Genomic DNA, 43,641 nt, shown 5'->3' on the forward strand with positions numbered 1-43,641 from the left:
TTCGGCCGCCTCAAGGACTGGCGCCGCGTCGCAACCCGCTACGACCGCTGCCCGACAGCCTTCTTCTCCGCCATCGTCCTCGCTGCCACCGTCATCTTCTGGCTGTAATCAACGAGTCCTGACCCTAGGTCGTGACAACGATCCAGGGAGACGGTGTCATGGACGAGCAAATGTCAGTGACGCACGCGTTCGATGCGCGGGCGAAGCGGCGTGAGGAACGGCGCGATTTCTTCAAGATGCTGGGCGGCGCTGCAGCAGTTGGCAGCGCCGCTTTTGTTATGGCGCAGTCCGGGGAAGCACAGGCGCAAAGCGGTCCGACCGATGCGGACATTCTGAACTTTGCGCTGAACCTCGAATATCTCGAAGCGCAATTCTACTATTTCGCGGCGTTCGACAGCGGGCTTCCCAACTCCATCCTCACCGGCACCGGCGCGCAAGGGGCGGTCACCGGCGGGCGGCAGGTCACCTTCTCCGACACCTTGGTCGCGCAATATGCCCGCGAGATCGCGGCCGACGAACGTGCGCATGTCGAATTCCTGCGCACGGCGCTGGGCAGCGCGGCGGTCGCGCAGCCGGCGATTGACATCAGCGCATCGGCGAACGGTGCCTTCTCCGCCGCCGCACGCGCGGCGGGGCTGATCGGGGCGGGCGCATCGTTCGACCCTTATGCCAGCGACGAGAATTTCCTGCTGGGCGCGTTCATCTTCGAAGATGTCGGCGTCACCGCCTATAAGGGTGCGGCGCCGCTGCTGAGCAGCAAGACCTTCCTCGAAGCCGCCGCCGGCATCCTCGCGGTCGAGGCCTATCACGCCGCGATCGTGCGCACGACGCTCTATGCGAAGGGGATTGCGACGCCATCGGCGCAGCTGATCCAGGCGACCGATGCTATTTCGAACGCGCGCGACAGCCTCGACGGCACGACCGATCTCGACCAGGGCCTGTCCCCGCTGTCGAGCAACCCGAATGCCAGCAATATCGCGCCGCTCGACGCGAACGGCATCGCCTTCAGCCGGTCGGCCGGACAGACGCTCAACATCGTCTATCTCAACAACGCTCAGGTGAATGGCGGCGGTTTCTTCCCGAACGGGGTGAATGGCACCATCCGCGCCAGCGCCGCCAACTGAACCTGAGGAGAGACATCATGCAAAACGATCCGATCCTGCAGGTCCTCGAAGCCTGCGACCAGCGGCGCAACGCGCGTCGCGAGTTCATGCGCTATGCCGGCGGTGCCGCGATCGCCACGGCGGGCGCATCGGTACTGGCCGCGTGCAGCGACAGCGGCGGCGGCTTCATCACCCCCGGGCCGACGCCTACGCCGACCCCGACCGCGACGACGGCGCTGACCGATGCCGATGTGCTGAACTTCGCGCTGAACCTCGAATATCTCGAAGCGCAATTCTATTCCTTTGCCGCGACCGGCGCGGGCCTGCCGAACAGCAGCCTGAGCGGAACGGGCACGCAAGGGGCGGTCAGCGGCGGGCGGCAGGTGACGTTCACCGATCCGCTGGTGGCGCGCTATGCGCGTGAAATCGCGGCGGACGAAATCGCGCACGTCAACTTCCTGCGCACCGCGCTCGGGTCGGCGGCGGTGGCGCAGCCGGCGATCGATATCGGCGTGACCGCGACCAGCGCCTTTTCGAATGCGGCACGCGCCGCCGGGCTGATCGGGGCGGGCGCGGCATTCGACGTGTACGCCAATGACGAGAACTTCCTGCTTGGCGCGTTCATCTTCGAAGATGTCGGCGTCACCGCCTATAAGGGTGCCGTCGGTTTCGTCAGCAACAAGACGTTCCTTGAGGCGGCGGCGGGCATCCATGCGGCGGAAGCCTATCATGCGGGCCTGGTCCGGACCGTGCTGTACCGCAAGGGCGTGGCGACTCCGTCGCTGATCGACGCGACCGAAGCGATCTCGACGGCGCGCGACAGCCTCGATGGCAGCAGCGACCTCGACCAAGGGATTCGCGCGACCGGCAGCGGCAATGCAACCGCGTCGAACATCGTGCCGACCGATGGCAGCGGCATCGCGTTCAGCCGGACTCCGGGACAAGTGCTGAACATCGTCTATCTCGATCGGACGGCCAAGACGGCAGGCGGGTTCTTCCCGAACGGCGTCAATGGCACGATCCGCTCCAGCGCGGCGAATTAAGGGAGAGGGCGGCGTTCCGCGTGTCGGGACGCCGCCTTCGCTCAGTTGCCGGGGGTGCCGACCAGTCGCTGATAGGCTTCCTCAGGCGGGCCATAGGTCATGGCCGCCATCTCCAACAGCTTTTCGCGGTCGCGGACGATCACCCGGCCGCGGACCGATTTGATGGCGAGCGTTTCTTCCAATCTATGCAGCGCGTCGGTAATGCTGCTGCGGCGGACCGCCAGCATGAGCCGAAACTCCTCATGCGTCATCGAGATTTCGTCACCGCGTACCCGGTCGTGGTACAGCAGGATCCAACGCGCCAGCCGCCGTTCGACCGGGTGCGACAGTGCCGACACGACCGTCCGGCCCATCTGGATCAGGAACACCTGGATGAAGCGGAGTAGCGCGGCGCGCAGCGTATCGCTGCGTTCGACAGCCGCGAGCAGCCGATCGGCCGGTATCCGGAGCGCCGTGCCCGGTTCGGCGCGCAGCACGACGTCGTGCGGCGACCGGTCGTCGCCCAGCAGGATCGGCCAGCCGACATAGCCGTCCGCGCCGAGCAGGCCCACGGCATGCTGCCGTTCGCCGTCGATGACTTCCAGCACGGCGGCGATCCCGCCTTCGAGGAAGTAGACATAATCGATCGACTGATCGACGGTGAGCAAAGTGTCCCCGACGACCAGCGAGACCCGTTCGAGGTCGGGGGCGAGCAGGGCGCGGTCCGACGTCGTCAACGCGGCGAGCAGCCGGTTTTCGCCGCCTTCGCTGACCGGGGTGGCAGGGCGGTCGGCAATGTCACTCGATAGGGTCATCATGGCGGCCATTTTCCACGCGTTCGGCGACAACGCAATTGCGAACCGGTCGGTTCGATCCGCATTGCCGTTTGCCCGCGCCTTGCATAGACAGGGCGCGACCGTGCCGAGCCTTCACGCCCTTGCCAATCCACGACGATTCCTAGCGATCGCCCGCCCGCTGACCCCGATCCTGGTCGGGGCGGGGGCGGCGTTGTTCGCGTTCGGTTGCTGGGCCGGATTGACGCAGACCCCGGCGGATTATCTGCAGGGCGAGAGCGTCCGCATCCTCTATGTCCATGTACCCGCCGCGTGGCTGGGGATGGGCGGATGGTCGAGCCTGGCGATCGCCAGCATCGTCTATCTGGTCTGGCGGCACCCGTTGGCGGCCGTTGCCGCGCGCGCGATCGCGTTGCCTGGGGCGCTGTTCACCGCGCTGTGCCTGGTGACCGGTTCGATCTGGGGGCGACCGACCTGGGGGACATGGTGGCAATGGGACGGGCGGCTGACGTCGATGCTGCTGCTGTTCTTCGTGTATTTAGCCTATCTGGCACTCGCCCGTGCCGATGCCGATCGCGACGGCGACGGGCGTATCCCGGCACTGTTCGGTATTGCCGGGACGGCATTGTTGCCGGTCATCCGCTATTCGGTGCTGTGGTGGCGGACGCTGCATCAGGGGCCGAGTATCACGCTGACCAAATCGACCATCGACCCGACGATCCTGTGGCCGCTGTTCTTCACGGCGGGCGGCGCGAGCCTGTTGTTCGGTGGGGTCGTGCTGATGCGGATGCGGACCGATCTGGCCCGGATCAAGGCGGAGGCGCGGATGCGTCGGCGGGCGGCGGCATGAACCATTGGGCGTTCATTGCGGCGGCGTATGGGGTCACGCTGGGCGGGATCGCCGCGATCACCATTGCTTCATGGGTGGCGATGCGCCGCGCGGAGCGGGGATGAGTCCGAAACGGCAACGCATGACGCTGGCTTTGCTGGCGGTGGTCGCGATCGTCGGCGCGGTGCTGCTCGCCATGTCGGCGCTGGGTGAGGAAGCGGCGTTCTTCTACGCACCCGCCGATGCCGCCGCCGCGCCGATCGACAAGCCGGTGCGGCTGGGCGGGATGGTCGCGGCAGGATCGGTCCGTCGGGCGGCAGATGGCGTGACGATCCATTTCACCGTGACCGATGGCAAGGCGACCGTGCCGGTGCGCTTCGCCGGGATCGTCCCCGACCTGTTCCGCGAAGGATCGGGCGTCGTGGCCGAGGGACGGTTCGTGGCAGGCGGCGGGTTCGTCGCCGACAATCTGCTCGCCAAGCACGACGAACGCTACATGCCGCCGCAGGTAGCGGGCAAGATGCACAAGAGCGAGAGCACCGCCCCATGAGCGATCGCAACCGATGATTGCCGAGGCTGGTCTTGCCGCCTTGTGGCTGGCGGCGGCGATGGCGTTGCTGCAACTGGCGATGGCGGCGATCGCGCTGACGTCGCGCGAGGCGGAGCCGCCGGCGATCGTGCGGGAGTTGCTGGCGGCGGTGCGGCCGGTCGCGGTAGCGCAGGGGCTGCTGGCGGCCGGGGCGTTTGCGGCGCTGATCGTGCTGTTCGCGAGGACCGACCTGTCGGTGCTGCTGGTCGCCGAAAATAGCCATTCGGCCAAGCCGATGCTGTACAAGATCGCGGCGACCTGGGGCAATCACGAAGGGTCGATGCTGCTGTGGGTCACTGTGCTGGCGGTGGCCGGGGCGGGGATCGCGCTGTTCGAACGGTTGCTGGCGACGCGTACCCATGCCGCGACGCTGGCAGCGCAGGCGGCGATTGCGGCCGGCTTCTACGCATTTCTGCTGTTCGCCTCCAATCCCTTTGCCCGGCTGTCGCCTGTACCGCGCGACGGGCTGGGCCTCAACCCGTTGTTGCAGGACCCCGGCCTCGCCTTCCATCCGCCGACGCTCTACCTCGGCTATGTCGGGTTGTCGGTGGCATTTTCCTTCGCGGTCGGCGCGCTGATCACCCGCGATGTCGGCCGTGATTTCGCGCGGGCGATGCGGCCATGGGTGCTGGGGGCGTGGATTTTCCTGACGATCGGGATCACGGCGGGCAGCTACTGGGCCTATTATGAGCTCGGCTGGGGCGGCTGGTGGTTCTGGGACCCGGTCGAGAATGCGTCGCTGATGCCGTGGCTGGCGGCGACCGCGCTGCTCCATTCGGTGACGGTGCTAGCGACGCGCGATGGGCTGCGGGCATGGACGATCATGCTGTCGGTCGTCGCCTTTTCGATGTCGATGGTCGGTACGTTCCTGGTGCGATCGGGCATTTTGACCAGCGTCCACGCCTTTGCGGTCGATCCGACGCGGGGCGGGTTCATTTTGGCGCTGCTGATCCTCTATATCGGCGGAGCATTGGCGCTGTTCGCGTTCCGGGTCGGGACGGTGCGGCAGGGGGCGTTGTTCGAGCCGGTTAGCCGCGAGGGCGGGCTGGTGCTCAACAACCTGCTGCTGTCGGTCATCCTCGGCATCGTGCTGATCGGGACGCTGTACCCGTTGGTCGCGGAGGCGTTCGGGGTGCAGCTCTCGGTCGGGCCGCCCTTCTTCAACCGCGCCGCCGGGCCGATCGCGTTGCTGCTGGTTGCGGGCATGGCGGTCGGGCCGTTGCTGCGGTGGCGCCTTGATCGGGGCGCGGCGGTGCTGCGCCGGGTCGCGGTGCCGGCCGGGGTGACGCTGGTCGTGCTGATCGCGGCGGTCGCGTTCGTCGACAGCGGGTGGTTGCCGAAGTTCGGGTTGGCGCTGGCCGCCGGGCTGGCGGCCGCCAGCGTCCTGCCGCTGGTCGGGCGGAGCCCGTGGCGGACGCCGCTGCCGATCTGGGGCATGGTCGTCGCGCATCTGGGCATCGCGGTCAGCCTAGCGGGCATGGCGAGCGACAGCGCGTTTACGCAGGAACGGCTGGTCGCCGCTGCGCCGGGCGAACACCACAAGGTCGGACCGTTTGACGTGCGCTTCGATGGGATCAAGCCGGTGGTCGGCGATAACTGGTCGGCGGTGCAGGGGCGGCTGACCGTCACGCGCGGAGCGGGCGGGGCGTTCGTGATGCGGCCCGAACAGCGCTTCTTCGCCAATCCGCCGACCGAAACGAGCGAGGCGGCGCTGGCGACCTATTGGGACGGGCAGCTCTATGCCGTGCTCGGCCGCGACGATGCCGGCGGGCGGCGGCAATTGCGGCTGTGGTGGAAGCCGTTCGTGACGCTGATCTGGGCCGGTGGCGGATTGATTGCTTTGGGCGGGGCGATCGCGCTGGTCGGGCGCGTGCGGCGGCGGCAGGCGCGATGAACCGTCGCCTGCTCTGGCTTCCGCTGCTCGCCTTCGTCGCGATTGCCGGGCTGTTCGCGTGGATGCTGCCGCAGCACAGCGACCGGCAGGTGCGTTCCCGACTGGTCGGCAAGCCGCTGCCCCAGTTCAGCCTGGCCCCGGCCGCTCCGGGCAAGCCGGGATTGACGACCGCGATGTTTCAGGCCGGCAAGCCGCGGCTGTTGAATGTCTTCGGCAGCTGGTGCGTGCCCTGCGCCGCCGAAGCACCGCAGCTGGCGAAGCTGGCACAGGCGGGCGCGACGATCGACGCCATCGCGATCCGCGATACGCCGGCCGATGTTGCGCGGTTCCTGTCGACCAATGGCGATCCCTTTGCGGCGATCGGCGACGATCGCAACAGTTCGGTGCAGTTGGCATTGGGATCGTCCGGCGTTCCGGAAACCTTCGTCATCGACGGACAGGGACGGATCGCGCACCAGCATATCGGGGCGATCCGCGACGAGGATGTGCCGGTCCTGCTCGACAAATTGAAGTCCGCCCGATGAGGGCGCTGTTCGTCCTGGCGCTGCTGATCGCGCCCCCGGCGCTGGCCCAGTCGCGTGTGCCGCCTCCGGCACTGGCCGATACGCAACTGGCCGATCCGGCCCAGGAGCGAGCGGCCAAGGCATTGATGGAAACGCTGCGGTGTCTCGTCTGCCAGGGGCAGTCGATCGCCGACAGCGACGCCGACATGGCCGCCGACATGCGCGCACTGGTCCGGCAGCGGATCGCAGCGGGGGAGCGGCCGGTCGCGGTGCGCGACTGGCTGATCGAACGCTATGGCAACTATGTCAGCTATGACCCGCCGCTGTCGGGTGCGACGGGGCCGCTATGGCTGGCGCCGATCGTGCTGCTGGCGATCGGTGGTCTGCTCGCCCGGCGCAGCTTGAAGGGGCGTCGGCGATGAACGGTTGGCTGATCCTCGCGCTGTTGCTGATTGCCATCTTCGGGCTGCTGGTCATGGCGCGTGTCGCAAAGCCGTTATGGGGCTTTGTTGGCGCCACGCTGATGCTGGGCGCGGCAGGCTATGCGTGGCAGGGGAGCCCGACCCTGGCCGGCGTGCCGCGCGCGGCGGAGCGTAAGTTCGAGGCACCCGATATCGCGGCAGACGATTTGCGCGACGCGATCTGGGGGCGCTTTACCTATGATTACGCCTATGCGGTCGCGGCCGATGGTCTTGCCCGCGCGGGAGCGGCCCAGGCGGCGGTAAATGCGGTGCTGGGCGGGTTGCAGGGTGCCCCGAACAGCGGGCGGTTGTGGACCCGGTTGGGCACGGCGATCCTTGCCCATGACGGCGGGCAGGTACTCTCGCCCGCTGCCCGCACCGCCTTTGCCCGTGGGATCGCAACGGCGCCGGATCACCCCGGCCCCTATTTCTATTACGGCATGGCGTTGATCCAGACGGGCGACCTGCCCGGCGCGAAGCGAGCATGGCTCGCGGCGCTGGCGCGCACGCCGCGCAACGCATCCTATCGCGAGGACCTTGCGATGCGGCTGGTCCTGCTCGACCGGTTGATGGCAATGCGCCCGACCGCCCCGGCCCGATAGAGTCTGATCCACTCACGCGAAAATGTCATTCCCCCGGCCTTCGCCGAGATGACGCCCGTTTCGGAGGAGCTGGATCAGACTCCAGTCCGCCTGCCGTCCGCTCAGGCGCCGCGCCCGGTCTTTGCCTGCAACGCGTCGATCGCCTTGGACGCATCCGCCTTGGTCAGCGAATCGTCGAACGGCTCGCCCGCTTCTTCGCTTAGCGTCTTCAGATAGGACGCCTGGGCGCCGGTCATCGGTTCGTCGCCGGTCGTCCAGTCGTCCGGGTCCTTTTCGGCATTCGAAAAGGGTTCGCTCTTGGGGTTCGGGTGGTCGGTCATCGCAGAATTCCTTTCACCGCCACCAACCCGCGCGTTCCCAGTTCGTTCCGTCAGGTTACGGCGTTGCGGGCATGGTATCTGGGATCGTCCCAGCTGCGATCGTCGAGAATTCGCCGCAGGATATCGACCGCCCGCCACACATCGGCAAAGCCGATATAGAGCGGCGCGAACCCCAGCCGCAGCGCGTCGGGCGCGCGGAAATCGCCGATCACGCCGCGATCGATCAACGCCTGGCAGATTGCATAGGCATGGGGATGGCGGAACGATACATGGCTGCCGCGCCGGGCGGCATCGCGCGGGCTGATGAGCGTCAGCTCCGGGCATCGCGCCTCGACCAGCGCGATGCAGGAGTCGCCGAGCGCGCGGGACTTGGCGATCAGCGCATCCCGGTCGACGCCGTCGAATTGCGCAATTCCCTCTTCTAGCGCGGCAAGCGCGAGGATCGGTGGTGTCCCGCATTGGAAGCGCGAAATGTCGGCGGCCGGGGCGTAATCGTCGCTGAAATCGAACGGTGCGGCATGGCCCAGCCAGCCCGACAAGGGCGATCGCAATGTCGCATGGTGACGCTTTGCGACGTAGAGAAAGGCGGGCGCACCGGGGCCGCCGTTCAGATATTTATAGCCGCAGCCGACCGCCAGGTCGGCGTTGCAGCCCGTGAGGTCGAGCGGCACCGCGCCGACGCTGTGGCTGAGGTCCCACAGCACCAGCGCGCCCCGTGCCTGCGCGGCGGCGGTGATGCCGGCCATGTCGAGCATCGCGCCGCTCTTGTAATGGACATGGGTGAGCATCACGACGGCGACATCGTCGTCGATCGCGTCGACGATGGTGTCGACCGGCACGGTCCTGATCCGCGCATCGCCGACGCTCCACGCGGCGCCATCGGCGATGTAGAGATCGGTCGGGAAGTTGCCGGGTTCGGACAGGATCGTGGCGCGCCCCGGCCGTGCCTTCAACGCCGCCACCAGCAGCTTGTACAGGTTGGCGGAGGTCGAATCGGCGACCACCACCTCGTCCGGTTGTGCGCCGATAAACGGCGCGATCTTCGCCCCGATCCGCCGCGCTGCGCCGATCCAGTCATGCGCGTTCCAGCTGCGGATCAGCCCGTCGCCCCATTGCTGCGTCGCGACCTGCTGCAACCGCGCCGGGGTGGTGCGCGGGAGAGCGCCGAGCGAATTGCCGTCGAGATAGATCACGCCCTCGGGCAGAGCGAAGCGGTCGCGGACGCTGTGCAGCGGATCGGCGGCGTCGCTGGCCCCCGCTTCGATCAGCGTCATCATGCCCACGCCGCCACCCGGCGGACGGTCGATTGCCACGAGAACATGCCGCTCAGCACCTTTGCCAGATCAGGATGCCCGACGCGGGCCTTGCTGCGCGGTCGGTTCATATCGATACTGGTCGCTCAGTGCGCGGAGGGCGGCGGGCCGCCCATGTCGCGGAAGCTGTCGGGCACGTCGGTGCGCGGCTGTCCCGACGGGGTCGGCAGCGGTTCGATCTCCGGCGATTCGGGCGGATCGAACCCGCCCTCCCATTTGGCGATGACGCTGGCGGCGATGGCATTGCCGACGACATTGGTCGCGGTGCGGCCCATGTCGAGGAAATGGTCGATGGCAAGGATCAGCAACAACCCGGCTTCGGGGATGTTGAACATGCCGAGCGTCGCGGCGATGACCACCAGGCTGGCGCGCGGGACACCGGCAATCCCCTTCGACGTGACCATCAGCACCAGCAGCATCAGGAACATCTGTCCCCAGCTGAGGTCGATGCCGTACGCCTGCGCGATGAAGATCGACGCGAAGGTCATGTACATCATCGACCCGTCGAGGTTGAACGAATAGCCGAGCGGCAGCACGAAGCTGGCGATGCGCGGCGGTACGCCGAACCGGTCGAGCGCTTCCAGCGTGCGCGGATAGGCGGCCTCCGACGAGGCGGTCGAAAAGCCGAGCAGGATCGGATCGCGCAGATAGCGCAGCAGCATCTTCACGCGCGGGCCGATGATGGCGAAGGCGATGCCGATCAGCACCGTCCATAGCGTGGCGAGGCCGAGGTAGAAGCTGCCCATGAAATAGGCGAGGTCGCCGATGATCCCCGGTCCCCGTTCGGCCAGCGTCGCCGTCACCGCCGCAAACACCGCGAACGGGGCAAAGCGCATGACGTAATCGGTGACCTGCAACATCACCGCGACCAGCCCTTCGAGCGCGCGGACCAGCGGCTTGCCCTTGTCGCCGACCGCCGTCAGCGCGACGCCGATGAACAGCGAGAAGATGACGATCTGCAAGATCTCGTTCGTCGCCATCGCCTCGATGCCCGAGGCGGGGAAGATATGGCCGACGAACTTCACGAAATCGAATGCCGGCTTGTCGACGCCGGTCGCGGCGGTGACCGGCGGGACGGGCAGGCCCAGACCCACGCCCGGCTGCAACAGATTGACCAGCAACAGCCCGAGCATCAGCGAGATGAAGCTGGCCATCACGAACCAGCCGAACGACCGCAGCCCGACCCGGCCCAGCGACGAACTGTCGCCCATATGCGCGATGCCGACGACCAGCGTCGAGAAGACGAGCGGCGCGATGATCATCTTGATCAGCCGCAGGAACACGGTGGTCACGGCGGACAGATAATAGGCGATATTCTTCAGCGTCGCGGTGCCGGCGCCGCCGCCATCGTCCAGCCCGGCATTCAGCGCCCAGCCGAGCACGAGCCCCGCCACCAGCGCGATGAGAATGAAAGTCGTAAGCCGCTTGGCCATGCGTAGTCCCTGATCGTTTGCACGGGAAAGGACGGGAATGTTTCGTCCGGGTCAACCCCTGTGCGTGTCCTCGCTTGGCAAGTCGCGCGCGCCTGCGTATCGAGCGGACATGACCTCGACCAATGATGTCCGCCGCTCGTTCCTCGACTTTTTCGAGAAGGCGGGCCACGCCCGCGTGCCCTCCGCGCCGCTTGTTCCGCAGAACGATCCGACGCTGATGTTCGTCAATGCGGGCATGGTGCCGTTCAAGAACGTGTTCACCGGCCTCGAGACGCGGCCTTACGTGACGGCGACGTCGTCGCAGAAATGCGTGCGCGCGGGCGGCAAGCATAACGATCTCGACAATGTCGGCTATACCGCGCGGCATCATACCTTCTTCGAAATGCTCGGCAATTTCTCCTTCGGCGATTATTTCAAGGAACAGGCGATCCTGAACGCCTGGACCCTGCTGACCCGCGACTGGGGACTGCCAGCGGAGAAGCTGACCGCGACTGTCTATCATACCGACGACGAAGCGTTCGACCTGTGGAAGAAGATCGCCGGGCTGCCCGATCACAAGATCATCCGCATCCCGACCAAGGACAATTTCTGGGCGATGGGCGACAGCGGCCCGTGCGGTCCGTGCTCGGAAATCTTCTACGATCACGGCGACCACATCCCCGGCGGTCCCCCCGGTTCGCCGGACGAGGATGGCGACCGGTTCGTCGAGATCTGGAACCTGGTGTTCATGCAGTTCGAGCAGGACGCCAACGAGATCGTCGGCGAACTGCCCAAGAAGTCGATCGACACCGGCATGGGCCTCGAACGCATTGCAGCGGTTATGCAGGGCGTGTCGGACAATTACGACACCGATACCTTCAAGGCGCTGATCGCCGCATCCTGCGAACTGACCGGCACCCGCGCCGAAGGGGCGACGCAGGCCAGCCACCGCGTCATCGCCGATCACCTGCGCGCGTCGGGTTTCCTGGTGGCCGATGGCGTGCTGCCGGCGAACGAAGGCCGCGGTTATGTGCTCCGCCGGATCATGCGCCGCGCGATGCGGCACGCGCATCTGCTGGGTGCCAAGGACCCGTTGATGCACCGGCTTGTCGGCTCGCTCGTATCTGAAATGGGCGCGGCCTATCCGGAGCTGGTCCGCGCGCAGCCGCTGATCGAAGCGACGTTGCAGCAGGAAGAAACCCAGTTCCGCCGCACCCTCGACAAGGGGCTGAAGCTGCTCGACGAGGCGACTGCCGATTTCGCCGAAGGCGCGACGCTGGCCGGCGAGACCGCGTTCAAGCTCTACGACACCTATGGCTTCCCCTATGACCTGACCGAGGACGCCCTGCGTGCGCAAGGGTACGGCGTCGACCGTGCCGGATTCGACGCGGCGATGGCCGAACAGAAGCGCGCCGCGCGTGCTGCGTGGAAGGGCTCGGGTGCCAAGGCGTCGGACGATGTCTGGTTCGACGTCCTCGAAACCGCCGGACCGACCGAATTCATCGGCTATTCGGTCGAGGCGGGCGAGGGGCAGGTCGTCGCGATCGTCAAGGACGGCGCGCGGGTCGATTCGGCTGAGGCGGGTGACGAGGTGTTGGTGCTCACCAACCAGACGCCCTTCTATGCCGAAAGCGGCGGGCAGGTCGGCGATGCCGGCACCATGACCACCGATGCCGGGTTCATGGCGACCGTCACCGATACCGCCAAGCAACTCGGCAAGCTCCATGCCCATGTCGCGACGATCGACGCCGGCAGCCTGAAGGTCGGCGACAGCGTCGCGCTGACGATCGACACCGCGCGCCGTGCGCAGATTCGCGCCAACCACTCCGCGACGCACCTGTTGCATGAGGCGTTGCGGGAGCGGCTCGGCACCCATGTCGCGCAGAAGGGATCGATGGTCGCGCCTGAGCGGCTGCGCTTCGACTTCTCGCAACCCTCCCCGATCGCGGCGGACGCGCTGGCGCTGGTCGAGGCCGACGTCAACGCGCAGGTGCGCGGCAACGGTGCGGTCACCACCCGGCTGATGACCCCCGACGATGCGATCGCGATGGGCGCGATGGCGCTGTTCGGCGAGAAATATGGCGACGAGGTCCGCGTCGTGTCGATGGGACAGGATGCGGAAGGCACCTATTCGATCGAGTTATGCGGCGGGACGCACGTCAATGCGCTTGGCGAAATCGGCCTGTTCAAGATCGTGTCCGAAGGCGCGGTGTCCTCGGGCGTCCGCCGCGTCGAGGCGCTGACCGGCGAGGCAGCGCGCCAATGGCTCGGCAATCGCGACGCGAAGCTGCGGGAAGCCGCTGCCGCGCTGAAGGCGACCCCCGACGAAGTGCCCGCCCGCGTGGCGCAGCTCGTCGAGGATCGGCGTCGTCTGGAACGCGAACTGGCCGAGGCGAAGAAGGCGCTGGCCATGGGCGGCGGTGCGGGTGCGGCGCCGGCCGGTCCGGAACAGGTCGGCGACATCGCCTTTCTGGGTCAGGTGATCGACGGGCTCGATGCCAAGGCATTGCGCGGGACGATCGATGAAGCCCGTGCGCGCGTTCCCTCGGGCGTCGTTGCGCTGGTCGCGGTCAATGACGGCCGCGCCTCGGTCGGGGTCGGGGTGTCGAGCGACCTGACCGGCCGGATCAGCGCGGTCGATCTGGTCAAGGCGGCGGTCGCGGCGCTGGGCGGGCAGGGGGGCGGCGGTCGCCCTGACATGGCTCAGGGCGGTGGCCCGGACGGAGCCAAGGGCGACGAAGCGCTGGCGGCGATTCGCGCGCTGCTGACGAACTAATTTCCTCGTCACCCCGGCCTTGAGCCGGGGGCCCGCTTCTCTCGACGTCGGAAGTAGAAGCGGGACCCCGGATCAAGTCCGGGGTGACGTCTGGTTCTGTAATGGCCGTCGTGCCCCGAACGCACGTACGCACGCCAACCTCCTGCCACCGCCGCAGCATCACCCAAAACTCCCGTTCATCCCCGATGCAGCCGCAGGCGTGCAGTGCGGACGATTGCACAGCAATATTGCGCGTGCTAACGGCCCGGCCTTGAACCACTGGGACGCGGTCGACATGACCAAACTCGTTGCCACTTCGGCGCGGTTCCCGCGCCCGTGATATTCTCCCGAGAGGCTTCGTCGGAAGCCGCCGACCTGCCCGACACGGGCGCGACCCATCATGGGCCGCGCCAGTCGCTCGCCAAGCTGTCGCTCGGCGCGCTCGGCATCGTCTATGGCGATATCGGCACTTCGCCGCTCTATGCGATGAAGGAGACCTTCGTCGGCCATCACCGGTTGCCGGTCGACCAGCTCAACATCTTCGGCGTGGTCAGCCTCGTCTTCTGGTCGCTGATGCTGATCGTGACGCTGAAATACGTCTTCATCATCATGCGCGCCGATAACAATGGCGAAGGCGGCAGCCTGGCGCTGCTGGCGCTGATCCAGCGCAAGAGCGGTGGCGGTCGCTGGACCGCCAGCCTCGTCATCCTCGGCGTGCTCGCGACGGCGCTGTTTTTCGGCGACTGCATGATCACGCCCGCCGTGTCGGTGCTGTCGGCGGTCGAGGGGCTGGCGACGGTCAATGCCGGTTTCGACCCGTTCGTGATCCCGATCGCGGTGGTCATCATGATCGGGCTGTTCTGGCTGCAGGCGGTCGGCACGGCCAGCGTCGGGCGGCTGTTCGGGCCGATCATGATCGCCTATTTCGCGACGCTGACGTTCCTCGGCGTCCTTAACATTCTCGAACGACCCGACATTTTCCAGGCGCTGAACCCGATCTGGGCCGTGCGATTCTTCGCGCAGGACGGCATCATGGCGTTCCTTGCGCTCGGGTCGGTGGTGCTGGCCGTGACCGGTGCCGAGGCGCTGTACGCCGATATGGGCCATTTCGGGCGCCGGCCGATCTCGGTTGCGTGGCTGTACGTCGTGTTCCCGGCGTTGATGCTGAACTATCTGGGGCAGGGGGCGCTGCTGCTCCAGAACCCGGATGCGGCGTCCAACCCGTTCTTCTTCATGGCGTCGGAGGATTTCCGCCTTCCGCTCGTCATCCTCGCGACGCTCGCGACGATCATCGCCAGCCAGGCGGTGATCACCGGGGCCTTCTCGGTCGTGCAGCAGGCGGTGCAGTTGGGGCTGATGCCGCGCCTGCGCATCGAACATACCAGCGCCGATGCCGCGGGGCAGATCTACATCCCGGCGGTGAACTGGGCGCTGCTGGTCATGGTCCTGCTGCTGATCTTCGGGTTCCAGGAATCGTCGAACCTGGCCGCAGCCTATGGCATTGCCGTGACGGGCACGATGTTCATCAGCACTTGCATGATCGCGGTGCTGATCAAGCGGGTGTGGAACTGGCCCGTCGCTGCGGTCGCCGCGTTCATGTTCATGTTCCTGTGCATCGACGGCGCCTATTTCGCGTCGAACCTGACCAAGGTGCCCGATGGCGGCTGGTTCCCACTGCTGGTCGGCATCGTCGTCTTCGTCCTGCTGACCACCTGGGCCAAGGGGCGCAAGCTGATGATCGAGCGGATGCGCGAGGCCGCGATGCCGATCAAGGTGTTCATCCAGTCGGCGGCCAGCAGCGCCACCCGCGTGCCCGGCACCGCCGTCTTCATGACGTCGACCCCCGAAGGCGTGCCCCACGCGCTGCTCCACAATCTGAAGCATAACAAGGTGCTGCACGAGCGGGTGATCCTGCTCACCGTGAAGATCGCCGACACGCCCTATGTCGACCCCGAGCTTCGCACGAAGAACGAGGATCTGGGGCAGGGCTTCCACCGCATGATCCTGAAGTTCGGCTTCATGCAGGACCCCGACGTTCCCGGCGCGCTGAAGGCGGTCGGCTGTTGCGGCGGCGACTTCCGGATGATGGACACCAGCTTCTTCCTCGCGCGCCAGACGCTCTTGCCGTCATCGCGGCCGGGCATGATGATCTGGCGCGAAAAGCTGTTCGCGTGGATGCTGCAGAATTCGGAAAGCGCGATGGAGTTCTTCCGCCTGCCGACCAACCGCGTCGTCGAGCTCGGCAGTCAGGTCGAGATTTGACCCCGCCCGACCCCGCCCCGATCATCGTGACCGCCTTGTTCGGGCATGAGGATCAGGCGTGGTTCGACCGGCAGCGGCGCGCCTATTTTCCGCCCGAGCGCAACGTCCTTGCGGCGCATTGCACGATGTTCCACCATCTGGCCCCGGAGCTGGGACCGGAACTGAAGCAACGCCTGAACGCGCTGACGCGCGGCGTGCCGGCGCCGTTTGCCCGGGTCGGCGGCTTGATGAACCTCGGCCGGGGCGTGGCCTATCGCATCGAATCGCCCGATCTCGAATCGGTCCGCGCCGAACTGGCCGATGCGTTCGCATCGATGCTGACGCCGCAGGACCGCGCCGGATGGCGTCCACATGTCACGATTCAGAACAAGGTCGAACCCGCTGCCGCAAAGGCGTTGCTGGCCGAATTGTCCGCCGGATTTACCCCGCACCCGCTGAAAATCGCGGGTTTGGCCAGCTGGTGGTATCGTGGCGGGCCGTGGGAATTATTTTCCCGACACATGTTCGCTTGACCGCAACGATTCGCGTTCGTATAGGGCCGCCCTCCCCGATGGGGATGCGGCGGGGCGAAGTAGCTCAGTTGGTTAGAGCACGGGAATCATAATCCTGGGGTCGGGGGTTCAAATCCCTCCTTCGCTACCACCCGCCAAGGCGTCAGCGCAGCGTCCGCGACGCCGATCTCTCGTATTCTTCATGTTCCGTTCAGCTAGATCGAACTTGCGGCGCGCTCGTTCGTTGTTGGTGGTGATACGAGCAAGGGAGGATAGCCGCCATGCCGATCGTTGCCCCCGCCCGCCCGACGCCCGTTCGCGGTGTTCAGGATCGTCCGCCGCATCTTTCCGGGCTTCTCTCCGGCATGCTGTTGGCCATACCGCTCTGGGCCGTCATCCTGGCGTTCGTCCTGTAAGGCGACTTGCGCGCCACCTGACGTTCCCCATGTTGCGTTCGACCCCGCGACCGGCCTAGACGGGCCGCTCGCATCGAACGGAATATGATCTCATGGCTGTCACGCACCACACTCGCATGCTCGTCCTAGGTTCGGGACCGGCGGGTCTCTCTGCTGCAATTTACGGCGCGCGCGCCGGCATGGAGCCGATCGTGGTGCAGGGCATCCAGCCCGGCGGTCAGTTGATGACCACGACGGACGTCGAGAACTATCCCGGCTTTCGCGACGTCGTGCAGGGGCCGTGGCTGATGGGTGAAATGCAGGCGCAGGCCGAGCATGTCGGTACCCGGATGATGTGGGATACGATCGTCGATGTCGACCTGACCCGACGGCCGTTTCGCCTGACCGGCGATAGCGGCGACGTTTATGAAGGCGAGGTGCTGGTGATCGCCACCGGTGCGCAGGCGCGCTGGCTCGGCCTCGACAGCGAAGAACTGCTCAAGGGCAAGGGCGTGTCGGCCTGCGCGACCTGTGACGGGTTCTTCTACCGAGGCAAGAAGGTGGCGGTGATCGGTGGCGGGAATACTGCGGTCGAGGAAGCGCTGTACCTGACCAACCATAGCGACGATGTGACGATCATCCATCGCCGCGACAGCTTCCGCGCCGAACGCATCCTGCAACAGCGGCTGTTCGCCAGCGACAAGATCAGCGTCCTGTGGAACAAGCAGGTCGAGCGTTTCGTCGGTGGCGGCGATCCGCATGGGCTGGTCGGGATCGAATTGAAGGACACCGTGACCGGCGAACTGTCGATGCTGGACGTCGATGGCGGCTTCGTCGCGATCGGCCACCATCCGGCGACCGAGCTGTTCCGGGGGCATCTCGCGCTCGATGATGATGGCTATATCGCTGTCGAAACCGGTTCGACCCGGACCAGCGTGCCTGGCGTCTTCGCGTGCGGCGACGTGATGGACAAGGTCTATCGCCAGGCGGTGACGGCTGCGGGCACCGGCTGCATGGCGGCGCTGGACGCCGAACGTTTCCTGCAGGCGGCGGAATTTGCGGAGGTGGCCGAAGCCGCCGAATAAGCGAGGCCGGGCGCGTTGCCCGGCCCCGGACTTTACACGCCCGCGTCGGTCAGGTGGGCGAGTTGGTCGGCCGTCAGGTCGATCTGCCACGCACCGACCAGTTCCTCGAGCTGATCGACGCTGGTGGCGCTGGCGATCGGCGCGGTCACGCCTTCCTGTGCTGCCAGCCACGCGAGCGCGATCTGTGCCAGGGTCGCGCCGGTTTCTGCCGCGACGGCATCCATCGCGGCAAGAACGGCGGCGCCTTTCCCGGCCAGCAGCTTGGCCATGCCACCGCCGCGCACACTTTTCGACAGGTCTTCCGTGGAGCGGTACTTGCCGGTGAGGAACCCCGAGGCGAGGCCGTAATAGGGCGCCACGCCGATATTATGCTCGACGCAGAGGTTCTGGAGTTCGCCCTCATATTTGCGGCGGCTCACCAGATTATATTCGGGCTGGAGCGCATGGAAGCGCGGCAGTCCTTCTGACGTCGCAAGGTCGAGTGCCGACTTCAGTCGCATGGCGCGGAAATTGGACGCGCCGAGCACGCGAACCTTTCCGGCATCGACCAGCCGGCCGAACGCCGCCAGATAATCCTCCTGCGGCGTGTCGTCGTCGTCCTGATGTGCGTAATAGAGGTCGATATGATCGGTGCCGAGCCGGTCGAGCGATGCCTCGGCGGCCGCCGCGATCCGGCTGGGCGCCAGTTTTTCGCCCCCTTCTCCGGGAAGCATGCCGACCTTCGTCGCGATCAGGACGAGGTCACGCTTGCCCGACCGGCGCAGCCATTCGCCGATGATGGTCTCGGACTCGCCGCCACGGTGCCCGTCGACCCACGCGGAATAGACGTCGGCGGTATCGATCATCGTGCCGCCCAGGTCGACGAAGGCGTCCAGGATGCGGAAGCTGGAATCGCGGTCGATCGTCCAGCCGAAGACGTTACCACCCAGGATCAGGGGCGGGGTTTGCAGATCGGTGGCGCCCAGCGTTCGGAGCGGAATAGCGGTCATGGTCAGTCCTTCGGATCGGGGGCGATGGCGTTGGCGTCGAGCGCGCCATTGTCTAGCATGGCGGCGGCGTCGTTCAGCGCGGCTGCCTCGTCCTGTGTGACGCCGCCGGGGGCCGAGCGGTCGTCGGACCCGCTGCATCCGGCCGGGAGCAGGGTGGCCAAGGCCAGGGCGAGGATAGGGGCAGGGCGCATCGATAATCTCCAAACAAAAAAGGCCGCGCCCCGTTGCGTCGGGACACGGCCTTGTCTGCTAACCGAAGAGGATCAGCGCTGCATTTCGCGGCCGGCCTGTTCCAGTTCCTGGCCGGCTTCGCGCTGCGCGTTGTCGGCAGCGGCGTCGGCCTTGGCCGCACCGCGTTCAAGCGCGGCACCAGCGCGATCGGTCGCGTTGTCGATCTTCTGGCCAGCGCGGTCGGCGGCGTTCTCGGCGGCGCCGAAGGCACGGTCGCCAGCGGCCTGCACGTCGTCGACGGCTTCGCCCATCGTCGCGTTGACATCGGCGGCAACGGCGTCGGCCGCCTCGCCGGTTTCGTTCTGCGCCTTCTGGCTGCAAGCGCCGATCGAGAATGCGGCGGCGGCGAGCGGCAGCAGAATGAGCTTCTTCATGGCGGTTTCCCTTCCGTTATGACCGGGCGCCAAACGCATCAGCGGCACGGCGGTTGCATCGTCGATTATCCGGGCGGCGCATGGTTTCGCCGATTGACCTGATATAAAGATTTCTTTATATCAATAGTCATGGCACCGGCCCTCGACATATTACGCGCCGCCAGCGACGCGACCCGCTTGCGGGTCATCGGGTTGTTGCGGTCGATGGAATTGTCTGTCGGCGAATTGGCGCAGGTGCTGGAACAGAGCCAGCCGCGGGTCAGCCGCCATATCAAGATCCTGTGCGATGCCGGGCTCACGGTCCGCCGCAAGGAAGGCAGCTGGGTATTCGTCGCGCTGGGGGAGCCGGCGCTTGTCGCGCCGCTGCTGGAGGCGCTCGATGCCTGGGTAGCGGACGATGACGCGTGGCGCGAGATCGATGGCGCCCGACTGGCGGAGGTGCGGGCCGATCGCGCCGCCGCCGCCGCCGCCTGGTTCGAGGCGCATGCCGGCGAATGGGATGCGATCCGTTCGCTGCATGTCGCGGAGGAGCAGGTCGAACGGGCGATGCTGGCGACGCTGGGCTCCGATCCGATCGGCCTGCTGGTCGATATTGGCACCGGTACCGGGCGGATGCTGGAATTGTTCGCTCCGCAGGCGGAGCAGGCGATCGGCATCGACCGGTCGTCGGAGATGCTGCGACTGGCGCGAGCCAAGCTGACCGAGCGCGGACTGGACCATGCCGAATTGCGACAGGCGGACATTCAGGCGCTCCCGCTTGAGGCGGGGGCGGCCGATGCCGCGGTGCTGCATCATGTCCTGCATTTCGTGCAGCATCCCGGTGCGGCGATTGCAGAGGCGGCGCGGGTATTGCGGCCCGGCGGTCGGCTGTTGATCTGCGACTTCGCGCCGCATCAGCGCGAGGAACTGCGGGTTCGCGATGCCCATGCGCGACTGGGCTTCTCCGACGAACAGATGCTGGGCTGGTTCGCGGAAACGGGATTGTCACCGGTGTCGATCCAGACGCTGGGTGGCGGCGAACTGACGGTCAAGCTGTGGATGGCGCGGCGGGCGTACGACGTACAAGAGGTGAAGGCGGCATGACTCCTACCATTTCCGATCTCGAAGAAGCGCGCCGCGCGCTCGATGCGCCGCTGTTCGCCGATCTGGCCGGCGATTGCGCGGTCAGCTTCGAATTCTTCCCGCCCAAGACCGAGAAGATGGAAGCAGCGTTGTGGGAAACGGTGCGCGCGCTGGAGCCGCTCGCCCCCAAGTTCGTCAGCGTCACCTATGGCGCGGGTGGATCGACCCGGGAGCGGACCCATGCTACCGTCGCCCGGATCGCGCGCGAGACGTCGATGCCCGCCGCCGCGCATCTGACTTGTGTCGAGGCGAGCCGCGCCGAGATCGATCAGGTCGCGCAGGAATATTGGGCGGCGGGCGTCCGCCATATCGTCGCGCTGCGCGGCGATCCGCCGACCATGGGGCAGAAGTTCGTCGCCCATCCTGATGGGTATGAGAATGCGGCGGCGCTGGTTGCAGGGCTGCAGAAGCTGCACCCGTTCGAGATTTCGGTCGCGGCCTATCCCGAATGCCACCCGGATTCGGAGCATCAGGCGGCCGATCTGGATAACCTTCGCGCCAAGATCGATGCCGGCGCGACCCGCGCGATCACACAGTTCTTCTTCACGCCCGAGGCGTTCTTCCGCTTCCGTGACGCGGCGGCGGCGGCGGGTATCAACGCCGATCTGGTACCGGGTATCCTGCCGGTGTCGAATGTGGCGCAGGTCCGCAAGTTCGCCGGTCTGTGCGGGGCGTCGATTCCGGCGTGGATGGACCGGCTGTTCGAAGGGCTGGACGATCATCCCGGCGCACGGCAGCTGGTCGCCGCGACGGTGGCCGCCGAAATGTGCCGCAAGCTCTATGCCGGCGGCGTCCGCGACTTCCATTTCTACACGCTCAACCGCGCAGAACTGTCCTACGCCATTTGCCACCTGATGGGGTTGCGGCCGAAGGCGACGCCGGTCGCCGCCGCGGCCTGAACTCACGGTTTGAGGAACACGACATGACCACCGCCCGCGAACGGCTGAACGCCGAAGCCGCCCAGCGCGTCCTCATCACCGATGGCGCGTTCGGTACCGAAATCCAGAACTGGAAGCTGTCCGAGGCGGATTATGCCGGCTCGCTGACGCTCGGCCACGACCAGAAGGGCAACAACGATATCCTGGCGATCACCAAGCCGGAGGTGCCGGAAACGATCACCCGCGCCTATCTGGACGCCGGGTCGGATATCGTGTCGACCAACACCTTCAGCGCGAACCTGATCAGCCAAGCGGATTATGGTGCGGAGGCGCTGGTCGCCGATATCAACATCGAAAGCGCGCGGATCGCTCGCCGGCTGGCCGACGACTATGCTGCGCGAGACGGACGCCCGCGTTTCGTGGCGGGGGCGATCGGGCCGACCAACAAGACGCTCTCGCTATCACCGGACGTCAACGATCCGGGCTATCGCGAGATCGACTTCGACCATTTGAAGGGCGTGTATCGCGACCAGATCGATGCGCTGGTCACCGGCGGCATTGACTTCGTGCTGATCGAGACGGTGTTCGACACGCTGAATGCCAAGGCCGGGGTTCTGGCGGCGATCGAGGCCGGCCAAGCGTTGGGGCGCGACTTGCCGATCATGCTGTCGATGACGCTGACCGACCTGTCGGGCCGCAACCTGTCGGGCCATACGGTCGAGGCGTTCTGGCACGCGATCCGTCATGCGAAGCCGGTGACGATCGGGCTGAACTGTTCGTTCGGCGCGGAACAGCTGCGCCCGCATGTGAAGACGCTCAGCGACATCTGCGACACGCTGATCATGGTCTATCCCAATGCCGGCCTGCCCAACGAACTGGGCGCCTATGACGAAGCGCCGGAGACGACGGCGGCGCTGGTCGGCGACTGGGCGGATCATGGGCAGGTGAACGTATTGGGCGGCTGCTGCGGATCGACGCCGGCGCATATCAAGGCGATGGCCGATCGCGTTCGTGGCGTCGCGCCGCGCAAGGTGCCGGGCGTGCCGGTACAGACGCGGCTTGCCGGGCTGGAACCGTTCACGATGGCGGCGTAGCTGCTAAAAGCCCTCTCCCATTCAGGGGAGAGGGTTGGGAGAGGGGACGTTCACCGCCCTCTCCGCACATTCCCCTCTCCCCGACCCTCTCCCCTGAAGGGGAGAGGGAGAGAAAGCTGACATGACCAACGCCTCGACCAACTTCGTCAATATCGGCGAACGCACCAATGTGACCGGATCGGCCCGCTTCAAGAAGCTGGTGATGGCGGGCGACTATGCCGCCGCGGTCGAGGTCGCGCTGCAGCAGGTCGAGAGCGGGGCGCAGGTCCTCGACGTCAACATGGACGAAGGGTTGCTCGACGCGCACCATGCGATGACGACCTTCCTGAAGCTGATCCAGGCCGAACCGGATATCGCCCGCATCCCGGTGATGGTCGACAGTTCCAAATGGGATGTGATCGAGGCGGGGCTGAAGTGTGTGTCCGGCAAGCCGATCGTCAATTCGATCAGCATGAAGGAGGGCGAGGAGCAGTTCCTGCACCATGCCCGCATCTGCATGAACTATGGCGCGGCGGTCGTGGTGATGGCGTTCGACGAGGTCGGGCAGGCGGATACCAAGGACCGCAAGGTCGAGATTTGCGAGCGTGCCTACAAGCTGCTGACCGGTATCGGCTTTCCGCCCGAGGACATCATCTTCGATCCCAATATCTTCGCGGTGGCGACGGGGATCGAGGAGCATAACAACTACGGCGTCGACTTCATCGAGGCGTGCCGCGAGATCAAGGCGCGCTGCCCGCATTGTCATATCTCGGGCGGGCTATCGAACCTGTCGTTCAGCTTTCGCGGGAACGAGCCGGTGCGGCGGGCGATGCATTCGATCTTCCTGTACCACGCCATCCCGGCGGGGATGGACATGGGGATCGTCAACGCCGGGCAGCTCGACGTGTACGACACGATCGATGCCGAGCTGCGGACGGCGTGCGAGGATGTGATCCTCAACCGCGATCCCGACGCGACCGAGCGGCTGATCGCGCTGGCGGAGAAGTATAAGGGCACCGATGCGGTCGCCGAGAAGGCGGCGGCGGAATGGCGCTCGCTGCCCGTCGTCAAGCGGCTCGAATATGCGCTGGTCAAGGGCATCGACGCGCATGTCGTCGACGATACCGAGGAATGCCGCCAGCAATTCGCCCGGCCGATCGAGGTGATCGAAGGGCCGCTAATGGACGGGATGAACGTCGTTGGGGACCTGTTCGGGTCGGGCAAGATGTTCCTGCCGCAGGTCGTCAAGTCCGCGCGGGTGATGAAGAAGGCGGTCGCGCATCTGCTGCCCTTCATCGAGGCGGCGAAGGAGCCCGGCGCCAAGGGCAAGGGCAAGATCATCATGGCGACCGTCAAGGGCGACGTGCATGATATCGGCAAGAACATCGTCGGCGTCGTCCTGCAGTGCAACGGGTTCGACGTGGTCGACCTTGGCGTCATGGTGCCGTGGACCAAGATTTTAGAGGCCGCGAACGAGAATGACGCCGACATGATCGGCCTGTCGGGCCTGATCACGCCGTCGCTGGACGAGATGGTCACCGTCGCCGAGGAGATGAAGCGCGCGGGCATGACCATGCCGCTGCTGATCGGTGGTGCGACCACGTCCAAGGTCCATACGGCACTGCGCATCTCACCGGCCTATGATGGTCCGATCGTCCATGTTCTCGACGCCAGCCGGGCGGTAGGCGTGGCGACGACCTTGGTGAGCGACACCGCGCGCGATGCCTATGTCGAGCAGATCGCGGCCGACTATGAGGCGGTGCGGATCGCGCGGGCGGGGAAGGGGCAAAGCGACCTCGCTCCGATTGCGGAGGCGCGGGCCAATGGATTTGTGGCGGACTTCGGCCAGAAGCCGGCCGCGCCGAACAAGCCGGGGCGGCATGTGTTCGACGACTGGGACCTGGCGGACCTGCGCGACTATATCGATTGGACGCCGTTTTTCCGCGCGTGGGAGTTGGCGGGCAATTTTCCGGCGATCCTGACCGACGAGGTCGTGGGGGAAAGCGCGACGTCGCTCTATGCCGATGCGCAGGCGATGCTGGACCGGATCATCGCCGAGAAATGGCTTACGGCAAAGGGGGTTGCGGCGCTGTGGCATTGCCGGCGGGACGGCGACGACGTGATCGTCGACGTGCCGGCCGAGCAGCTGGAGCCGGCGATGGAGGCCGGGCGGGTGTCGCCGCTGTCGGGGGTGCCGCACGACTTTGCGACGCCGATGCAGACGACCCACGCCACCCATGCGATCCGCATGCCGTTCCTGCGCCAGCAGGTGAAGAAGCGGGAGGGGCGGGCCAATATGTGCCTGGCGGATTTCGTCGATCCGGCGGGCGACTGGATGGGTGGGTTCGCGGTCGGGATCCACGGGATCGACCCGCATATCGCGCGGTTCAAGGCAGATAACGACGATTATCAGGACATCCTGCTGAAGGCGCTGGCGGACCGACTGGCCGAGGCGTTCGCCGAGCGGCTGCACCATCATGTGCGGACCGAGCTGTGGGGTTATGCGCCGGACGAGCAGCTGACCAACGAGGCGATCATCCGCGAGCAGTATCGCGGGATTCGCCCGGCACCGGGCTATCCGGCGTGTCCCGACCATAGCCAGAAGCCGATCCTGTTCGACATGCTGGGCGCCAGCGAAGCCACTGGAATCACGCTGACCGACAGCTTTGCCATGCTGCCGACGGCGGCGGTTTCGGGCTTTTATTTCGGGCATCCGGACAGCGCCTATTTCGGCGTGGCGCGGGTCGGGCGGGACCAGCTGGAGGATTATGCGACCCGGCGGGGCGTGAGCATCGAGCAGGCGGAGCGGTGGCTGCGGCCTAATCTCGACTGAGGGCGTCCAGCAGCCGGTCGCGGAGCCAGTCGGCGTCGCCGGGGCGGGCGAAGCTGTGGCTGTCGCTGTCGCGGTGGTGGAGGGTGGCAAGGTTGCGAAGGTGCCACGCATCGAGGAATGCCACGGCGGTATGGTCGCCGGTCGCCAGCAGGATATCGGCCGGGCTTCCAGAGGCGAGGGACCGGGCAAAGGTTCGGGCGAGGTCGTTTTGGGTGCCGCAGGACCGGGCAATGGTCGCCAAACCTTGCGCCAGGCGGCGGAAGTTGACACCGCCCGTCAGCAGGCGGCGCCACTGCGCCGGTGAGGACAGGCGGGCGGCATAGGTCGCGCGGATCGCGGCGGGGGGCGGCAGGTCGCCCGAAGGCTCGACAATCCAGGGGTTTGCGAGGACCAGACGGTCGATCCCGGCTTGCGCGTGGAACAGCGCCAGCGCGGTCGCGGCGTCGCAATTGCCGAACGCCAACATCCGCGTGACGCCGGCATGGTCGCGGAGCGTAGCGGCGGCGGCGGCGATGTCGGGGGCGCTCGCGCGGAAGCCTTCGTTACGGCCGGTCGAATCGCCGAGGCCGCGCCGGTCGAACCGCAGCACCGGATAGCCCGCCGCCGCGATGTCGGCGGCGAGCAGCGCCATGCCGCGATGCGCGCCGATGCGCAGTTCGTTGCCGCCCGAGACGATCAGCAGGCCGGTGGTGCCGGGCGCGGCGTCGAGCGTGCCGGCAAGGGTTTCGCCCAGGCAGGGAAAGGTCACCAGCCGACGCATGCGCGGCTCCATGCGGCGAGGTCGTCGGCGAGCTGTTCGGCGAGCGTCGGATCGTCGCCCGGTTCGGCGCGTCGCCAGAGGGGCGCGGCGTCGATACGCAGGTCGGCGTCCTTCGGATCGGTGCCGAGGCGGACGATGCGACGGGGATGGGCGTCGCAGGGGAGCGCCGCGTCGAGTTCGTCCAGCAGCGCGGTCGCGATGCGGTTGCCGGCAATTTCGACCATCGCGGCACTGCGGTCGATCCCGCTGGCGATGCGGCCGAGTTCGCGGACCAGCGCGGTGCCGGACTGGGGCGAGAGGTGCCAGCGGCCGGCAAGGTCGGCGTCGCAGTCGAGCAAGGCACCGGCGCGGATCGCCGCACCGACGACCGGGCGGTCGATGGCGGCGACCAGCGCGGTGACGGCGGCGCGCCAGTCGGCGAGGGTCGCGGCTTCGGTGGCAAGCAGGCTGTCGCCCTGGCCGGGCAGGTCGGGCAGGACCGATGCGATACCGCGCGCGGCAAGTTCGCGGAGCAGACGCACTGCGAAGGTGCGGGTGCGGTTCGCCTCTTCGAACGGGGGCAGCAGCATCATTACGACCGGACCGGTATCGGGACCGAAGCGCCACAGCGCCTCATGCCCACCGGGCCAGTCGTAGCGGTCGATCAAGCGGGAACCTTGGCGCGTGCGAAGGCGACCAGCGAGCCGAAGGTTTCGAGCGTGTCGCCGTCGATATCGTCATCCTCGATCAGGATGCCCAGCCGGTCCTCCATCTCGGTCAGGACGCCGGCGACGGCCATCGAATCGAGTTCGGGGAGCGCGCCGAACAGCGGGGTCGCGTCGTCGAACGCCGCCGCCCGTTCGTCCGACAGGCCGAGCACGTCGCGCAACACCGCGCGGACCGTTTCCTCGATCGAAGCCGAACCTGTCTGGACCACGTAGTAACTCCCCTGTTTGGTCGCGGGTTTAGGGGTTGTTCGGGGTGCTGCCAAGCGGGGTGTGTTGGTCGCCCGGTGGTGGGTCAATGACTCTGCCGGGAGCGGGCGCTCGGAGCGGGATTTGTCGTACCCCGGCGGAGGTCGGGGTCCAGTTGGTGCCGCGTATCGAAAGGTCGCTGACGTCCCCCGACGGGGCCCCGGCCTTCGTCGGGGTAAGGAAGGGCGGGAGCGGGGCGCTGTCGGCGTATCCCCGCGTAGGCGGGGATCCAGGGTGGTTGGTCGCGGCGTCGGTTTGTTGGGCTCTGGACCCCCGCCTGCGCGGGGGTACGCTGCGGATGAGCCGCGCGGACGAGAATGCGGCGTCTGGACCCCCGCCTGCGCGGAGGTGATCTTCTTTCGCGGAGGCGGAAGAAGAAGCGGGACCTCGGCTTTCACCGGGGTACGGGTATTGAGGAGGGGCGCTGCCGGCGTACCCCCGCGCAGGCGGGGATCCAGGGTGGTTGGTCGCTGCCGTTGGTTTGTTGGGCTCTGGACCCCCGCCGGCGCGGGGGTACGCTGCGCATGAGCCGCGCGGACGAGAATGCGGCGTCTGGACCCCCGCCCGCGCGGGGGTACGGTTTTCTTTCGGCGCGTGGGGGGCCTTCTTTCGCGGAGGTGGAAGAAGAAGCGGGACCCCGGCGTCAGGGTACGGGTATTGAGTAGGGGGCTGCCACCGTATCCCCGCGAAAGCGGGGATCCAGGGTGGTTGGTCGCGGCGTCGGTTTGTTGGGCTCTGGACCCCCGCCTGCGCGGGGGTACGCTGCGTATGAGCCGCGCGGACGAGAATGCGGCGTCTGGACCCCCGCCTGCGCGGAGGTGCGGTTTTCTTCGAGGCGGCGGGGGGCTTCTTTCGCGGAGGCAGAAGAAGCGGGACCCCGGGTCGAGCCCGGGGTGACGTCGCGGTAAGGTGGGTGATCCACCAGGGGCGTCGCCCCCTGTATCTGGCTTTCGATCGGCGCTAGGACGCGGCGATGGATTTCCCTGTTGCCCGGACGATCGATCATCTGCCTGCGCTGGCTGCCGCGCACGCGCCCGCCTTGATCGACCGGGACGGCGTCCTGAGCTTTGCCGCGTTGGAAGCGGCCGTGGCCCGGATGGCGGGGGGATTGGCGGCGTTGCGCCTCGAACCCGGTGCGCGGGTGGCGACGTGGTTGCCGAAGACGCGGGCGGCGTGTGTGATGCCGTTGGCCGCGGCGCGGGCGGGGTTGGTGCATGTGCCGGTCAATCCGGCGCTGAAGCGGGCGCAAGTGGCGCATATCCTGTCGGATAGTGGGGCGGCGGTGCTGGTGACGCAGGCGGCGCGGACGGCGGCGCTGGCGGCGGGGGATGTGCCAGACGGGTGCCGGGTGCTGACCGATGCACCGGACGGGGAGCCGGTGGCAGCAGGCGACGGGGATCCCGATGCGCTGGCGGCGATCCTCTATACCTCCGGGTCGACCGGGCGGCCCAAGGGGGTGATGCTGAGCCATGCCAATTTGTGGCTGGGGGCGGTGTCGGTCGCGCGCTACCTGAAGCTGACCCCCGACGACCGGGTGCTGGCGGTGCTGCCGCTGAGCTTCGATTATGGGCAGAACCAGCTGTTTTCGACCTGGATGGCAGGGGGTGCGGTGGTGCCGCTCGATTATCTGACGGCGCGCGACGTGGTGAAGGCGGTCGAGCGGTTCGGGGTGACGACGCTGGCCGGCGTGCCGCCACTATGGACGCAGCTGCTGGAGGCGGAGTGGCCGGCGGAGACGGCGGCGCGGCTCGAGCGGCTGACCAATTCGGGCGGGGCGCTGACGCCGCGCATGGTGCGGGCGTTGCGCGAGCGCTTCGCGGGGGCCGATCTCTATGCGATGTACGGGCTGACCGAGGCGTTTCGCTCGACCTATCTCGACCCCGCGCTGATCGATGCGAACCCCGATGCGATCGGGTCGGCCATTCCCTTTGCCGAGGTGGCGGTGGTGCGCGCCGATGGCAGTCGCGCCGATCCGGGGGAACCGGGCGAGCTGGTCCATGCCGGGCCGCTGGTGGCGCAGGGATATTGGCGCGATGCCGAGCGGACGGCGGCGCGGTTCCGGCCGGCGCCGGACTGGATGGACAGCGGCGGGATGGCGGTGTGGTCGGGCGATACGGTCGCGCTGGGCGCGGATGGGCTGCTGCGGTTCGTCGGGCGCGATGACGAGATGATGAAGGTGGCGGGCAACCGGATCAGCCCTACGGAAGTGGAGGAAGCGGTGCTGGCGGGCGGCGAAGTGGCGGAGGCGGTCGCGGTCGGCCTGCCCGACGAGCGGCAGGGGCAGGCGATCACGGTGGTCGCGCGGGCGCTGGTCGAGGATGCCGAGGCGGTGGTGCGAGCCCGGCTGCGGCGCGAGCTGCCGAGTTTCCAGCAGCCATCGCACTATGTCTGGGTCGAGGCGCTGCCGCGCAATGCGAACGGCAAGCTCGACCGGGTGGCGGTGCGGGCGATTGCCGAGCAGGCGGTGCGGTCGTGAAGCCGGTCGGGCCGATCCCGGCGGGCTTTGCCGGACTGTCGCGGCTGATGGTCGGCGGAGTCGACTTTGCCGAGCTGCTGGAACGCGCCGGGGATACGCCGGCGTTCCTGTATGACGGGGCGGCGATGGCGGCGCGGGTGGCGCGGTTGCGCGCGGCGCTGCCGGAGGCGGTGCGGGTCCACTATGCGATCAAGGCCAATCCGCATCGCGACGTGCTGGCGGCGATGGCGGGCATGGTCGACGGGCTGGACGTCGCATCGGGCGGCGAACTGGCGATGGCGCTGGCGGTGAAGCCGGCGGCGGCGATCAGCTTTGCGGGTCCCGGCAAGCGCGACGACGAACTGGCGGCGGCGATCACGGCCGGCGCGACGCTGCATGTCGAGTCGGAGGGCGAGGCGGATCGGGCGCTGGCGATCGGCGACCGGCTGGGGCGCACCCCGCGTATTGCCGTGCGGGCGAACCCGGATTTCGAACTGCGCGGGTCTGGGATGCGGATGGGCGGACGCGCGTCGCCCTTCGGCATCGATGCGGCGCGGGTGCCGGCGCTGGTGAAGCGGCTGGTCGCCGTCGGCGCGGACTGGCATGGGTTCCACATCTTTGCCGGATCGCAGACGCTGGACAGCGCGGCGATCGTCGAGGCGCAGGCGGCGACGCTGGCGCTGGCCGAACGGTTGGCGGAAGAAGCGGGGGCGGTGCCGGCGTTCGTCAATCTGGGCGGTGGGTTCGGCATTCCCTATTTCGCGGGCGACACCCCGGTCGATGTCGAGGGCGTCGGGCAGGCGCTGGGCGAGGCGCTGGCGCGGCGCGGGGCGGTGCTGGCCGAGACCGGTTTCGCGGTCGAACTGGGCCGGTGGCTGGTCGGGGAGGCGGGGGTGTATTGCACGCGGGTCGTCGATGTGAAGGAGAGCGGCGGCGAGACCTTCGTCGTGGTCGATGGCGGGCTGCATCACCAGCTGGCCGCGAGCGGCAATTTCGGGACGGTGGTGCGGCGCAATTATCCGGTCGCGGTGGCGGAGCGGATGGACGCAGCGCCGGCGATGACCGCGTCGGTCGTCGGGTGCCTGTGTACGCCGCTGGACCGACTGGCCGACCGGGTGGCTTTGCCCGCGGTCGCGGTCGGCGATACGATCGTGCTGTTCCAGGCGGGGGCCTATGGTGCGACGGCCAGCCCGGCGGCGTTTCTGGGCCACCCGCCGGCGCGCGAACTGTTCGTCGCAAAGCGCGGGTAAGCGCGCGGAGTCCCGTTATGGTGCGCGTCGCGGGAATCGGGTCTATACTCAACCCTATCTTTACCCCTTTGGCAGCATAGCAGGGGCAGTCCTGCGCAGTCCGGTTGCGGCTGCGCTCGTTCGGAACGAGGTATGGTAATGCGTCGCAGTCATGGTTTGGGGACGGGTGTGGCGCTGATGGCCCTGCTGGGCGGATGCGCCGGGGGGGCGACGCGCCCCGAGCTGCCGCCCGCGCCGTTCGTGCAGGCGAAGGAAGCGCCGGGCGAGGCCTATGTCATCGGGCCGCTCGACCAGCTGAGCATCTTCGTGTGGCGCAACCCCGAACTGTCGACCAAGGTGCAGGTGCGCCCCGACGGGCGGATCACCACGCCGCTGATCAACGACATGCCCGCGACCGGCAAGACGCCGGCGATGCTGGCCGACGACCTGAAGCTGGCGCTGGGCGAATATGTGAAGGACCCGCTGGTTTCGGTGATCGTCGAGAATTTCTCGGGCACGTTCAGTCAGCAAGTGCGCGTGGTGGGGGCGACGGAGAAGCCCGCGTCGCTGCCGTACCGGGCGAACATGACGCTGCTCGACGCGATGATCGCGGTGGGGGGGCTCAACCAATATGCGTCGGGCAACCGGGCGCGGCTGGTGCGGTATGACCGCGCGACGGGCAAGCAGTCGGAATTCGGCTTGCGGATTTCCAGCCTGCTCAAGAACGGCGATGCGAGCGCGAACGTGAAGCTGCAGCCGGGCGACGTCATCATCATCCCCGAGAGCATGTTCTGAGATGGACGGGCTGTACGACGAGCTGAAGCTGATCCTCCACGCGATCTGGCAGCGGCGCTGGATCGCGCTGGCGGTGGCGTGGGTGGTGTGCCTGGGCGGATGGCTGGCGGTGAGCCAGATTCCCAACAGCTATCAGTCGACCGCGCGAGTCATGGTGCAGATGCGGCAGGTGTTGCCCGGTGCCGAGGCGGCGGTCGCTCAGAACGATCAGGCGAAGAATATCGACCGCATCCGCCAGACGCTGACGTCCGCCGTGAACCTCGAAAAGGTGGTGCGGGGCACGTCGCTGAACGAGACGGTCGCCAATGACCGGGACGTGGGCGACCGGATCGCGTCGTTGCAGAATGCGATCAAGCTGACGCAGCAGCAGGACAATCTGTTCGAGATTTCGGCGACGTCGGGCAATCCGAAGGTCGCGCGCGAGGTCGTGCAGAAGATGATCGACATCTTCGTGCAGGACAACCTGGCCAGCGACCGCGACGCGACGGTGCAGTCGCTGCGCTTCCTCGACCAGCAGCTATCGCAGCGGCAGAAGCAGCTGGCCGATGCCGAGGCGCGGCGGCAGGCGTTCCAGGCGCAATATATGGCGATGCTGCCGGGCACCGGGTCGCTCGACGACCGCATGTCGAATGCGCGCAGCGAGCTGGCGCAGATCGACGGCGATCTGGCGGCGGCGCAGTCGAGCCTGAATGCGGCCAATGCGCAGATGGCGGGGACGGCGGCGACGCTGCCGGGGACGGCGGGGACGGCGATGGTCGGGCCGGCGCGGGCGCGGCTGAATGCGATCGAGGGTCAGATCGCCGAGGGGCGCAGCCGCGGCTGGACCGATCAGCATCCCGATATGGTGGCGCTCAATCGCCAGCTGGCTTCTGCGCGAGCGGCGGCGCGGGGCGAGGGTGGCGGCGTCAGCGGCGGCACGGCGGCGTCGCCCAACCCGTTCTACCTGCAACTGCGCGCGACCCAGGCCGACCGGCAGGCGCGGGTGGCCGAGCTGCAGCAGCGCAAGAGCCAGATCGAAAGCCAGCTGAACGGACTGCAGGCGAAGATCGCGGCCGACCCGCAGGCGGCGGCGCAGCAGTCGCAGCTGGACCGCGATATCGCGTCGCTGAAACAACAATATGACGCGCTGTTCCAGGACCGTGAGGAAGTGCGGCTGCGCAGCAGCGTGCAGACCGATACCGATGCGCTGAAGTTCAACGTGATCGATCCCCCGACCCAGCCGAGCAAACCGACCGCACCCAACCGGCCGCTGCTGCTGCTGGGCGTGCTGGTGGTCGGGATCGGCGCGGGCGTCGGCATCGCCTTTGCGCTCAGCCGGGTGAGGACCAGCTTTGCCACCGCACAGAAGCTGGAAAAGATCAGCGGGATGCCGGTGCTGGGGTCGATCGGCGAGGTCGTGACCGATGCGGTCCGGGAGACACGCAAGCGGCGCCTGAAGCTGTTTGCGGGTGGCGCGGGCGCGCTGGTCGCGGCATTCGTGCTGTTGCTGGGGCTGGAATTCGCCCAGCGCGGGCTGGTGGCGTGAGTGGGGATGACAAGGTGAACGACCAATCGCACCGGGCCATGCGCGCATCGTTGCTGGAGCGCGCGGCGGATCGTTGGCAGCTGGGGCCGAAGCCCGAACTGCCGCCGGTCGCCATGCCCGACCTGCCTCCCCCACCGCCGCCGGTCGCGGCGAAGCCTGCCGCGCGCAAGATGCCGCCGGCACGCATCCGTCCGTTCGATCCAGCGCGGATCGATCGCGAACGGCTGGCCGAGGCGGGGATGCTGGTGCCCGGTGGTCCGGTGACGGCGCTGGCCGAGGAATTCCGGCTGGTGAAGCGCCAGCTGCTGACCACCGCCGCCGATATCGAGAAGCGCGACCCGCAGGCGGCGCGCATGGTGCTGGTGTGTTCGGCGCAGCCGGGCGACGGCAAGACCTTCTGTGCGATCAACCTCGCCCTGTCGCTGGCGGCGGAGCGCGATTTGCAGATCCTGCTGGTCGATGCCGATTTCCCGAAGCCCGACATTCTCGACCGGCTGGGCATCGCCGCGAGCGGACAGGGGCTGCTCGACGCGCTGGGCGATCCGGCGATCGATGTCGAGGCGCTGGTGATCCCGACCGACGTGCCGCAGCTGTCGGTGCTGCCGGCGGGCAAGCGGACGAACGCCGATACCGAGTTGCTGCGTAGCGACCATGCGCAGGACGTGCTGGAGCGGCTGCTGAGCGCCGATCCCGACCGGATCGTCATCTTCGATTCGCCCCCCGCGCTCGCCGCGTCGCCGGCCGCGGTGCTGGCGTCGCTGGTCGGGCAGACGGTGCTGGTGGTCCGCGCCGATCGCAGCAGCGAATCGGACCTGCGCGAGGCGGTGGCGCTGCTCGACGGGTGCGACGATATCCAGCTGCTGCTGAACGCGACGACGTACCGGGCGGAAGGGGCGCGGTTCGGCTATTACGGGCAGGATAAGGAATGATGCGCTGGCTCGCCCTGCCGGTCGTGGTCGCAGCGTCGGCAAGCCCGGCGCTGGCGCAGCGGGTCGAGGTGTCGCCCTATATCGAGGCGGGGCAGGTGCTGCTCGCCGATCTGAACGACGGCGATGTGGTGACCTATACCCAGCTGACCGCCGGGGTCGATGCGACGATCACGACGCAGCGGGTGCAGGTCCAGGCCAATTACCAGTATCAGCGGCTGATCGACTGGGGCGACGATTTCGGCAATGGCGACGTCCATTCGGGCCTGGCGCGGGCCAATGTGCAGATTACCCGCTGGCTGAACCTGGAAGGCGGCGCGATCGCCACGCGCGCGCAGGGCGATACGCGCGGCGGCGGGTTCGGACCGCTGGTCAATGCAAGCAACGTGAATACCGCGCAGGTCTATGGCCTCTATGCCGGGCCGAGCGTCAATACGCGGGTCGGACCGTTCGCGGTCAACGGCACCTACCAGTTCGGCTATGTGAAGGCGGAGACGCCGGGCGTGATCGATCTGGCCCCGGGGCAGCGGCGGCTGGATTATTATGACGAGGCGACCAGCCATCTGGTGATGGGCAGCGCCGGCACCCGCGCGGGCACGCTGTTGCCGATCGGCTTCACCGTGTCGGGGGCGTGGCTGCGCGAGGATGCGGGGCAGCTCGACCAGAAGTTCGAGGGCGCGTACGGCCGGGTCGATGCGGTGCTGCCGATCACCCGGACGCTGGCGGCGGTCGGTGGCGTCGGCTACGAAAAGATCGAGGTGACGCAGCGCGACCCGCTGCTCGATGCGCAGAATATCCCGGTCGTCGACGGGGCGGGACGGTTCGTGACCGATCCGGCATCGGCGCCGCGCATCGCCTATGACACCGACGGCATCATCTGGGACGCGGGCGTGTTGTGGCGGCCCAGCCCCCGCACCGCGCTGGAGGCGCGGCTGGGGCGGCGCTACGGGTCGATGAGTTATACCGGGTCGCTGCAATGGCAGGTCAGCCCGGCATCGGCGTTGCAGGTCGGCGTTTACGACAGCGTGACGACGTTCGGGCGGCAGCTGACCGGTTCGCTGTCGCAACTGCCGATCAACTATATCGGGGGCGAGGACCCGTTCGGTGCGCGTTATGGCGGGTGCGTGTTCGGCGGAGGCGTGACGCCGGAGGGCGCGTCCAATGCCGGCGGATGCCTGACCCCGGTATTCCAGTCGGTCAGCGCGGCGACCTTCCGCGCGCGGGGCATCGATGCGGTCTATTCGATCACGCGAGGGCCGACGCGGCTTGGGCTGGGCGCGGGCTATGCCAGCCGGGCCTATTATATCCCGCCGGTGCCCGGTGCGGTCATCTACCGCACGCGCGACGAAAGCTATTATGTCCAGGGCTTCGGCCAATGGGCGCTCGACAGCCGGTCGTCGGTCAGTGCGGACCTGTATGCGAACTATTTCGCCAGCGGGATCGAAGGCGGGCTGGACGCATGGGGCGGCGGTGCGCAGGGCGGCTATTATCGCAGCTTCGGGCGGGCCTATGGCAGCCTGACCGCCGGGGTGTACGGGTTCGACGTGGAGCGCAGCCAGTCGGACCTGATCGCGCAGGCGTTGCTGGCGGTCGGGTTCCGGTTCTAACGGGCCGCCGCCGCCGTGTTCGTATCGTCACCCCGGGTCAAGCCCGGGATGACGGGGGGATAGGTGGGCGTGCCTTTCGCCGACGTCGTTCGAGCAGTCGTGCACCCCTACCGGCCGGGAACGGAACAGGGTAAATTCGCCGGATTATAAACGAACATTCAACCGATTGGCGGCTACGGTCCCGCCATTGGAGACGATGATGTACGACGATCATTATGGCCTGACCGGTCGCCCGTTCCAGTTGACGCCCGATCCGGCCTTCTGGTTCGACACGGCGACGCACCGCAAGGCGATGGCGTATCTCGGCTACGGGTTGAGCCAGGGCGAAGGCTTCATCGTCATTACCGGCGATCCGGGCACCGGCAAGACGACGCTGCTCGGCCACCTGATGCAGACGATCGATCCCGAGCGATTGAACGTCATCCGCATCGTCACGACCCAGATCGAGGCGGACGACCTGCTGCGGCTGGTCGCGGCGGGGCTGGATGTCGATCACCATGGATTGACCAAGGCGCAGCTGCTCGAAGCGATCGAGCGGGGCCTGCACAATGTCGCGCGGTCGGGGCGGCGCACGTTGCTGGTGATCGACGAGGCGCAGTCGTTGCCGGTCGGATCGATCGAGGAACTGCGCATGCTGTCGAATTTCCAGGCGGGCGGCTATGCGCTGTTGCAGATCTTCCTGCTGGGCCAGCCGGAGTTCCGCCAGCGGCTGCACGGGTCGGACCGGCTGGAGCAGCTGCGCCAGCGGGTGATCGCGATGCACCATCTGGAGCCGATGGGCGTCGAGGAGGTCGGGCCGTATCTGGAACATCGCCTGGGCATCGTCGGGTGGAATGGTTCGCCCAGTTTCAGCATGGATGCGCTGGCGGCGCTGCACCACTGGTCGGGCGGCGTGCCGCGGCGGTTGAACCAGCTCGCCGGGCGGGTGCTGCTGTACGGCGCGATCGAGGGGATCGAGCGGTTCAGGTCGCTCGACATCGAACAGGTGATCGCGGACCTCGACGGTGACGGGATGGGGACCCATGCGCCCGAACCCGCCGCGCCCGTGCGGGTAGAGGCGGCGCCGGTGGCCGAGGCGACCCCGGTCGTCGATGCCGATCCGTTGCCGATGACCCCGCCACCGCCGCCGATGCCGCCGCGCCCGATCCACCTGTCGGTGGTCGATGTCGCTGGTTGGCCGACGCCGGTCATCGAGGAAGCCGCCGCGCCGGCGGACACAGCGGACCGCGACGCGCTGGTCGCGCGGATCGCGGCGCTGGAGGAACGGTTGGAGGAACAGGATGCGGCGCTGCGCCGGGTGCTGACCCTGCTGGTGGACTGGGTCGAGGGCGAACAGCGCCGTCCCGACCTGTCGTCGATCCGCGCCGCCGGCTGACGCACCCCATGCGCAACGCGATGTCGGTCGATGTCGAGGACTGGTTCCAGGTCGGGGCGTTCGAAACGGTCATCGACCGCGGCGACTGGGATACGCTCGAATGCCGGGTGGAGGCGAATACCGATGCGGTGCTCGACCTGTTCGCCGCCAGCGGGGTGACAGCGACGTTCTTCACGCTCGGCTGGGTCGCGCATCGCTTTCCGGCGTTGATGCAGCGCATCGTGGCCGGCGGGCATGAGCTGGCGAGCCATGGCTGGGATCACAAGCGCGTCTTCACCATGACCGCCGACGAATTCCGACACGATCTGGCACGGGCGAAGGCGGCGCTGGAGGATGCGGGCGGGCAGGCGGTGACCGGATATCGCGCGCCGAGCTTTTCGATCGACCGGCGGACGCCATGGGCGCATGCCGTGCTGGCCGAGGCGGGCTATGCCTATTCGTCGTCGGTCGCGCCGCTGACCCATGACCATTATGGCTGGAAGGATGCGCCGCGCGTGCTGCACCGGCCGGTCGCGGGCAGCGACCTGATCGAATGGCCGATCACGCTGGCCAAGGTGCTGGGGCGCGAAGTGTCGGCGGGGGGCGGGTTCTTTCGCCTGTTGCCGAACCGGGTGGTCGAGGATGCGGTGGTGCGCAGCAACCGGATCGAGGCGCATCCGGCGATGTTCTATTTCCATCCCTGGGAGATCGATCCCGGCCAGCCGCGGGTGAAGAATGCGCCGTTGAAGTCGAAGCTGCGGCATTATTCGCGGCTGGGGGCGATGGCGGGCAAGCTCGAACGGTTGATGGCGAACCATGACTGGGGCCGGGCGGACCGGATCGTCGCCGAGCGCGCGGGCGCGCTGTGATCGCGGTACGGCGGGCCGATCTGGCCGATGCGGGCGAGCGCACCCGGATCGAGGCGTTCGTGGGCGAGCATCCCGATGGCACGCCGTTCCACCTTCCCGTCTGGGGTGAGGCGACGGCGGCGGGGTGCGGGCAGAATTACCGGATGTTGGTGGCCGAGGATGGCGGGGTGCTCAAGGGCGTCGTGCCGTTGACCCATGTCCGTTCGCCGTTGTTCGGGGCGGCGTTGGTGTCGACCGGGTTCGGGGTTGGCGGCGGGGTTCTGGCGAGCGACCCGGCGGCGGGCGCGGCGCTGGCGGCGGCGGCTGTCGAGTTGGCGCGGGAGCTGCGCTGTCCGACGATCGAGATGCGTGGCGGCGTGCCGATCGACGGGGCGGGGTGGACGTGGGACGATAGCCGCTATGTCGGGTTCGCGCGGCCGCTGGCGAACGACGATGACGCCGAATTGCTGGCGATCCCGCGCAAGCAGCGGGCCGATGTGCGCAAGGCGCTGGCCGAGCCGTTCGAGATCGCCATCGGGCGCGACCGGGCGGCGCTGGCGGAGCATTTCCATGTTTATGGGACGTCAGTGCGTAATCTCGGTACGCCGGTGTTTCCGCGGTCGCTGTTCGCGGAGGTTGTGCGGCGGTTCGGGGACGACGCCGATGTGCTGACCGTGCGGCATGGCGGCGTGGCGGTGGCGAGCGTGCTGTCGGTCTATTGGCGGGGCACGGTCTATCCCTATTGGGGTGGCGGTACGGCGGCGGCGCGGGGTCTGCGGGCCAATGAGCGGATGTATTTCGAGCTGATGCGGCATGCCCGGGCCAAGGGCTGCACAGCGTTCGATTTCGGCCGGTCGAAGGTCGGAACCGGGCCGGCGGCGTACAAGAAGAACTGGGGCTTTGTCGGCGAGCCGCTGGGCTATCCGACATGGACCGCGGATGGCAAGCGCCCACGCGATGCCAGCCCGCTCAACCCCAAATACCGGCTGAAGATCGCGGCGTGGCAGAAGCTGCCGGTCGCCGTCGCCAATCGCGTCGGGCCGTTCATCGCGAAGGGGCTGGGGTGAGCGACATCCTGTTCCTCGCCCACCGCGTTCCCTATCCCCCCGATCGTGGCGACAAGGTGCGCAGCCATCATGTGCTGCGGCATTTGAGCGGGCTGGGGCGGGTGCATCTGGCGACCTTTGCCGACGATCCGCGCGACATGGGGCATGAGGCGGCGCTGGGGCAGTGGTGCGCGAGCGTGGCCGTGCTGCGGCGGACGAAGGGCAATGGGCGGGCGGCACTCGAGGCGCTGGCGGGCGGGCGGACCGCGTCGGAGGCGGCGTTCGACAGCGCGGCGATGTGGGGCGCGGTGGCGGAGTTGCTGGCCGAGCGGCGCTATGATGCCGTCTATGTCTATTCGGGCCAGATGGCGCAGTATGTGCCGGCGGACGTGCCGTTCGTGATGGATTTCGTCGACATGGATTCGGCGAAGTTCGCGGCTTATGCCGATGATGCGCATGGGCCGATGCGCTGGATGATGCGGCGCGAGGCAAGCAAGCTGGCTGCGTTCGAACGCGACGTGGCGGGGCGGGCGCGGGCGTCGCTGCTGGTGAGCGAGGCGGAGGCCGACCTGTTTCGCAAGGCGTCCGGTGCCGAGCGGGTGGTCGCGATCGAGAATGGGATCGACACGGGTTTTTTCGATCCGGCGGGCGTCGTGCCGGTCGAACAGGCGGAGCCGCTGATCGTCTTTACCGGCCAGATGGATTACCGGCCCAATATCGATGCCGTTCGCTGGTTCGCGGGCGAGGTGCTGCCGCTGGTGCCGGAGGCGCGCTTTGCGATCGTCGGGCGTAGTCCGACCGCGGCGGTACGGGCGCTGGAGAGCGAGCGGGTGGTCGTGACCGGCGAGGTCGCGGACGTGCGCGGGTGGATTGCCGCTGCCGCCGTGGTCGTGGCGCCCCTGTTGCTGGCGCGGGGTATCCAGAACAAGGTGCTGGAGGCGATGGCGATGGCGCGGCCGGTGGTGGCATCGACCGCCGCCGCCGAAGGGATCGACCATCGGGGGACGATCCGGGTCGCGAGCGATGCGGCCGGGTTTGTACGGGAAATTCGGGAGCTGCTGTCCGACCCCGTCGCAGCCGATGCGGTAGGGCAGGCGGCGCGGGCGCGGACGATCGAGCGCTATGGCTGGGACGCGCGATTGGCACCGCTGGCCGAATTGCTGGGGCTGGCATGAACAGCGTCGCGCTCGACCAGTCCGTGGCGGCGACGGACCCGGCGTGGCGGCGGGCGTTGCTGGCGCTGGGTGGCATCTGGGCGGCGTTGCTGGCGATCTTTCACCGCGACGCGGCCGATATGGCGGACATCTGGTGGAATTCGACCACCTATGGCCATTGCCTGTTCGTCGCTCCGATCATCGGCTGGCTGGTGTGGCAGCGGCGGCGCGACCTGGCGCAACTGACCCCGCAGGCGTGGTGGCCCGGGCTGGCGATCGTTGCCGGCGGCGGGACGCTCTGGCTGGTCGGGGAAGCGGCGGCGGTGGCGCTGTTCCGGCATGTCGGGCTGGTCGCGATGTTGCAGGGGGCGGTGGTCGCGTTGCTCGGCGCTCGCGTCGCGCGCGGGATCGCCTTCCCGCTGGCCTATATGGTCTTTCTCGTGCCGTTCGGCGATTTTATGGAGCCGTCGCTGCAAGCGGCGACGGTGTCGTTGACGATGCCGCTGCTGCATCTGCTGGGCGTGCCGGCGGCGGTCGATGGCGTGCTCATCACCATCCCCAACGGCTATTTCGAAGTGGCGGAGGCGTGTTCGGGGTCGAAGTTCGTCATCGCCATGGTCGCTTATGGCGCGCTGGTCGCCAATGTGTGTTACGTCGCATGGGGGCGACGGATCGCGTTCATGGCGCTGGCGCTGATCGTGCCGGTCCTGGCCAATGGCGTGCGGGCTGCGGGAACGATCTATGCCGCGCATCTGACGTCGGTCGAGGCGGCGACCGGGTTCGACCATATTGTCTATGGCTGGGTGTTCTTCGCGCTGACCATGGCGGGGGTACTGGCGCTCGGCTGGCGCTGGTTCGATCGCGATCCCGATGCGCCGTGGTTCGACGTGGCTAGCGTGGCTGCGATGCCGATGCGCGCGGCGGACCGGTCGCTGGCGGCAGCGGCGGTGCTGGCGGTCGCGGTCGGCTTTGCGGCATGGGGCTGGATCGTCGACCGGCGGGCACAGGTGTTGCCGGCGAGGATCGAACTGCCGCAGGTGGCGGGATGGCGGCGGATCGCGGTCGATGGCGAACCCTGGGTTCCGAATTATCCGGGCGCTGACCATTTCCTGATCGGGCGCTATGGCGATGCGAGGGGCCGCAGCGTCGACATGGTCGTTGCGCTCTATGGCTCGCAGGGCGAAGGACATGAATTGGTAGGGTTCGGAACAGGCGCGATTCGCGAGAATGACCGCTGGGTGCGGATCGCCGACACCGCGCCGATCGCCGGCAGCGCGTCGCTGCGCATGGCCGCGCCCGGCCCGGTCGAGCGCGAGGTCGCGACCTGGTATCGCATCGGATCTATCACGACCGGCAGCGCTGACCGGGTGAAGTGGGAGACGCTGAAGGCGAAGCTGCTCGGCGGCCCGCAACGCGGCGTCGCCCTGCTGCTATCGGCGCGCAGGGATGGGCACGACCCGCGACAGGCGATCGCCGATTTCCTAAAGGCGGCGGGGCCGGTCGACGCGATCGCCGACCGCGCAGCGGGAATGCGCTGAGATGTGCGGAATCGCCGGCCTGTATCATAGCGTGCAGCCAAAGCCGGTCGATCCGGCACGGATCGCAGCGATGACCGATGTTCAGGCGCATCGCGGCCCCGACGGGTCGGGCGTATGGACCGCGCCGGGCGTGGGGCTGGGCCATCGGCGGCTGTCGATCATCGACGTCGCAGGCAGTCCGCAGCCGATGGCGCTGCCGGGCGAACAGGTCGTCATCACCTTCAACGGCGAAATCTATAACTTCGCCGAGCTGCGGGCCGAGTTGCAGGGCAAGGGCGCGGTGTTCCGCACCCAGGGCGATACGGAAGTGTTGCTGCATGCCTGGGCGGCATGGGGGCCGGACATGCTGGCGCGGCTGAACGGGATGTTCGCCTTTGCCATCCATGATGCGGGGCGGCAGGCGCTGTTCATCGCGCGCGACCGGATGGGGGTGAAGCCGTTCCACTATGTCGAGCTGGGCGACGGCGCGGTGGCGTTCGCGTCGGAGTTGAAAGGGCTGCTCGCCCATCCGCTGGTGCGGCGGACGCCCGATGCGGCGGCGATCGAGGATTATATGGCGCTCGGCTATGTGCCCGACGACGCCTGTATCGTGGCCGGTGTGAAGAAGCTGCCCGCGGGGCATTTCCTCCTGATCGAGCGCGGGCGGCGCGTGCCGCAGCCGGTCCGGTGGTGGGACGTCGACTTTTCGAAGCGGGCCAAGGGCAGCGCGCGCGACCTCGAGGCGGAACTGGTCGAGCGGATGCGCGAGGGCGTGCGGTCGCGGATGGTCGCCGATGTGCCGCTCGGCGCGTTCCTGTCGGGCGGGGTCGATTCGTCGGCGGTCGTGGCGCTGATGGCGGAGGCGAGCCGGTCGCCGGTGCAGACCTGCACCATCGGGTTCGAGGAAGCGGGCCATGACGAGCGCGGGCCGGCGGGGCTGGTCGCGGGGCGATTTGCGACCGACCATGCGGTGCGGACGGTGCGGTCGGACGATTTCGGCGTGATCGACACGCTGGTCGCGGCGTTCGACGAGCCTTTTGCCGATGCGTCGGCGCTGGCGACCTATCAGGTATGCGCGCTGGCACGCGAGCGGGTGACGGTCGCGCTGTCGGGTGATGGCGCGGACGAGGCGCTGGCCGGGTACCGCCGGTACAAGTTCCATGCGGCGGAGGAGCGGGTGCGTGCGCTGCTGCCGCCGGGGTTGCGGGAACCGGTGTTCGGGGCGCTGGGCGATGTCTATCCCAAGGCCGATTGGGCACCGCGCCCGTTCCGCGCCAAGACGACGTTGCTGGCGCTCGCGCAGGATGGTGACGAGGCCTATGCGCAGGCGGTGGGGGTGACGACGCCGGCGGTGCGGCACGGGCTGTACGGGCAGGCGATGGCGCGGCAGCTGGGCGGCTATCGCGGGGAAGAGCGCTATGTCGCGGCGATGCGGCAGGCGCCGGGGCGCGATGCACTCGACCGGGCGCAATATGCTGATTTCCGTCACTGGCTACCGGGTGACATCCTGACCAAGGTCGACCGGACCAGCATGGCGGTGGCACTGGAGGCGCGCGAGCCGCTGCTCGACCATCGGCTGATCGAGTTCTGCGCGACATTGCCGGCAAAGCTGCGGTTGCGCGGGGGCGAGGGCAAGTGGCTGATGAAGAAGGCGCTGGAGCCGTGGCTGCCGCGCGAAATCCTGTATCGGCCCAAAATGGGGTTCGTGACCCCGGTCAGCGCGTGGTTCCGGGGGGCGTTGGCGGATGAGGCGGCGGGGCTCGCGCGGTCGCCGGTGTTGGCGACGTGGTTCGAGCCCCATGCGATCGAGCGACTGGCGGCGGAGCATCGGTCGGGTCGAGCGGAGCATGGCCGGACGCTGTGGCAGCTGGTGATGCTGGAGCGTAGTGCGCGACGGTTGTTCGGGTAGTCTCGTTACCGTCACCCCGGGCTTGACCCGGGGCCCGCTTTTTACCGAGCGTGCAAGGAGAAGCGGGACCCCGGATCAAGTCCGGGGTGACGGTAGCGTGGTATTAACCCACATTTCCCAAGTAAGGCGCTGATTTCGCTGTCCTGACCATTATATTTCCTATATAAAACATGGTGTTGAAGGCTGCGAGGGGCGCGTTTCATGGATCACCCAGAGGGTGCGGGCTTGCAACG

40 protein-coding genes, 1 tRNA gene and 1 pseudogene are annotated in these 43,641 nt (G+C 67.6%); 32 read left to right on the plus strand and 10 right to left on the minus strand.

Annotated elements, in window-relative coordinates; genetic code table 11:
* From CA237_RS14105 to CA237_RS14115, 3 genes and pseudogenes are all read left to right on the plus strand, one after another.
* Window positions 1–108 (plus strand): annotated as a pseudogene (locus CA237_RS14105) (IS5/IS1182 family transposase); the annotation flags it as partial.
* A 62-nt stretch (window positions 109–170) separates the two neighbouring features.
* Window positions 171–1,124, plus strand: coding sequence for a ferritin-like domain-containing protein (locus CA237_RS14110; protein WP_241215496.1), 954 nt, complete (start codon window positions 171–173; stop codon window positions 1,122–1,124).
* Window positions 1,125–1,141: 17 nt separating this feature from the next.
* Window positions 1,142–2,146: a ferritin-like domain-containing protein gene (locus CA237_RS14115; protein WP_066687554.1), complete on the plus strand. Its 1,005-nt coding sequence runs from the start codon at window positions 1,142–1,144 to the stop codon at window positions 2,144–2,146.
* Window positions 2,147–2,187: 41 nt separating this feature from the next.
* On the opposite strand, the gene CA237_RS14120 is transcribed toward CA237_RS14115, so the two are convergent.
* Window positions 2,188–2,940: a helix-turn-helix domain-containing protein gene (locus tag CA237_RS14120; protein WP_164523878.1), complete on the minus strand. Its 753-nt coding sequence runs from the start codon at window positions 2,938–2,940 to the stop codon at window positions 2,188–2,190.
* A gap of 103 nt (window positions 2,941–3,043) precedes the next feature.
* Between CA237_RS14120 and ccmC the strand changes: the two genes are divergently transcribed.
* Genes ccmC through CA237_RS14155 form a run of 7 tightly spaced genes read left to right on the plus strand, consistent with a single transcriptional unit; the run spans window position 3,044 to window position 7,797 of the window.
* Window positions 3,044–3,769: a heme ABC transporter permease CcmC gene (ccmC, locus tag CA237_RS14125; RefSeq protein WP_066688085.1), complete on the plus strand. Its 726-nt coding sequence runs from the start codon at window positions 3,044–3,046 to the stop codon at window positions 3,767–3,769.
* On the plus strand, window positions 3,766–3,873 hold the full coding sequence (gene ccmD / locus CA237_RS14130; protein ID WP_125655582.1) for a heme exporter protein CcmD: 108 nt from the start codon (window positions 3,766–3,768) through the stop codon (window positions 3,871–3,873). Before ccmC ends, ccmD begins: the two co-directional genes overlap by 4 nt.
* A complete protein-coding gene (ccmE, locus tag CA237_RS14135) occupies window positions 3,870–4,298 on the plus strand; it encodes a cytochrome c maturation protein CcmE (RefSeq protein WP_066687567.1) in 429 nt (142 codons plus the stop codon). Before ccmD ends, ccmE begins: the two co-directional genes overlap by 4 nt.
* A gap of 13 nt (window positions 4,299–4,311) precedes the next feature.
* Window positions 4,312–6,231 carry a heme lyase CcmF/NrfE family subunit gene (locus CA237_RS14140; protein ID WP_126014423.1) on the plus strand — a complete coding sequence of 640 codons (1,920 nt, stop codon included), beginning with the start codon at window positions 4,312–4,314 and terminating at the stop codon, window positions 6,229–6,231.
* The gene (locus CA237_RS14145; protein WP_066687574.1) at window positions 6,228–6,755 is read left to right on the plus strand and encodes a DsbE family thiol:disulfide interchange protein; all 528 of its coding nucleotides are present in this window, start codon (window positions 6,228–6,230) and stop codon (window positions 6,753–6,755) included. The genes CA237_RS14140 and CA237_RS14145 overlap by 4 nt, the downstream gene beginning before the upstream one ends.
* On the plus strand, window positions 6,752–7,156 hold the full coding sequence (locus tag CA237_RS14150) for a cytochrome c-type biogenesis protein (protein WP_066687577.1): 405 nt from the start codon (window positions 6,752–6,754) through the stop codon (window positions 7,154–7,156). The genes CA237_RS14145 and CA237_RS14150 overlap by 4 nt, the downstream gene beginning before the upstream one ends.
* On the plus strand, window positions 7,153–7,797 hold the full coding sequence (locus CA237_RS14155; protein WP_066687580.1) for a hypothetical protein: 645 nt from the start codon (window positions 7,153–7,155) through the stop codon (window positions 7,795–7,797). Before CA237_RS14150 ends, CA237_RS14155 begins: the two co-directional genes overlap by 4 nt.
* A gap of 101 nt (window positions 7,798–7,898) precedes the next feature.
* Here the strand turns inward: CA237_RS14155 and CA237_RS14160 are convergent, their stop codons facing one another.
* From CA237_RS14160 to CA237_RS14170, 3 genes are all read right to left on the minus strand, one after another.
* Entirely contained in the window at window positions 7,899–8,117 is a 219-nt protein-coding gene (locus CA237_RS14160; RefSeq protein ID WP_066687583.1) for a DUF3072 domain-containing protein, read from the minus strand.
* A gap of 50 nt (window positions 8,118–8,167) precedes the next feature.
* Window positions 8,168–9,391 (minus strand): kynureninase, encoded by a 1,224-nt coding sequence (gene kynU / locus CA237_RS14165; protein ID WP_066688086.1) that lies wholly within the window; start codon window positions 9,389–9,391, stop codon window positions 8,168–8,170.
* A 125-nt stretch (window positions 9,392–9,516) separates the two neighbouring features.
* A complete protein-coding gene (locus tag CA237_RS14170) occupies window positions 9,517–10,863 on the minus strand; it encodes a dicarboxylate/amino acid:cation symporter (protein ID WP_066687585.1) in 1,347 nt (448 codons plus the stop codon).
* A gap of 109 nt (window positions 10,864–10,972) precedes the next feature.
* On the opposite strand from CA237_RS14170, the gene alaS reads away from it, so the two are divergent.
* From alaS to trxB, 6 genes are all read left to right on the plus strand, one after another.
* A complete protein-coding gene (alaS, locus tag CA237_RS14175) occupies window positions 10,973–13,618 on the plus strand; it encodes an alanine--tRNA ligase (RefSeq protein WP_066687587.1) in 2,646 nt (881 codons plus the stop codon).
* A 354-nt stretch (window positions 13,619–13,972) separates the two neighbouring features.
* Window positions 13,973–15,859, plus strand: a complete 1,887-nt coding sequence (locus CA237_RS14180) for a potassium transporter Kup (RefSeq protein ID WP_126014448.1) — start codon at window positions 13,973–13,975, stop codon at window positions 15,857–15,859.
* Complete coding sequence (locus CA237_RS14185; RefSeq protein ID WP_066687589.1) at window positions 15,856–16,371, plus strand: 2'-5' RNA ligase family protein; 516 nt, start codon at window positions 15,856–15,858, stop codon at window positions 16,369–16,371. Before CA237_RS14180 ends, CA237_RS14185 begins: the two co-directional genes overlap by 4 nt.
* 53 nt (window positions 16,372–16,424) lie before the next feature.
* Window positions 16,425–16,501, plus strand: a tRNA-Met gene (locus CA237_RS14190).
* A 130-nt stretch (window positions 16,502–16,631) separates the two neighbouring features.
* On the plus strand, window positions 16,632–16,766 hold the full coding sequence (locus CA237_RS20155; protein WP_269746887.1) for a hypothetical protein: 135 nt from the start codon (window positions 16,632–16,634) through the stop codon (window positions 16,764–16,766).
* 92 nt (window positions 16,767–16,858) lie between these two features.
* On the plus strand, window positions 16,859–17,830 hold the full coding sequence (trxB, locus tag CA237_RS14195; protein WP_241215497.1) for a thioredoxin-disulfide reductase: 972 nt from the start codon (window positions 16,859–16,861) through the stop codon (window positions 17,828–17,830).
* 32 nt (window positions 17,831–17,862) lie between these two features.
* Here the strand turns inward: trxB and CA237_RS14200 are convergent, their stop codons facing one another.
* The 3 genes from CA237_RS14200 to CA237_RS14205 all read right to left on the minus strand — a co-directional run bounded on the left by CA237_RS14200 (window position 17,863) and on the right by CA237_RS14205 (window position 19,463).
* Window positions 17,863–18,819 (minus strand): aldo/keto reductase, encoded by a 957-nt coding sequence (locus tag CA237_RS14200; protein ID WP_198158472.1) that lies wholly within the window; start codon window positions 18,817–18,819, stop codon window positions 17,863–17,865.
* Window positions 18,820–18,821: 2 nt separating this feature from the next.
* Window positions 18,822–19,010, minus strand: coding sequence for a hypothetical protein (locus CA237_RS19705; protein WP_066687594.1), 189 nt, complete (start codon window positions 19,008–19,010; stop codon window positions 18,822–18,824).
* A 72-nt stretch (window positions 19,011–19,082) separates the two neighbouring features.
* Window positions 19,083–19,463: a hypothetical protein gene (locus tag CA237_RS14205; RefSeq protein ID WP_232307847.1), complete on the minus strand. Its 381-nt coding sequence runs from the start codon at window positions 19,461–19,463 to the stop codon at window positions 19,083–19,085.
* Between the two features lie 90 nt (window positions 19,464–19,553).
* Between CA237_RS14205 and CA237_RS14210 the strand changes: the two genes are divergently transcribed.
* From CA237_RS14210 to metH, 4 genes are all read left to right on the plus strand, one after another.
* A complete protein-coding gene (locus tag CA237_RS14210) occupies window positions 19,554–20,507 on the plus strand; it encodes a metalloregulator ArsR/SmtB family transcription factor (protein WP_066687597.1) in 954 nt (317 codons plus the stop codon).
* Window positions 20,504–21,445 carry a methylenetetrahydrofolate reductase [NAD(P)H] gene (metF, locus tag CA237_RS14215; RefSeq protein ID WP_066687599.1) on the plus strand — a complete coding sequence of 314 codons (942 nt, stop codon included), beginning with the start codon at window positions 20,504–20,506 and terminating at the stop codon, window positions 21,443–21,445. Before CA237_RS14210 ends, metF begins: the two co-directional genes overlap by 4 nt.
* Window positions 21,446–21,468: 23 nt before the next feature.
* Window positions 21,469–22,518 (plus strand): homocysteine S-methyltransferase family protein, encoded by a 1,050-nt coding sequence (locus CA237_RS14220; protein ID WP_066687628.1) that lies wholly within the window; start codon window positions 21,469–21,471, stop codon window positions 22,516–22,518.
* 121 nt (window positions 22,519–22,639) lie between these two features.
* The gene (gene metH / locus CA237_RS14225; protein ID WP_126014424.1) at window positions 22,640–25,330 is read left to right on the plus strand and encodes a methionine synthase; all 2,691 of its coding nucleotides are present in this window, start codon (window positions 22,640–22,642) and stop codon (window positions 25,328–25,330) included.
* Here the strand turns inward: metH and CA237_RS14230 are convergent.
* The 3 genes from CA237_RS14230 to CA237_RS14240 are packed head-to-tail and all read right to left on the minus strand — an operon-like array spanning window position 25,317 to window position 27,006.
* Window positions 25,317–26,090, minus strand: a complete 774-nt coding sequence (locus tag CA237_RS14230) for a hydrolase 1, exosortase A system-associated (protein WP_126014426.1) — start codon at window positions 26,088–26,090, stop codon at window positions 25,317–25,319. The two genes, metH and CA237_RS14230, sit on opposite strands and share 14 nt — an antisense overlap.
* Window positions 26,075–26,737, minus strand: coding sequence for a hypothetical protein (locus CA237_RS14235; protein ID WP_126014428.1), 663 nt, complete (start codon window positions 26,735–26,737; stop codon window positions 26,075–26,077). The genes CA237_RS14230 and CA237_RS14235 overlap by 16 nt, the downstream gene beginning before the upstream one ends.
* The gene (locus CA237_RS14240) at window positions 26,734–27,006 is read right to left on the minus strand and encodes an acyl carrier protein (RefSeq protein WP_126014430.1); all 273 of its coding nucleotides are present in this window, start codon (window positions 27,004–27,006) and stop codon (window positions 26,734–26,736) included. Before CA237_RS14240 ends, CA237_RS14235 begins: the two co-directional genes overlap by 4 nt.
* Before the next feature lie 1,010 nt (window positions 27,007–28,016).
* Between CA237_RS14240 and CA237_RS14245 the strand changes: the two genes are divergently transcribed.
* The 12 genes from CA237_RS14245 to CA237_RS14300 all read left to right on the plus strand — a co-directional run bounded on the left by CA237_RS14245 (window position 28,017) and on the right by CA237_RS14300 (window position 43,408).
* Entirely contained in the window at window positions 28,017–29,519 is a 1,503-nt protein-coding gene (locus CA237_RS14245) for an AMP-binding protein (protein WP_126014432.1), read from the plus strand.
* The gene (locus tag CA237_RS14250) at window positions 29,516–30,748 is read left to right on the plus strand and encodes a pyridoxal-dependent decarboxylase, exosortase A system-associated (protein ID WP_241215498.1); all 1,233 of its coding nucleotides are present in this window, start codon (window positions 29,516–29,518) and stop codon (window positions 30,746–30,748) included. The genes CA237_RS14245 and CA237_RS14250 overlap by 4 nt, the downstream gene beginning before the upstream one ends.
* A gap of 138 nt (window positions 30,749–30,886) precedes the next feature.
* Window positions 30,887–31,522 carry an XrtA/PEP-CTERM system exopolysaccharide export protein gene (locus CA237_RS14255; protein WP_066687642.1) on the plus strand — a complete coding sequence of 212 codons (636 nt, stop codon included), beginning with the start codon at window positions 30,887–30,889 and terminating at the stop codon, window positions 31,520–31,522.
* 1 nt (window position 31,523) lies between these two features.
* Window positions 31,524–33,047 carry an XrtA system polysaccharide chain length determinant gene (locus CA237_RS14260; RefSeq protein WP_066687644.1) on the plus strand — a complete coding sequence of 508 codons (1,524 nt, stop codon included), beginning with the start codon at window positions 31,524–31,526 and terminating at the stop codon, window positions 33,045–33,047.
* A 38-nt stretch (window positions 33,048–33,085) separates the two neighbouring features.
* Window positions 33,086–33,976 (plus strand): AAA family ATPase, encoded by an 891-nt coding sequence (locus CA237_RS14265; protein ID WP_066687645.1) that lies wholly within the window; start codon window positions 33,086–33,088, stop codon window positions 33,974–33,976.
* On the plus strand, window positions 33,973–35,580 hold the full coding sequence (locus CA237_RS14270; RefSeq protein ID WP_126014436.1) for a hypothetical protein: 1,608 nt from the start codon (window positions 33,973–33,975) through the stop codon (window positions 35,578–35,580). The genes CA237_RS14265 and CA237_RS14270 overlap by 4 nt, the downstream gene beginning before the upstream one ends.
* A 199-nt stretch (window positions 35,581–35,779) precedes the next feature.
* A complete protein-coding gene (locus tag CA237_RS14275) occupies window positions 35,780–36,955 on the plus strand; it encodes an AAA family ATPase (RefSeq protein WP_126014438.1) in 1,176 nt (391 codons plus the stop codon).
* 8 nt (window positions 36,956–36,963) lie between these two features.
* Entirely contained in the window at window positions 36,964–37,803 is an 840-nt protein-coding gene (locus CA237_RS14280) for an XrtA system polysaccharide deacetylase (protein WP_126014440.1), read from the plus strand.
* The gene (locus tag CA237_RS14285; protein WP_126014442.1) at window positions 37,800–38,849 is read left to right on the plus strand and encodes a FemAB family XrtA/PEP-CTERM system-associated protein; all 1,050 of its coding nucleotides are present in this window, start codon (window positions 37,800–37,802) and stop codon (window positions 38,847–38,849) included. Before CA237_RS14280 ends, CA237_RS14285 begins: the two co-directional genes overlap by 4 nt.
* A complete protein-coding gene (locus CA237_RS14290) occupies window positions 38,846–40,003 on the plus strand; it encodes a TIGR03087 family PEP-CTERM/XrtA system glycosyltransferase (RefSeq protein WP_206432983.1) in 1,158 nt (385 codons plus the stop codon). Before CA237_RS14285 ends, CA237_RS14290 begins: the two co-directional genes overlap by 4 nt.
* On the plus strand, window positions 40,000–41,520 hold the full coding sequence (gene xrtA, locus CA237_RS14295; protein ID WP_126014446.1) for an exosortase A: 1,521 nt from the start codon (window positions 40,000–40,002) through the stop codon (window positions 41,518–41,520). Before CA237_RS14290 ends, xrtA begins: the two co-directional genes overlap by 4 nt.
* 1 nt (window position 41,521) lies before the next feature.
* Complete coding sequence (locus CA237_RS14300; protein ID WP_066687659.1) at window positions 41,522–43,408, plus strand: XrtA/PEP-CTERM system amidotransferase; 1,887 nt, start codon at window positions 41,522–41,524, stop codon at window positions 43,406–43,408.
* Window positions 43,409–43,641 lie beyond the last annotated feature (233 nt).

This window comes from Sphingomonas sp. ABOLH (assembly GCF_003951715.1).
Taxonomy (GTDB): Bacteria; Pseudomonadota; Alphaproteobacteria; order Sphingomonadales; family Sphingomonadaceae; genus Sphingomonas; species Sphingomonas hankookensis_A.

Coding starts and splice junctions, on each gene's coding strand:
- CA237_RS14220 (WP_066687628.1), top strand. CDS start 21,469: ATGACCACCGCCCGCGAACGGCTGAACGCCGAAGCCGCCCAGCGCGTC.
- ccmE (WP_066687567.1), top strand. CDS start 3,870: ATGAGTCCGAAACGGCAACGCATGACGCTGGCTTTGCTGGCGGTGGTC.
- CA237_RS14170 (WP_066687585.1), bottom strand. CDS start 10,863: ATGGCCAAGCGGCTTACGACTTTCATTCTCATCGCGCTGGTGGCGGGG.
- CA237_RS14120 (WP_164523878.1), bottom strand. CDS start 2,940: ATGACCCTATCGAGTGACATTGCCGACCGCCCTGCCACCCCGGTCAGC.
- CA237_RS14110 (WP_241215496.1), top strand. CDS start 171: ATGTCAGTGACGCACGCGTTCGATGCGCGGGCGAAGCGGCGTGAGGAA.
- CA237_RS14210 (WP_066687597.1), top strand. CDS start 19,554: ATGGCACCGGCCCTCGACATATTACGCGCCGCCAGCGACGCGACCCGC.
- alaS (WP_066687587.1), top strand. CDS start 10,973: ATGACCTCGACCAATGATGTCCGCCGCTCGTTCCTCGACTTTTTCGAG.
- CA237_RS14160 (WP_066687583.1), bottom strand. CDS start 8,117: ATGACCGACCACCCGAACCCCAAGAGCGAACCCTTTTCGAATGCCGAA.
- metF (WP_066687599.1), top strand. CDS start 20,504: ATGACTCCTACCATTTCCGATCTCGAAGAAGCGCGCCGCGCGCTCGAT.
- metH (WP_126014424.1), top strand. CDS start 22,640: ATGACCAACGCCTCGACCAACTTCGTCAATATCGGCGAACGCACCAAT.
- CA237_RS19705 (WP_066687594.1), bottom strand. CDS start 19,010: ATGCGCCCTGCCCCTATCCTCGCCCTGGCCTTGGCCACCCTGCTCCCG.
- CA237_RS14300 (WP_066687659.1), top strand. CDS start 41,522: ATGTGCGGAATCGCCGGCCTGTATCATAGCGTGCAGCCAAAGCCGGTC.
- CA237_RS14260 (WP_066687644.1), top strand. CDS start 31,524: ATGGACGGGCTGTACGACGAGCTGAAGCTGATCCTCCACGCGATCTGG.
- CA237_RS14205 (WP_232307847.1), bottom strand. CDS start 19,463: ATGCGTTTGGCGCCCGGTCATAACGGAAGGGAAACCGCCATGAAGAAG.
- trxB (WP_241215497.1), top strand. CDS start 16,859: ATGGCTGTCACGCACCACACTCGCATGCTCGTCCTAGGTTCGGGACCG.
- xrtA (WP_126014446.1), top strand. CDS start 40,000: ATGAACAGCGTCGCGCTCGACCAGTCCGTGGCGGCGACGGACCCGGCG.
- CA237_RS14155 (WP_066687580.1), top strand. CDS start 7,153: ATGAACGGTTGGCTGATCCTCGCGCTGTTGCTGATTGCCATCTTCGGG.
- CA237_RS14200 (WP_198158472.1), bottom strand. CDS start 18,819: ATGACCGCTATTCCGCTCCGAACGCTGGGCGCCACCGATCTGCAAACC.
- CA237_RS14265 (WP_066687645.1), top strand. CDS start 33,086: ATGCGCGCATCGTTGCTGGAGCGCGCGGCGGATCGTTGGCAGCTGGGG.
- CA237_RS14255 (WP_066687642.1), top strand. CDS start 30,887: ATGCGTCGCAGTCATGGTTTGGGGACGGGTGTGGCGCTGATGGCCCTG.
- CA237_RS20155 (WP_269746887.1), top strand. CDS start 16,632: ATGCCGATCGTTGCCCCCGCCCGCCCGACGCCCGTTCGCGGTGTTCAG.
- CA237_RS14140 (WP_126014423.1), top strand. CDS start 4,312: ATGATTGCCGAGGCTGGTCTTGCCGCCTTGTGGCTGGCGGCGGCGATG.
- CA237_RS14245 (WP_126014432.1), top strand. CDS start 28,017: ATGGATTTCCCTGTTGCCCGGACGATCGATCATCTGCCTGCGCTGGCT.
- CA237_RS14230 (WP_126014426.1), bottom strand. CDS start 26,090: ATGCGTCGGCTGGTGACCTTTCCCTGCCTGGGCGAAACCCTTGCCGGC.
- CA237_RS14280 (WP_126014440.1), top strand. CDS start 36,964: ATGCGCAACGCGATGTCGGTCGATGTCGAGGACTGGTTCCAGGTCGGG.
- CA237_RS14150 (WP_066687577.1), top strand. CDS start 6,752: ATGAGGGCGCTGTTCGTCCTGGCGCTGCTGATCGCGCCCCCGGCGCTG.
- CA237_RS14270 (WP_126014436.1), top strand. CDS start 33,973: ATGATGCGCTGGCTCGCCCTGCCGGTCGTGGTCGCAGCGTCGGCAAGC.
- ccmD (WP_125655582.1), top strand. CDS start 3,766: ATGAACCATTGGGCGTTCATTGCGGCGGCGTATGGGGTCACGCTGGGC.
- CA237_RS14145 (WP_066687574.1), top strand. CDS start 6,228: ATGAACCGTCGCCTGCTCTGGCTTCCGCTGCTCGCCTTCGTCGCGATT.
- CA237_RS14115 (WP_066687554.1), top strand. CDS start 1,142: ATGCAAAACGATCCGATCCTGCAGGTCCTCGAAGCCTGCGACCAGCGG.
- kynU (WP_066688086.1), bottom strand. CDS start 9,391: ATGACGCTGATCGAAGCGGGGGCCAGCGACGCCGCCGATCCGCTGCAC.
- CA237_RS14275 (WP_126014438.1), top strand. CDS start 35,780: ATGTACGACGATCATTATGGCCTGACCGGTCGCCCGTTCCAGTTGACG.